General features: G+C 46.5%; 57 protein-coding genes (2 of these 57 only partly in view). 24 read left to right on the top strand and 33 right to left on the bottom strand.

Annotated elements, in window-relative coordinates; translation table 11 throughout:
- On the top strand, positions 1-4,413 hold the 3' portion of the coding sequence (locus ACHKAR_RS11915) for a cadherin domain-containing protein (protein ID WP_395417558.1). Its footprint begins 3,234 nt before the window's first position; 4,413 of the gene's 7,647 nt are visible here — the last part of the coding sequence; its start codon lies beyond the left edge, outside the window; the stop codon is at positions 4,411-4,413.
- 80 nt (positions 4,414-4,493) lie between these two features.
- Here the strand turns inward: ACHKAR_RS11915 and ACHKAR_RS11920 are convergent, their stop codons facing one another.
- The 3 genes from ACHKAR_RS11920 to ACHKAR_RS11930 are packed head-to-tail and all read right to left on the bottom strand — an operon-like array spanning position 4,494 to position 6,854.
- Positions 4,494-5,591: a hypothetical protein gene (locus tag ACHKAR_RS11920; protein WP_395417559.1), complete on the bottom strand. Its 1,098-nt coding sequence runs from the start codon at positions 5,589-5,591 to the stop codon at positions 4,494-4,496.
- 26 nt (positions 5,592-5,617) lie between these two features.
- The gene (locus ACHKAR_RS11925) at positions 5,618-6,268 is read right to left on the bottom strand and encodes a hypothetical protein (protein ID WP_395417560.1); all 651 of its coding nucleotides are present in this window, start codon (positions 6,266-6,268) and stop codon (positions 5,618-5,620) included.
- Complete coding sequence (locus ACHKAR_RS11930) at positions 6,258-6,854, bottom strand: RNA polymerase sigma factor (protein ID WP_395417561.1); 597 nt, start codon at positions 6,852-6,854, stop codon at positions 6,258-6,260. The genes ACHKAR_RS11925 and ACHKAR_RS11930 overlap by 11 nt, the downstream gene beginning before the upstream one ends.
- Before the next feature lie 90 nt (positions 6,855-6,944).
- Here ACHKAR_RS11930 and ACHKAR_RS11935 point away from each other — a divergent pair, with 90 nt between their 5' ends.
- From ACHKAR_RS11935 to ACHKAR_RS11950, 4 genes are all read left to right on the top strand, one after another.
- Positions 6,945-7,418 carry a hypothetical protein gene (locus ACHKAR_RS11935; RefSeq protein ID WP_395417562.1) on the top strand — a complete coding sequence of 158 codons (474 nt, stop codon included), beginning with the start codon at positions 6,945-6,947 and terminating at the stop codon, positions 7,416-7,418.
- Between the two features lie 99 nt (positions 7,419-7,517).
- Entirely contained in the window at positions 7,518-8,630 is a 1,113-nt protein-coding gene (dnaX, locus tag ACHKAR_RS11940; protein WP_159585070.1) for a DNA polymerase III subunit gamma/tau, read from the top strand.
- A 62-nt stretch (positions 8,631-8,692) separates the two neighbouring features.
- Positions 8,693-9,223 (top strand): hypothetical protein, encoded by a 531-nt coding sequence (locus ACHKAR_RS11945; RefSeq protein ID WP_395417563.1) that lies wholly within the window; start codon positions 8,693-8,695, stop codon positions 9,221-9,223.
- A 120-nt stretch (positions 9,224-9,343) separates the two neighbouring features.
- Entirely contained in the window at positions 9,344-9,715 is a 372-nt protein-coding gene (locus ACHKAR_RS11950; protein WP_159585068.1) for a LytR/AlgR family response regulator transcription factor, read from the top strand.
- A gap of 8 nt (positions 9,716-9,723) precedes the next feature.
- On the opposite strand, the gene ACHKAR_RS11955 is transcribed toward ACHKAR_RS11950, so the two are convergent.
- From ACHKAR_RS11955 to ACHKAR_RS11980, 6 genes are all read right to left on the bottom strand, one after another.
- Positions 9,724-11,772, bottom strand: coding sequence for a LysM peptidoglycan-binding domain-containing protein (locus ACHKAR_RS11955; RefSeq protein WP_395417564.1), 2,049 nt, complete (start codon positions 11,770-11,772; stop codon positions 9,724-9,726).
- The gene (locus ACHKAR_RS11960; protein WP_395417565.1) at positions 11,769-12,407 is read right to left on the bottom strand and encodes an O-methyltransferase; all 639 of its coding nucleotides are present in this window, start codon (positions 12,405-12,407) and stop codon (positions 11,769-11,771) included. The genes ACHKAR_RS11955 and ACHKAR_RS11960 overlap by 4 nt, the downstream gene beginning before the upstream one ends.
- Before the next feature lie 33 nt (positions 12,408-12,440).
- Entirely contained in the window at positions 12,441-13,673 is a 1,233-nt protein-coding gene (locus ACHKAR_RS11965) for a M16 family metallopeptidase (RefSeq protein WP_395417566.1), read from the bottom strand.
- A 79-nt stretch (positions 13,674-13,752) separates the two neighbouring features.
- Positions 13,753-14,997, bottom strand: coding sequence for an RNA polymerase sigma factor (locus ACHKAR_RS11970; protein WP_395417567.1), 1,245 nt, complete (start codon positions 14,995-14,997; stop codon positions 13,753-13,755).
- A gap of 51 nt (positions 14,998-15,048) precedes the next feature.
- The gene (locus ACHKAR_RS11975; protein ID WP_395417568.1) at positions 15,049-15,390 is read right to left on the bottom strand and encodes a YciI family protein; all 342 of its coding nucleotides are present in this window, start codon (positions 15,388-15,390) and stop codon (positions 15,049-15,051) included.
- Positions 15,391-15,690: 300 nt separating this feature from the next.
- Positions 15,691-17,094, bottom strand: a complete 1,404-nt coding sequence (locus ACHKAR_RS11980; RefSeq protein WP_395417569.1) for a S8 family serine peptidase — start codon at positions 17,092-17,094, stop codon at positions 15,691-15,693.
- 186 nt (positions 17,095-17,280) lie between these two features.
- Here ACHKAR_RS11980 and ACHKAR_RS11985 point away from each other — a divergent pair, with 186 nt between their 5' ends.
- The 6 genes from ACHKAR_RS11985 to murA all read left to right on the top strand — a co-directional run bounded on the left by ACHKAR_RS11985 (position 17,281) and on the right by murA (position 23,560).
- Positions 17,281-19,086 carry a DUF7282 domain-containing protein gene (locus ACHKAR_RS11985; RefSeq protein ID WP_395417570.1) on the top strand — a complete coding sequence of 602 codons (1,806 nt, stop codon included), beginning with the start codon at positions 17,281-17,283 and terminating at the stop codon, positions 19,084-19,086.
- Positions 19,087-19,292: 206 nt separating this feature from the next.
- On the top strand, positions 19,293-20,594 hold the full coding sequence (locus ACHKAR_RS11990) for an aminopeptidase P N-terminal domain-containing protein (protein ID WP_395417571.1): 1,302 nt from the start codon (positions 19,293-19,295) through the stop codon (positions 20,592-20,594).
- On the top strand, positions 20,594-21,034 hold the full coding sequence (locus tag ACHKAR_RS11995) for a GNAT family N-acetyltransferase (protein WP_395417572.1): 441 nt from the start codon (positions 20,594-20,596) through the stop codon (positions 21,032-21,034). The genes ACHKAR_RS11990 and ACHKAR_RS11995 overlap by 1 nt, the downstream gene beginning before the upstream one ends.
- Positions 21,031-21,447: a RidA family protein gene (locus tag ACHKAR_RS12000; protein WP_395417573.1), complete on the top strand. Its 417-nt coding sequence runs from the start codon at positions 21,031-21,033 to the stop codon at positions 21,445-21,447. Before ACHKAR_RS11995 ends, ACHKAR_RS12000 begins: the two co-directional genes overlap by 4 nt.
- Positions 21,448-21,562: 115 nt before the next feature.
- Complete coding sequence (locus ACHKAR_RS12005) at positions 21,563-22,258, top strand: DUF4290 domain-containing protein (RefSeq protein ID WP_395417574.1); 696 nt, start codon at positions 21,563-21,565, stop codon at positions 22,256-22,258.
- Positions 22,259-23,560 carry a UDP-N-acetylglucosamine 1-carboxyvinyltransferase gene (murA, locus tag ACHKAR_RS12010; protein ID WP_159585054.1) on the top strand — a complete coding sequence of 434 codons (1,302 nt, stop codon included), beginning with the start codon at positions 22,259-22,261 and terminating at the stop codon, positions 23,558-23,560. It begins immediately after the preceding gene.
- A gap of 262 nt (positions 23,561-23,822) precedes the next feature.
- Here murA and ACHKAR_RS12015 read toward each other — a convergent pair whose 3' ends face one another.
- Together ACHKAR_RS12015 and ACHKAR_RS12020 are read right to left on the bottom strand one after the other, a co-directional pair.
- Positions 23,823-24,599 (bottom strand): anti-sigma factor, encoded by a 777-nt coding sequence (locus ACHKAR_RS12015; RefSeq protein WP_395417575.1) that lies wholly within the window; start codon positions 24,597-24,599, stop codon positions 23,823-23,825.
- Positions 24,592-25,140 carry an RNA polymerase sigma factor gene (locus ACHKAR_RS12020; RefSeq protein ID WP_159585052.1) on the bottom strand — a complete coding sequence of 183 codons (549 nt, stop codon included), beginning with the start codon at positions 25,138-25,140 and terminating at the stop codon, positions 24,592-24,594. The genes ACHKAR_RS12015 and ACHKAR_RS12020 overlap by 8 nt, the downstream gene beginning before the upstream one ends.
- 50 nt (positions 25,141-25,190) lie before the next feature.
- On the opposite strand from ACHKAR_RS12020, the gene ACHKAR_RS12025 reads away from it, so the two are divergent.
- A complete protein-coding gene (locus tag ACHKAR_RS12025) occupies positions 25,191-26,219 on the top strand; it encodes a glycoside hydrolase family 113 (protein WP_395417576.1) in 1,029 nt (342 codons plus the stop codon).
- Here the strand turns inward: ACHKAR_RS12025 and ACHKAR_RS12030 are convergent.
- The 6 genes from ACHKAR_RS12030 to ACHKAR_RS12055 all read right to left on the bottom strand — a co-directional run bounded on the left by ACHKAR_RS12030 (position 26,216) and on the right by ACHKAR_RS12055 (position 31,435).
- The gene (locus ACHKAR_RS12030; protein WP_395417577.1) at positions 26,216-27,208 is read right to left on the bottom strand and encodes a beta galactosidase jelly roll domain-containing protein; all 993 of its coding nucleotides are present in this window, start codon (positions 27,206-27,208) and stop codon (positions 26,216-26,218) included. The genes ACHKAR_RS12025 and ACHKAR_RS12030 overlap by 4 nt on opposite strands.
- A 146-nt stretch (positions 27,209-27,354) precedes the next feature.
- Positions 27,355-27,927, bottom strand: coding sequence for a T9SS type A sorting domain-containing protein (locus ACHKAR_RS12035; RefSeq protein ID WP_159585049.1), 573 nt, complete (start codon positions 27,925-27,927; stop codon positions 27,355-27,357).
- 240 nt (positions 27,928-28,167) lie between these two features.
- Entirely contained in the window at positions 28,168-28,737 is a 570-nt protein-coding gene (locus ACHKAR_RS12040; RefSeq protein WP_395417578.1) for a superoxide dismutase family protein, read from the bottom strand.
- Between the two features lie 10 nt (positions 28,738-28,747).
- A complete protein-coding gene (locus ACHKAR_RS12045) occupies positions 28,748-29,095 on the bottom strand; it encodes a hypothetical protein (RefSeq protein WP_395417579.1) in 348 nt (115 codons plus the stop codon).
- Between the two features lie 98 nt (positions 29,096-29,193).
- Positions 29,194-29,892: a response regulator transcription factor gene (locus ACHKAR_RS12050; protein ID WP_395417580.1), complete on the bottom strand. Its 699-nt coding sequence runs from the start codon at positions 29,890-29,892 to the stop codon at positions 29,194-29,196.
- Positions 29,870-31,435 (bottom strand): sensor histidine kinase, encoded by a 1,566-nt coding sequence (locus ACHKAR_RS12055; protein WP_395417581.1) that lies wholly within the window; start codon positions 31,433-31,435, stop codon positions 29,870-29,872. The genes ACHKAR_RS12050 and ACHKAR_RS12055 overlap by 23 nt, the downstream gene beginning before the upstream one ends.
- A 95-nt stretch (positions 31,436-31,530) precedes the next feature.
- Here ACHKAR_RS12055 and ACHKAR_RS12060 point away from each other — a divergent pair, with 95 nt between their 5' ends.
- The gene (locus tag ACHKAR_RS12060) at positions 31,531-31,821 is read left to right on the top strand and encodes a sll1863 family stress response protein (RefSeq protein ID WP_159585044.1); all 291 of its coding nucleotides are present in this window, start codon (positions 31,531-31,533) and stop codon (positions 31,819-31,821) included.
- A gap of 3 nt (positions 31,822-31,824) precedes the next feature.
- Here ACHKAR_RS12060 and ACHKAR_RS12065 read toward each other — a convergent pair whose 3' ends face one another.
- From ACHKAR_RS12065 to xerD, 10 genes are all read right to left on the bottom strand, one after another.
- A complete protein-coding gene (locus ACHKAR_RS12065; protein WP_159585043.1) occupies positions 31,825-32,682 on the bottom strand; it encodes a nucleoside phosphorylase in 858 nt (285 codons plus the stop codon).
- 21 nt (positions 32,683-32,703) lie between these two features.
- Positions 32,704-33,669, bottom strand: coding sequence for an oxygen-dependent tRNA uridine(34) hydroxylase TrhO (gene trhO, locus ACHKAR_RS12070; protein WP_395417582.1), 966 nt, complete (start codon positions 33,667-33,669; stop codon positions 32,704-32,706).
- A gap of 94 nt (positions 33,670-33,763) precedes the next feature.
- Positions 33,764-34,405 carry an acetyltransferase gene (locus ACHKAR_RS12075; protein WP_159585041.1) on the bottom strand — a complete coding sequence of 214 codons (642 nt, stop codon included), beginning with the start codon at positions 34,403-34,405 and terminating at the stop codon, positions 33,764-33,766.
- A gap of 36 nt (positions 34,406-34,441) precedes the next feature.
- Positions 34,442-35,647 carry a hypothetical protein gene (locus tag ACHKAR_RS12080; RefSeq protein ID WP_395417583.1) on the bottom strand — a complete coding sequence of 402 codons (1,206 nt, stop codon included), beginning with the start codon at positions 35,645-35,647 and terminating at the stop codon, positions 34,442-34,444.
- Entirely contained in the window at positions 35,644-36,915 is a 1,272-nt protein-coding gene (locus ACHKAR_RS12085) for a DUF2851 family protein (protein WP_395417584.1), read from the bottom strand. The genes ACHKAR_RS12080 and ACHKAR_RS12085 overlap by 4 nt, the downstream gene beginning before the upstream one ends.
- A 57-nt stretch (positions 36,916-36,972) precedes the next feature.
- Positions 36,973-37,794, bottom strand: coding sequence for an orotidine-5'-phosphate decarboxylase (gene pyrF / locus ACHKAR_RS12090; protein WP_159585038.1), 822 nt, complete (start codon positions 37,792-37,794; stop codon positions 36,973-36,975).
- Between the two features lie 92 nt (positions 37,795-37,886).
- Positions 37,887-38,516: a LolA family protein gene (locus tag ACHKAR_RS12095; RefSeq protein WP_159585037.1), complete on the bottom strand. Its 630-nt coding sequence runs from the start codon at positions 38,514-38,516 to the stop codon at positions 37,887-37,889.
- 41 nt (positions 38,517-38,557) lie between these two features.
- Positions 38,558-41,149, bottom strand: a complete 2,592-nt coding sequence (locus tag ACHKAR_RS12100; RefSeq protein ID WP_395417585.1) for an FtsK/SpoIIIE family DNA translocase — start codon at positions 41,147-41,149, stop codon at positions 38,558-38,560.
- Positions 41,142-42,170: a quinone-dependent dihydroorotate dehydrogenase gene (locus tag ACHKAR_RS12105; RefSeq protein WP_395417586.1), complete on the bottom strand. Its 1,029-nt coding sequence runs from the start codon at positions 42,168-42,170 to the stop codon at positions 41,142-41,144. Before ACHKAR_RS12105 ends, ACHKAR_RS12100 begins: the two co-directional genes overlap by 8 nt.
- On the bottom strand, positions 42,170-43,114 hold the full coding sequence (gene xerD, locus ACHKAR_RS12110) for a site-specific tyrosine recombinase XerD (RefSeq protein ID WP_395417860.1): 945 nt from the start codon (positions 43,112-43,114) through the stop codon (positions 42,170-42,172). The genes ACHKAR_RS12105 and xerD overlap by 1 nt, the downstream gene beginning before the upstream one ends.
- Between xerD and aroQ the strand changes: the two genes are divergently transcribed.
- Both aroQ and ACHKAR_RS12120 read left to right on the top strand, forming a co-directional pair.
- Positions 43,101-43,520 (top strand): type II 3-dehydroquinate dehydratase, encoded by a 420-nt coding sequence (gene aroQ / locus ACHKAR_RS12115; protein ID WP_159585034.1) that lies wholly within the window; start codon positions 43,101-43,103, stop codon positions 43,518-43,520. The two genes, xerD and aroQ, sit on opposite strands and share 14 nt — an antisense overlap.
- Positions 43,517-44,581: an aminotransferase class V-fold PLP-dependent enzyme gene (locus ACHKAR_RS12120; protein WP_395417587.1), complete on the top strand. Its 1,065-nt coding sequence runs from the start codon at positions 43,517-43,519 to the stop codon at positions 44,579-44,581. The genes aroQ and ACHKAR_RS12120 overlap by 4 nt, the downstream gene beginning before the upstream one ends.
- Here ACHKAR_RS12120 and ACHKAR_RS12125 read toward each other — a convergent pair.
- The gene (locus tag ACHKAR_RS12125; RefSeq protein WP_395417588.1) at positions 44,559-45,872 is read right to left on the bottom strand and encodes a tetratricopeptide repeat protein; all 1,314 of its coding nucleotides are present in this window, start codon (positions 45,870-45,872) and stop codon (positions 44,559-44,561) included. The two genes, ACHKAR_RS12120 and ACHKAR_RS12125, sit on opposite strands and share 23 nt — an antisense overlap.
- A gap of 91 nt (positions 45,873-45,963) precedes the next feature.
- Between ACHKAR_RS12125 and ACHKAR_RS12130 the strand changes: the two genes are divergently transcribed.
- The 3 genes from ACHKAR_RS12130 to ACHKAR_RS12140 are packed head-to-tail and all read left to right on the top strand — an operon-like array spanning position 45,964 to position 47,697.
- Positions 45,964-46,536 (top strand): MarC family protein, encoded by a 573-nt coding sequence (locus ACHKAR_RS12130; RefSeq protein WP_159585031.1) that lies wholly within the window; start codon positions 45,964-45,966, stop codon positions 46,534-46,536.
- Complete coding sequence (gene rnhA, locus ACHKAR_RS12135; RefSeq protein ID WP_395417589.1) at positions 46,533-46,991, top strand: ribonuclease HI; 459 nt, start codon at positions 46,533-46,535, stop codon at positions 46,989-46,991. Before ACHKAR_RS12130 ends, rnhA begins: the two co-directional genes overlap by 4 nt.
- Before the next feature lie 49 nt (positions 46,992-47,040).
- On the top strand, positions 47,041-47,697 hold the full coding sequence (locus ACHKAR_RS12140) for a tRNA1(Val) (adenine(37)-N6)-methyltransferase (RefSeq protein WP_395417590.1): 657 nt from the start codon (positions 47,041-47,043) through the stop codon (positions 47,695-47,697).
- Here ACHKAR_RS12140 and ACHKAR_RS12145 read toward each other — a convergent pair whose 3' ends face one another.
- From ACHKAR_RS12145 to ubiE, 4 genes are all read right to left on the bottom strand, one after another.
- Positions 47,698-49,026, bottom strand: a complete 1,329-nt coding sequence (locus tag ACHKAR_RS12145; RefSeq protein ID WP_159585028.1) for a saccharopine dehydrogenase family protein — start codon at positions 49,024-49,026, stop codon at positions 47,698-47,700. It lies immediately after the preceding gene.
- A gap of 71 nt (positions 49,027-49,097) precedes the next feature.
- Positions 49,098-49,853: an SDR family NAD(P)-dependent oxidoreductase gene (locus ACHKAR_RS12150; RefSeq protein ID WP_395417591.1), complete on the bottom strand. Its 756-nt coding sequence runs from the start codon at positions 49,851-49,853 to the stop codon at positions 49,098-49,100.
- On the bottom strand, positions 49,850-50,623 hold the full coding sequence (gene porT, locus ACHKAR_RS12155) for a type IX secretion/gliding motility protein PorT/SprT (RefSeq protein WP_395417592.1): 774 nt from the start codon (positions 50,621-50,623) through the stop codon (positions 49,850-49,852). The genes ACHKAR_RS12150 and porT overlap by 4 nt, the downstream gene beginning before the upstream one ends.
- A complete protein-coding gene (ubiE, locus tag ACHKAR_RS12160; RefSeq protein ID WP_159585025.1) occupies positions 50,572-51,294 on the bottom strand; it encodes a bifunctional demethylmenaquinone methyltransferase/2-methoxy-6-polyprenyl-1,4-benzoquinol methylase UbiE in 723 nt (240 codons plus the stop codon). The genes porT and ubiE overlap by 52 nt, the downstream gene beginning before the upstream one ends.
- A gap of 59 nt (positions 51,295-51,353) precedes the next feature.
- Here ubiE and yihA point away from each other — a divergent pair, with 59 nt between their 5' ends.
- The 5 genes from yihA (at position 51,354) to ACHKAR_RS12185 (ending at position 54,081) form a co-directional block, all read left to right on the top strand.
- Positions 51,354-51,959 carry a ribosome biogenesis GTP-binding protein YihA/YsxC gene (yihA, locus tag ACHKAR_RS12165; protein WP_395417593.1) on the top strand — a complete coding sequence of 202 codons (606 nt, stop codon included), beginning with the start codon at positions 51,354-51,356 and terminating at the stop codon, positions 51,957-51,959.
- A 60-nt stretch (positions 51,960-52,019) separates the two neighbouring features.
- A complete protein-coding gene (locus tag ACHKAR_RS12170; protein WP_395417594.1) occupies positions 52,020-52,520 on the top strand; it encodes a DUF5606 family protein in 501 nt (166 codons plus the stop codon).
- 2 nt (positions 52,521-52,522) lie between these two features.
- Positions 52,523-52,960, top strand: a complete 438-nt coding sequence (locus ACHKAR_RS12175) for an acyl-CoA thioesterase (protein WP_395417595.1) — start codon at positions 52,523-52,525, stop codon at positions 52,958-52,960.
- Between the two features lie 105 nt (positions 52,961-53,065).
- Positions 53,066-53,725: an alpha/beta hydrolase family protein gene (locus ACHKAR_RS12180; RefSeq protein WP_395417596.1), complete on the top strand. Its 660-nt coding sequence runs from the start codon at positions 53,066-53,068 to the stop codon at positions 53,723-53,725.
- The gene (locus ACHKAR_RS12185; RefSeq protein ID WP_395417597.1) at positions 53,722-54,081 is read left to right on the top strand and encodes a hypothetical protein; all 360 of its coding nucleotides are present in this window, start codon (positions 53,722-53,724) and stop codon (positions 54,079-54,081) included. The genes ACHKAR_RS12180 and ACHKAR_RS12185 overlap by 4 nt, the downstream gene beginning before the upstream one ends.
- Positions 54,082-54,198: 117 nt before the next feature.
- Here ACHKAR_RS12185 and fbp read toward each other — a convergent pair whose 3' ends face one another.
- Positions 54,199-55,203, bottom strand: a complete 1,005-nt coding sequence (gene fbp, locus ACHKAR_RS12190) for a class 1 fructose-bisphosphatase (protein WP_159585019.1) — start codon at positions 55,201-55,203, stop codon at positions 54,199-54,201.
- A 71-nt stretch (positions 55,204-55,274) separates the two neighbouring features.
- On the opposite strand from fbp, the gene ACHKAR_RS12195 reads away from it, so the two are divergent.
- Positions 55,275-56,304, top strand: the 5' portion of a protein-coding gene (locus ACHKAR_RS12195) for an aspartate kinase (RefSeq protein WP_395417598.1). The gene runs 221 nt beyond the window's last position; 1,030 of the gene's 1,251 nt are visible here — the first part of the coding sequence; it begins with the start codon at positions 55,275-55,277; the stop codon falls past the right edge of the window.

Raw genomic sequence — 56,304 nt, forward strand, 5'->3', positions numbered from 1 at the left:
AATAACGAAAACGGTGAGGAAATAGGGACTTTCTCACTGAGCGAAGGATATGAAGCCAGCTATACTTTGGTGGCTGGTAGCGGAGATACAGATAATGATGCTTTTTCCATTACCGACGGGGTGCTTTATGCGTCTGAAGTTTTTGATTTCGAAACGCAATCAACATATGAAATTAGGGTGGAAGGTGAGACCGCCTCTTTTGGGAGCGTTACCGGAGAATTTTCCATTACCATCAATGATCTCAATGAGGCACCTGGCACATTGTCTTTGTCCTCGGCCACAGTTTCAGAAAACGAGGTTGTAGGTACTGAGGTCGGAACTTTCTCTGCGACTGATCAGGATGCATCCGAATCTTTCACATTTGCTTTGGTGGTGGGAGACGGAGATGATGACAATAGCAGTTTTTCTATTGATGATGACGCACTGAAGACTGGGGAAGTTTTTGATTTTGAAACCCAGTCATCCTACAGCATACGGGTGAAAGTAACAGACGCTGGAGGAGAAACCCGGGAAGAGATTTTTAACATCAGCATTACAGACGAAGAGGAGGCTCCAACAGCCCTTAACCTGTCTAATTCAGAGCTTCCGGAAAATGAGGAATCGGAAACCCTGATTGGTACTTTTTCAGCTGAGGACGAAGATCTTGAAGAAACCTTCACTTATGCATTGGTTGAAGGAGAGGGCAGTACCGATAACACTGATTTTAGCATTGAAGGTGAGAGCCTACTGAGTGCCGAGCCATTTGATTATGAAACCAAAAAGACTTACACTATCCGTGTCCGTGTCACGGATAGTGGAGAGGAGTCGTATGAGGAGGCATTTGAGGTTTCGGTAACGGATGTAGGAGAAGTACCCACAGGCCTTTCTTTGACTGGAAGTGAAATAGCTGAAAATGAATCGACCGGGACGCTGGTTGGTAGCCTCTCCACAGAGGATGAGGATGAAGATGAATCTTTTGATTACGAGTTGGTATCAGGAGAAGGGAGTACCGATAATACCAGTTTTGCGCTGGATGGAGGGAATCTACTCTCAGCAGCCATTTTTGATTATGAATCCAAAACTCAATATTCCATTAGGGTGAGAGTAACAGATAAATATGATCTCAGTTTAGAGGAGGCTTTGACTATTGAGGTGACTAATGTAAACGAACTCCCGACGGATATTTTGCTTAGCAATAGTGACATCATGGAGCGTAGTGATGTGGGGTCGGTAGTGGGCACCCTGTCTGCCGTGGATGAAGATCTCGCAGATACCTATACCTATGCTTTAGTAGCCGGAGATGGTGCTGATGACAATACCAGTTTCTCCATTAATGGGGCCGACCTGGTCAGTGCCGAGGAGTTTGATTTTGAAACGAAGAGCAGCTACAGCGTGAGGGTGCAAGTGACTGATGGTGGTGGGGAAGTACTGCAGAAGTCATTTGACATAGATATTCTTGACATAGAAGAAAATGTGACGGGGATTCTCATTTCGGATAATCAAATCAACGAAAATGTTTCCTCTGGATCCACTATTGGGAATTTTTCAGTGGAAGGTACAGGTATTTCCGAACCATACATTTACACGCTGGTGTCGGGTGTGGGTGACGATGATAACGATCTTTTTTCCATAGAGGAGTCTACACTTAAGAGTGCGGCTGTATTTGATTATGAAGAAAAATCTACTTTGAAGGTGCGGGTGCAAGTGCAGGTGTCTGATGGCGGTGTTTTTATGGCGCCACTGGAGATAGAGGTGTTGGATGTGAATGATGTCCCTACCGGAGTATTTCTTTCTGACAATGAAATTTCTGAGAATGAGGAGGCAGGTACTTTCATCGGGACACTGTCCGGGGAGGATCAGGATTCTGGAGAAAGCTTTACTTTTTCGATGGTGTCCGGTGATGGGGCGGATGATAATGCTCGCTTTCTTTTAGAGGAATCCAGCCTTTATTCCTTGGAGGAATTCAATTTTGAAACAGCCAGTGAATTTAGCATCAGGGTGGAAGTGGTCGACAGTGAAAATGCCTCGTTTCAGCAGGTGTTAAGTATTCAGGTGTTGGATGCGAATGATCTCCCCACGGCCATTTCATTAAGCAGTGTAACGATCTCAGAAAATATGTCATCAGGAACTGCTCTTGCTACTTTGGCTGCTACTGATGAAGATGAGGAGGAGTCTTTTACCTTTTCTCTGGTCAGTGGTGATGGTGATACTGACAATTCAGACTTTTTGGTGGACGGCTCCAATCTGTTAAGTGCCGGAGTGTTTGATTATGAGACCCAAATGTCTCACAGTATCCGGCTAAGGGTTACTGATAGTGATCTGGCAACCTTCGAACAATCCTTTATCATCACCACCGAAGATGCCAATGACCCTCCCACGGCTATTGTTTTGAGTGCTTCGGAGCTCTCCGAAAATGCGGCATCTGGATCTGAAATAGGCGTACTGGAAACCACGGATGAAGATGTGGACGATACCCACACCTACGACCTGGTAGCCGGGGATGGAGATGATGATAACACGCGGTTTGCAATAGTTGGAGATAAGTTAGTGTCAGATGAGGTTTTTGATTTTGAAACCCAGAGCAGCTACACACTTCGAGTGAAGACCACTGATGGGGGAGGACAAACGCTGGAGCAGTCTTTTACCATCGAAATTTTGAATGTCAATGAGGCACCCACGGATATTGCTTTGAGCAGCAATGTGATTGTGGAAAATGAGCTGGCAGGGACAGTGATTGGTGATTTTGATGCAGAGGATGTGGATGCGTCAGAGACTTTTACTTTTTTGCTTGTCTCGGGAGAAGGAGATGAAGATAATTCCAGTTTTAGTATCGATGGATCGGAGCTGCAAAGTGCCGTAGTTTTTGATTTTGAGGAGCAATCGACCTATAGCATTCGTGTGAGGGTAATGGATATCGGAGGGGAGTATTATGAAGAACCATTCACAATAGAGATCTCCAACATCAATGATGCCCCATCAGCCATTATGCTCAGTCAGGATGTGATAGCTGAGAATGAGGCTATAGGTAAGGAAATAGGTCAATTCTCCACCATGGATAATGATGCATCTGAAGCCTTTACCTATCAGCTGGTGGCTGGCAACGGAGGAGATGATAATGCTGCATTTTCTATCCTGGGTGATGCTTTGCTGTCGGCACAGGTATTTGATTTCGAAGAGCAATCTGAGTTCCATATTTTAGTGAACTCCACAGATGCAGAAGGGGCCATCTATCAGCAGGCGTTTACCATTGGGGTGACGGATGTCAATGAAGCGCCCTACGGTTTGGAATTAAGCGCATCCAGTGTGGAGGAAAATGCACCCGTGGGCACCAAGGTAGGGGACTTCCTGCCGGTGGATGAAGACCTGTCAGAAAGTTTCGCTTTCAGTTTTGTAGAAGGTGAAGGTGATGAGAATAATGCTGATTTTACTCTGGATGGCAGTGCTTTGGTCACGTCAGGATCTTTCGATTTCGAAACCCAGTCAAGCTACTCCATCCTTGTGGCGGTAACCGATGGCGCTGGTCAATCATTTCAAAGTGCATTTTCTATTCAAGTATTGGATGTCAATGAAGCGCCTGAAGCCCTTTCGCTGACCACTTCCACGGTCAATGAAAATCAGGAGAAGGGAACACTTGTAGGTACTCTGTTGGTGTCTGATCAGGATGAAGGAGAGGTGTTCACCTTTGCAATGGTGAGTGGGTCTGGAGATGAAGACAATGCCAGCTTTCTGGTGGAGGATGCTACGCTGGTCACCAATGAAGTTTTTGATTTTGAGGTGAAGTCTACTTACTCAGTGCGCTTATTAGTGGAGGATGAAGGCGGTGCAAAGTTTGAGCAGATACTTCCCATAGAAATTCTGGATGCAAATGATGCTCCAACAGATCTCACTTTGAGCAATGATGTGATCCCATCCAATCAGATAGATGGTTATGAAGTTGGCGTGCTTGATGCTGAAGATCAGGATAACGATGAACTCACCTTTGAGCTGGCCACGGGTTCTGGTGATGATCACAACCTCAATTTCACCATTGTGGGAACCAAGCTCCAGACCAGCGGATTGACCATCAACGACCCGGAAGAGATCTTCCACATTCTGGTGGAGGCGTCTGACGCCCGCGGTGGATTTGCCGTTGCACCATTTGACCTTACTGTAGAGGAGATTCTCGGGTTGGTACACCTTGCGGGTAAAGGCATCTCTATTTTCCCAAATCCGGTACAGGAGTGGGTGGGTGTGAAAATGGATAATAGTAGCAGGGGCAAGGTAGCTCTGGCCATTTATGATTTGGAGGGGCGGAGGGTCCACCAAAGTTCTTGGGAGAAGCAGGCAGACATTCTGAAAGACCGGCTGGACTTGTCGGGATTGGCCAGAGGGGCTTACGTGATGAAGTTTCAGTTGGAAGGCGAAGAGGTCATTGGCAAGCTTTTGAAGAAGTGAGTATCGCTTGAAACAAAAAAATGCTCCCAATTGGGAGCATTTTTTATTTCTGGCCTTGTGGACTAGACAAAACTGGAAACTTATAGCGTGATACCGAAGGTGATGGCATTCATGCCCTGGCTACCTGCCGGACCCCGATCGGATGCAAACACTTCATTGAGATCATACATGGCAAAGAGATCAAGTCCCTTGTAGCCCACTTGTGCTCTGATGCCATATCGGAAATTGGTGAGGTAGTAGTTACCTGAGTTCTTGTCTTTTTCTCTCTTATTGTTTTCAGTATAGACATATTTGGTGCTGCCACCCAGTCGGTAGCCGGCGTAACCTCCGGCTCCAAATCGAATGCCCTGCTTCTTGTAAGTACGGAAGTTGATGCTGCCTCTTTCCAGGTTTTTGACCTTCCTTCTGCCTTTGGCAAAGTCCAGCATCGGTACCATTGTTACATTCAGATAGGGTGCTGAAAGTTTACTTTTGATGCTGCTGTAGCTGGCTGGCGGGGCATTGAATTCGATGCGGGTATCCCCTTTTTCTATCAGCGTAGCGGCTTCCTGCATCTTCCAGTTGTACCAGCTCACGCCCATGCCCCAGTCAAGGAAGAGCGGGCCTGTGACCCAGGTTCGGTTGACACTGTTCAGCCCAAAGTACCAGCTTCCCCAGGGTTTTACGGCATATGGTGCATTGTTTTCGTCTGGGAAGGAGTTTCCTTCCATCCAGTTGTTCAGACCAAAGTCGATATTGAAATAATGTCTGGTGCGGTCAATGGATTCTTCTTCATAGTGATATTTTCGTACAGGGAGGTCATCATCCCATTCGTCATCCAGGTCCTCCCACTCATCAGCATCTACCAGGAGCTCCATGTTACCAATTTTGATTTTCGTTTTGGCGCTACTGCCTTCTCCGAAGATGATCGTGGTGTCCTTGAGGTATTTTTTGCCATTGTCATCCTGCAGTTCTATTTTCTCTATTTTGCTGGACCTCAGTGCTGAGTTCAGGTCTTTGATCATCTTGTTGAGGTCGTATTGCTCCAGGTCTTTGAGCGCCACACGATCTTCGGTGTAGACAAGAATCTTGCTTTTGTTGTTGAGCTCTATGACTACAGTATCTCCTGTAGAAGCCCTTCCTCTTTCCGGATGCATGAGCAGCAGGAGTGCCGTCATTGCCAGTATTACCTTTTTCATCGTTTCTTTTATTTTGAGTTTTTGACTTAGTTTTTGCTGAATAAATTGTCTTTCACCTCTCTTATATCTGCCAGGATCTCGGTGGGAGATACGTCATTGGAAAAATACGCGATCAATGTATTGAACTTGTTCACCTTTAGGCTGTCAGTTTGAGGCTGATGGGTAGCTATGTAGGTGATTTTCACCGCAGGAGTTTCCTGCTTGGGTAGTCCTGAGATTTTGAGCTGATTCCTCACCGGCAATTCTGCCTCCAATTGGAAGTTTTTAAGAGAAGCTACCGAGATGGCTTCATAAGTGATTTCTTCAAAATCAGCTTTTTCCGTGATCGTCTGTGAAGCCTTCTGGGCCTTAATTTTTGGTTGAGTGGCTACCACTGGAGCTACAGTATTTTCAAGATTCACAGAAGGCAGCTCCAGCCGAAAAGAATATCGATCCTGATACTCAGGATGATCGATCGCCGAGAGGTAGTCCCCTTGTTGTTCTTTTTCTGAAAGATTGATTACCACTATGGTAGCTGCAAGGAGGACCACTATGGCCGCGGCTATTTTCATGGGGGTAACCCAAAATCCTTTTTTACCTGCAATCTGGCCTTGCACCTGCTCCCAGCTGGAGGCCTGAGGTGTCACCTCGAACTGATCAAGGTTCTCCCTGAATAGTCTGTCCAAATTATTTGCCATTGCCATCTTGTTTTAATTCCTTCTCCTGGATTGTTGCCAGGCGGGTTTGTAAATATTTTCGTGCTCTACTGAGCTGAGATTTCGAAGTATTTTCATTGATTCCCAGCGTTTCGGCTATTTCCTTATGATTATATCCTTCTATGGCATAGAGGTTAAACACTGTGCGATAGCCCACCGGGAGCTCTGCTATCAGTGCCATGAGATCTGCGGCTTCCAGGCTATTTTCCAGCGTGGAATAGTCCGGTTCAGATTCTGCTTTTTCCACCTCCACTTCCAGCGACATGTTTTTGTGTTTTCTGATATACATCAGACTTTCATTCACCATGATGCGCCGTACCCAGCCTTCCAGGCTACCTTCACCCTGATATTGTTCCAATTTGTCAAACACTTTCACCATTCCACCAATCATTACATGCTCTGCTTCTTCTCTGTCGTGAATGTATCGGATACATACCCCCAACATCCTGGACGCAAATCGGTCATACAACTCTTTTTGCGCACTGGGTCTGCCTTTCTTGCAGTCATGCAGTAACTTTTGCTCAGAGTTGGATTTATCGATTCGCAACATGGTTAGGTTGGTGTTCATTGGGTAGATGCGGATAGTTGCTTCGAGGTTGCGTGGCTATTAAAAAAATATAGTGAATTAAACTTCTTTTCTATACGTATCGTCATTACAATGGTGAATATTTTATTCAAAACCTCTTCATTGGCCTTTATTCTGGTTTGCGTGCTCTGCTCCTGTAGCCGGGGAGAGTTTAAAGATTCCACTACATTCGATGCACGCGAATGGGAACTTGATAGTGATGGCCTGTCCATCCCCGCACTGAATGCGCTGATGGAGGGCGAATGGTCACTGCGATACACCACACTGTTCGTTAGTGATAAATCGCTGATAAAGAATTTCAATCCGGGGGAAGTCATCTGGAAGGTAGACGTGGCCAGCAAGGTGATTTACCGGGATTCGAAAACCAATGGCACGCAATATCAGCTTGCCCTGGAGCCGGTGGATCCACAAAGTCCGGATGCCAGGCTTGTACCCATTATTTTTATGGATGGTGAGAAAGGGTACCTCAGCATAGGTGCGGACCGCATGGTCATCTCGTTTGGCTACATAGATTTACCCAACTATTATTTTGAGCGATACGACTAAGCAGGGGCTTTTCTGGTCATCTTGTAGGATCGCTCATTTTGTTCAAAGTTTCATCTTGATTCTTGCCGGAGTTCTATCCAATTGTCTTAATTTTCCGCTGTGGAAAGTTTCGTTGTATCGGCCAGGAAGTATCGCCCGTTAGGGTTTGAGGAGGTAGTGGGCCAGGGCCATATCACTACCACACTTAAGAACGCCATCGACAATGATCACCTGGCACAAGCCTTGCTTTTTTGTGGCCCCAGAGGAGTGGGTAAAACCACTTGCGCGCGTATTTTGGCGCGTATGGTCAATGGTTTCGAAGCAGAATCGGGTGACGCAGCTACCAACAATTTCAATATTTACGAACTGGATGCGGCCTCTAATAACTCTGTGGACGACATTAGAAACCTGATCGATCAGGTACGATATCCACCGCAGCAGGGGAAATTTAAAGTATACATCATAGATGAGGTGCACATGCTTTCCACCCAGGCCTTCAATGCTTTTTTGAAGACTCTGGAGGAGCCTCCTTCGTATGCCATTTTTATACTAGCCACTACAGAAAAGCATAAAGTCATCCCTACCATCCTATCCAGGTGTCAGATTTATGACTTCAATAGGATAGAGATCAACGACATGGTGGTGCAGCTTCAGCAGATCGCTGAAAAGGAAGGTGTGGATGCCGAACCTGAGGCACTGCATCTGATTGCTCAAAAAGCAGATGGAGCAATGCGTGACGCACTGTCCATCTTCGACCTCATAGTTACCTTTTCTTCAGATAATAAGGTGACTTATCAAAATGCAATCAAGAATCTGCACATCCTAGATTACGATTATTACTTTAAGCTGGCAGACTTCTTTCAGGCAGAAGACCTCTCCGGGGCGCTGCTGCTGTATGACGATATTCTGAGAAATGGATTTGATGGTCATAATTTCCTGATTGGTCTGGAAGAACACTTTCGAAACCTGCTGGTCTGTAAAAACCCTGAAACCCTCAAGCTGATGGAGGTGCCGGAAAATCTCAAAGGAAAATACCAGGAGCAAGCCAATGCACTGAGTACTTCTTATTTACTCACCGGGCTTAATCTGATGAATCAGGTGGACCTGAACTACAAACAAAGTAAGAATCAACGATTGCATATTGAACTTTGCCTGATGAAGCTTTCTCAGCTGAACCGGGCTATCAAACTCAGCGCAGAGAACGGGGTAAAAAAAAAAGCAGTGACAGCCTAGAGGAAACCAGGCAGCCTTCTGAGAAGAAGCCGTCTCCTGCTCTACCTACGAAAGAACATCCGGTGGCTACTCCTTCTGCGAAAGTTGTTCCCCAAACCCCCAAAATTAAAATTCCTACAGCCCTAAAGGATCCTGCTAAAAAGGAAACCCCAAGTCTGCTGAGACCCAAGACCCCAGTGGTGCAGGAGGAGGAAGTGAAAAAACCACTGTTGGAAGAACGCAGCACGCCATTTGACGAAAGCCAGGTGATCGATGCATGGAAGGCCTTCAGAAAGAGGAGATTGGAGGCGGGTGCTTCGGACACTGAGAAGTTGGTGCTGGACCGGCGACTGGAGAAGACCGGTGACACTCAGGTAACACTGTTTATGGAAAGTCAGCTGGAGATCAGCATTCTCGATAAGTTTGAGCAGGATCTCATCCAGCACCTTAGAAAAACGCTGGACAACACCTTTGTGCAGATAGAAAAGGAAGTTACCGAGCAGGAGTCTACCCGTAACCTCTATACCTCCAAAGAGAAATTTGAATACATGGCTCAGCAAAACCCGGTATTGAGAGAGCTTAAGGACCGACTTGGCCTGGATTTCGAATATTAATTGGCTATTGATTCGGTGTGTATATCTGTTCACCGACCTTTTTTCTGGGTTCACCGATATTAACTTTTTATTTACCTTAGTTTATTGGTCATTTGTCTGAACAACCATAATAACCACACTATGAAACTAAGAGCTATTGCCATTGATGATGATCCTACCTCTATCTTAATGGTGCAAAAACTAGCCTCCAAGATCGATGATCTGGAATTGGTGAATACTTATGAATCCCCAATAGAAGGGGCAGCAGGGATCATTCTGGATCGGCCGGATATTCTGTTTTTGGATATTGAAATGCCTGAGTTTAATGGCATCGATATTATGAGTACCCTGGTGAAGCCGCCCAAAATCATTGTGATTTCAGGAAACCCACTTTTTCAGTCCCAGGCTCTTGAATTGGACGCAGTAGCCTTTATTTCCAAGCCACCACAAGAGGAAGAGTTTAATATGGCCGTGAATAAGGTACGTGCTCATCTGTTAGAGGTGGAGGCATAAAGCGTCAATCATTTTTTCTTCACCTTCAGTTCGTCGCCTACGGAAATGGCAGTGGATTTCATGCTATTGAGCTCCATGAGCTCTTGTACAGTCATGCCGTAGGTATTGGCAATTTTGTACAGGCTGTCACCTCCCTTGACCACATGAATAATGAATGGCTCGGAGGGGGAGCGCTCTTTTTCCAGGGGTTTGATAAGCAGCTTCTGACCTGCATTGATCGTGCTCTCCGCAGTAAGTCCATTCCAGCTCCTGAGTTCCTCCACTGTCAGGTTGTATTTTCTGGAAATCCCCCATAGGGACTCTCCAGGTTCTACCTCGTGAAAATCCGCAGTTGATTTTGGTTGGGCTGCCTCTGTTGGTTTTTCTTCCACCACCGGCGACTTGTCGCGCACTGGGTTGTAGATGAGCAGTTCCTGTCCCAGACTCAAAGGGAGGCCCACACCTAAGTTATTCCAGGTATTGATGTCACTCACACTGACCTCATAAAGTCTGGAAATCCCCCATAGAGTTTCACCTGGCTGCACCACATGGATGAGGCGAACACCTGAAGGAGGCGTGTACGTGGCAGGTTTGTTTATTGGGGTTTCTTTATTGGTTGAGGTTTCGGGCGCTTTCGAGGGGATCTTTTCCTCTACTACGGGCTCTTTTTCTGGCTTTTCCGTTTCTGGTACCACCTTTTCTTCAGGAGGATTTTCTTTCACTTCCTCTTTGACTACCACCGGCTTGGGCTTCGCTTTTTGAATAGGCTCAGGTTTCCTTACCTCGTGATATTCAACAGGAGTGTGCTCAGGTCGGGTTTTTCTGAGCCAGATGAGCCTTCCGGGTTTCACGCTATCGGTCATACCCATTCGGTTTTTCTGAGCCAGCTTCTTGAGTTTTACCCCGTATTTTTGAGAAATGTCCCAGAGAGACTCACCGTATTGTGCCACATGAAACCTTATGGCAGAACGGTTTTGCTTACTGCTTACATAGTAAATCTCCCCGGATCGCACTTCTTCACCCGGATTGAGATCATTGTTTTTGATAAGTTGAGTGCTGCTGATCCCACATTTCAGAGCTAAGCTCACGATATTATCCTCTGCACCAGCCATTACAGCCTCCAGCCCATTGACCTTAAAGAAAATGGCTTTTTGGTTTTTGGTAATACCTGAGGCAATTTGATCAGGATACTTGACAGGCTCAACTGTTTCAATGGACCGGGTCAGGGGCCTTTGATCGCTTTCTTTTTCCAAACCCTTCGGGGCTTTGCCTTTGATGGGAATGATGACGGTATATACTTTGTCATCTGGGATTTTTCCGTGAGACAACCATTTGTTGTAGTCAGTCACTATGGCCTGGTCCGCCTTAAACTCATGGGCAATCTGATCAAGGGATTTGCCAGCACCCTTGTCATGCTCCAGAAGGCGGAGGCCTTCGCTGTGTGGGTCGCCCACTTCATCCTGAAATGCAATGACATGTGCAATGAAGCGGAGTACATACCAGTGTGTTTTGCTGGTGATGGTGAGCCGGTCTGACCCGAAATTCTCCTTATCCACATATTTCTTGGCACCGGCAGCTCCAGCCTGGTAAGCACTTACCGCGTAGATCCAGTTTTTGAAGTAAAAATTATTGCGTTTGAAATATTTGGCAGCCCCACGTGTGGCTGACACGATATTTTTCCGTTCATCTATCTTGGAGTCTACCCTCAGACCCACTTCTCGTGCCGTAAAATCTTTGAACTGCCAGTATCCTACGGCATCTGCTGACGACACAGCATCAGAAATAAGCGCACTTTCCTGTATGGAGAGGTATTTGATCTCGTCGGGCACACCCTCTTCTTTCAGTACCCGCTCTATGATAGGAAAATACAAGTTGACACGATCCAGTTTGATTTGAAAGTATTTTTCACTGGCCCTGAGGGCATTCACATCTTTTTGGATTTCTTCGCGTGCATCTGGAGTGAGTTTGAGTTTTATCCCAGCGATTTCTATACTGGCCGGTACCACGGGTACACCACCTACATGACCAAATGAAAAAGTATGAATAGAAAGAAGCAGTCCTAAAAGTACAATCCTCATATTTTTCTCAATACCATTAAGCCATCTCTGATGGGAAATAATACGTTTTCTACTTCCGGGTGATCATGCACCATCTGGTTAAACGCTTTGATGGAAGCAGTGGCCTTGTCTTTTTGATCATCGGTAGTCACCTTGCCGCTCCAGAGCACATTGTCTATGATCATAAACCCTCCCTTGCGAAGCTGAGGAAGGATCAATTCGAAATACTGTGGGTAAGTTTCCTTATTGGCATCCACAAAAACCATGTCCCAGGTATAACTCAGTGTGGGGATGATTTCTTGTGCATCGCCAATGCGAAAATCGATCAGTTCATCAAAAGGGGACTCTGCAAAGTAGCCCTGTGTGAGTGTGGCTAGCTCCTCATTTACTTCTATGGTCACCAGTTTTCCGCCCGGCTGCATGCCTTCTGCCATACAAAGTGCCGAGTACCCCGTGTAGGTGCCAATCTCCAGGACATACCTTGGGCGAATCATCAGAGTGAGCATGGCGAGCACCCTGCCCTGAAGGTGGCCAGAGAGCATTCTGGGTTTAAGAATATTGAGATGTGTTTCCCGATTAATGCGACGAAGCAGCTCAGTCTCTGGACTGGTGTGCGCTTCTACATACTTTTGGAGCTCGGTTGGCAGAAAATCCATGGGGTAAAATTAAGAGATTTTCAGCGTGCAAACCTATTCAGGCAAATAAGTTAATTGACTCATTTTGTCCGTCTGGAAATTTTCACGGGCCAGCTCCAGTAATTGACTGGCTGTGGTTTGGTCTATTTTTTTGAAGAGCTCATTGATGTCCGGTATCCGGCCCAGGTCAAGGATACTTTTGGCCATCATCAGCATCATCGAGTTGTTATTTTCTTCAGACATGGCCAGTTGACCTTTGATCTGCTGCTTGGCTTTGTGAAGTTGTAGATGACCCATTGGCTGCTTCTTCATGAGGTCGAGTTCCTTTTCTACCAGTCTCAGACTCTTTTTGAGATTTTTGGGATCAGTGGCAAAGTAAATGCCGAGCTGCCCGGTTTCGTAATATGGGGTGTAGCTGGCCTCTACACCATAGACAAACCCATGCTTTTCTCTTAGCGACATATTCAGGCGCGAGTTCATGCTCGGTCCACCCAAAATATTGATCAGGAGAAAAAATGGAATGCGTCGCTCATCCAGGAGACCATAAGAAGTACTCCCCATGGCAACATGCGCCTGGGAAATGGGCTTGTTCACAGTTTCGATCAGGGGGCGATATCCCTCGAAAAAGTTTCTTTTTGGCGTGTGATTTTTGTGAGAGACTGCCACGAGGTACTTTTCGGCCATCTTCTGAAGCTTTTTGGCTGAGTAATTGCCCACGCTCGAGAGGATGATTTTTTCCGTATTGAGGTTTCTGTCCAGAAAATCCAGAAAGTCCTTTTGCTTGAAGGAGTTTACTGTGTCCTGTGTGCCCAGAATGTTTTTGCCCAAGGGGTGATCTTTGAAGATCAACTCATCAAAATCGTCCTGTATGGCATCTTCGGGCGTATCCAGATACATGGACATTTCCTCCAGAATGACCATGCGCTCACGCTCAATTTGAGCCATCGGGAAGGTAGAGTTGAAAGTGATGTCTGCCAGCAGCTCCACGGCTTTGTCCAGGTGATTGTCCAGCAAAGAGGCATAGAAGCAAATTTTCTCTCTTGTGGTGTAGGCATTGAGTTCTCCACCTAGGGAGTCCAGACGGTTGATGATGTGGAAGGATTTTCTCTTTTTGGTGCCTTTAAAGGCCATATGCTCCCAGAAATGAGCGATTCCTTGCTCATTTTGCGCTTCATCACGACTGCCTATGTCCAGCATGATGCCCACATGCGCAATCCTGGTATTGGTGATTTGCTTGTGGATTATCCTGATGCCATTTGACAGCTCTATCATTTCGTGCTCCTCCATAGGGGCGCAAATTTACTACTGATTTATGTACTTGATGTATAATGTCTCAACATAGTCTTATGGTGAGAGTGGTATTACGTCAATTGCCGGGAATGGAAACTAGCTTACGATTGAGAAAGGCCTTCTCTTTGTCGTTTTCGGCTTTTTGGATGGCTTCATGCAGCGCAGTTTTGGCTTTCGGCCAATCTGCCAACTGGCAGTAGAGTTCTGCACGGGTGGCAGACAGAAGGTGGTTGTGCTTGAGCAGAGGTTCATTTTCGAGTTTGGAGAGTTCTGAAAGCGCCACTTCAGGGCCATGTGTCATCGCCACAGGGATGATGCGATAAAGTGCGATCAGTGGGTTGGGCTTTAGTGAATAAAGATGATTATACAAGGTGAGAATTCCGGCCCAATTGGTTTGTTCATACGATCTGGCATTCACATGAATGCCGCTGATGGCTGCCTGAATAAAATATTCGTTGTGATAGCCCTCAGGTATGGTATTTAGGTAGCGATTGCCCAGTTCGATGTGTTGTGCGTCCCATTTGGATCGATCCTGAAGTTCCAATGAGATCGCCTCCCCGGACTCGTCGGTTCGTGCGGCGAATCGAGCTACATGGTAGTGCATCAGTGCCATATGTGCCCGGGTCCATTCGTTGTTGGTTTCGGGTTTGTCCAAAAGGATGTGATTGAGCCTCATCGCTTCCTCGCAGAGTTCTTTGCGGATCAGCTGATCACCCTCAGTGCATTTGTAGCCTTCATTGAATAGGAGGTACAGGACTTTCAATACTACCACCAGTCGGTTTTGAATCTCTCCTGAGGTGGGGATTTCAAGTGTCGGGTTTTCTTCCTTGAATTTCTTTTTGGCTCGTGTGTATGCTTTGGCAATAGTTTCTTCCTTTTTGAGGAGGGAGGAGGCGATTTCCCTGATGGAAAGACCCCCAAGGATTTTCAAGGTGAGGATCAGCTGGTGCTCCGTACTCATAGCCGGATTGCAGCAGGCAAACATCATTTTCACCATTTCATCCTTGAAAAGGTCATCTGAAATGATAGGAGGCGCTTCCGGAGTTTCAGGCAGTTGCGTGGCATAGTATACTTTCTGCTGGCGGCGGAGCTGATCGATGAGTTTGTTGTTGGCCACCCTGATGATCCATGCAGTGGGATTGTCAGGAATCGTCCCAAACGGCCATGATTGCATGGCTTTCATCAAGGCATCCTGCACGGCATCTTCAGCTGCACTCAGGTGGCTTGGGCCAAATTTACCTGTGAGATAGGCCACGGCCTTCCCAAACTCATTGCGAAACAGATGATCGATGACCTGAGTGGCTTGTTGGTTTCCTGCCATTGGATAAAAATAGAACACCCCATCATCGTTTGGGGTGTTCCTGGAAATTATTTACATCTCTACAGCTTCACGCACCTCCAGAGACCCACCAAACTCAAAAATCGGGCAGTCTTTGGATAGTTCCACGGCATGGTTCAGATCATTGGCTTCTACCAGCACATAACCACCCACTAGCTCTTTGCCTTCCATGAATGGACCGTCTGTGATCGTTTCACCTCCATTGTAGACCACCTTTCCTTCGGCCTGAAGCGGGAGACCGGGCACTGGTTGATCATTCTGACTTATTTTAAGCATCCACTCACCCCATTTGGCCATGTGAGCTTGCATTTGCTCCGGTGATTGCCGGGCATATTCCTCATCGCCCCCTCTGAATAAATACAAGAATTGTTTCATAACGTTAAAATTGGTTAGTAAAAATTAGAACTCTTTATCCCTTTGACGAACAAACAGGTGTCAAATGGACAATACCCATGAATTTTTTATCAGTCGGTAGAAATACCTAACGCACATTACCAAAAAATGGAGAGGTTGATCATCTTCAGAGTCCTCTAATATTGTAATGCCAACAGACGGTTGGTGTTTTCCTCTCCAGTAATCACAATAGCGGTTTTGTTGGAGAATTCTAGTTACCTAAAAACAAAAATCGGAAGGGCAAAATGGAAATCATATTGGCGCAGCCCTTCCGGTTTTGTTTTACTCCCAAAAGATCTCTATTACCTCAGTGCCTATCAGCAGACTGGTTTGTCGGGCGCCTGTTATCCTTTTTATTTTCACCTTATTTCCCATAGGTCGGTACACTACTCTGGCCATCACATTTCGCTCATCTTTTTTATGAAAGGCTACGAGATACTTTGTGTCAAAATCACGGGTGAGTTTGTAGCTTTCTTTTGATGTTTTGACCTTTTGTGGTCGTTTGATGGTCTCACCATTCATGATTTTAATGATGTTCGGGCAAGTGGGTACCCCGTATCCGAGGTAGTTGTTGGGGTAGGGATAGAAGTTTCCCGCCTGCTTCAGGATATCGATGATTTCGAGATTAGTGAGTGTGGAGTCCATTTGCCAGATGCATGCCACAAGGCCCGTAACGATAGGGGTGGAGTAGGACGTGCCAAGGGTGGAATACACCGAGATATCCGGTTTTACAAAGTCGGTATAGTCAGGTCCGATGCTGCTGTAGTCCATTTTGTCCCAGATGTCAAATTTGCTGGCACCTACGGTGAGAGCATGCTGAGCATCACCTGGTGTCGAGAGGGTCTGCCAGGCATCCCGGGCTTCATTGCCAGCTGCCACCACGATCAGCATCCCCTTCTGGGTGGCGGCTATTTCCACCGCCCGGGCGATGGCTGTGGATTTACCATCCATCTGGCTGGGCCGGTAGTTTTCTGATGCATCAGAGTAACCCAGATTATAGCCCAGCGAAACATTGACTAACCGGATCCCTTGTCGCTCCATATCCTCGAGTGCTAAAATGAGGAGATCCTCTTCTATTCTTTTTTCATAGGCACCATGATCAGTCCTGGCCAGGTAATACTCAGCTTCCTGGGCCAGCCCATAGAGGATGTTCTTTTCTTTATCATATCCGCCAATGAGCTGCCATACTTCAGTGCCGTGATTGTCATCCAGTCCGATGGCCCCGCCATAAGGCTCCATCTCAGGAGTGATGTAGTCTTTGTAGGATTTGACCAATCCTTTTTCAAAAAGATGACTCAATGTGGGATCCCTGTCAGCCCTCAAAAAACCCCCATCGATAATCCCAATTTTCACCCCTTTACCAGTGAGGCCCATTTTCAGAAAATAGTTGGCCTGAATCTGCTCCAAAGCAAAGCTTAGGATAGGGTCTTTGTGTGCGAGTGCAGCCGGGGCAAAGGTGAGCATCGGAGTGAGTATACCTCCTGCAGCGGTGACGGCAGACCTCTGATCCTCAGTAAGTGTATAGGTGCAGGCATTGATCCATTGGGAGCATCGGTCTGGCTCCGGGAGAGTCACGCTGAGTGTAGCCAGAGAGTTCTGGTCAAGCCAATATTTATGCTGACCACTGGCAGTTCTACCAGCAAAAAGTAGAATAAAAAGCGCATATAAGCCTATCAGGCGAGTCATCTTCAATAATACGGAATAGCCATGAATAAAGCCCTATTGTGTGAAGATCTGAGTGATGGATGAACTCCATAGCGACACCTGTATTTGTACTTTTTTGAGAAAATATTGAATTAATAAAATCCAGAGACATCCATTTGGTCGTAGGTAGGGCATTGTAAAGAATTAATCCAACATAAATTATTCAAAATGAAACGTACTAAAAGACTATTCAATCACAGTTCATTATTATTCCTGGCGGGAGCATTCTTGTTTGCCGGATGTGGGGATGATGATACCACAGATATGGAGCCTGAAGAACAAATGCCCTCTGGTATGCTGACAGTTTCCAGTCAGACAATTTCTCAGAATACCATCAGGGTGTCCAATGTCAATTTCGACAGTAAGGGATGGGTGGTAGTGCATGCCAGTAATGAAGATGGTACTCCAGTGGTGCCTGGTATCATATCTCAGCCGCTCCTCGTGGAGGCCGGGTCACAGAACGATCTGGAGCTTACGCTTACCGAGGTGGATGACCTTATGGATGGCGACAAACTCTGGGTGATGCTTCATACAGACGATGGTATTGAAGGCACCTATGAGTTTGATGGAGCCAATGGCTTTGATGGACCCATACTATCCAATGGAAGCATAGTCATGACAGACATTACAGTGTCTGCCCCGGATATTACCGCATCAAATCAGGTGGTGAACGAAAACTGGGTAACAATAGGTGAGGTGAAAGCGGCTGTAGATGGCTGGTTGGTCATTCATGCCGACAATGGCAGTGGTGCACCCGGGCCGGTTTTGGGTCAGACCATGGTTTCGGCTGGTATAAACAGTGATGTTGCCATCGATTTGGGTGATGCAGTTTTCGCCGGTGGTGAAATGCTTTTCCCAATGCTCCATGTAGAAAGTCCTGCCGACGGGATGTACGGTTTTCCAGAAAATGGTGACGGTCCAGAGGTTTTTGCCAATGACGTAGTAGTTGTGGGAATAGAGACTCTCGCCCCTACTGGGAGTATTTCAGCAGTAGGGCAGGTTGTACAGGGAAATATGATTACGGCCAGTGAGCTGACGCTTAATGCCACTGGTTGGGTAGTGGTGCATGCCAGCAATGCTACTAAGGATGGTCCGGAAGTACCAGGGATAATTTCCACTCCGGTACAGCTCCCGGCTGGAACTAACTCAGATGTGGCCATAGAACTGAATAGTGATTTTGCGCTAAGTGCCGGAGATGTGATCTACATTATGCTCCATACTGAGAATGGAGTTATTGGTGAATATGAGTTTGATGGAGCCAATGGCTTTGATGGCCCTATCACTACAGCTCCGATTACTTTGGAAGCTCCTTCGGGTTCGTTCATGGCCAGCAATCAGGTGGTGTCTCAAAACACACTGATGGTGGAGAGCATTACAGTGGGGCAACCCTCCTGGGTGGTGGTACATAGAGACAATGGTGCCGGTTCATTCGTAGCACCGGGGATTATTTCTAATCCTGTAGCTATAGATGCTGGAACCACAGAAAATGTAGCGATCACCTTTAAGGATGATGAGCCCCTATCTGATGGTGAAACCCTATGGATCATGCTTCACAATGAAAGCGGAACCATTGGTGCCTATGAATTTGACGGAGCAAATGGTTTTGACTTGCCGATCACATTTAGTTCGATAGAGATAGAGGCTCCATCAGTTATGGTGTCTGATCAGATTGTCATGAACAATATGGTGACAATAGACGAAGTGAAGGCCGGAGTAGATGGTTGGATTGTGATCCACGAAGACAATGGCAATGGAGGACCAGGGCCGGTACTCGGTCAGACATTTGTCAATGCAGGAAGCACAAGTGATGTGATGGTGGATCTGGGCAGTGCCACAGTAGCTGCTGGTGATAAGCTGTTTCCAATGCTTCACATAGAAAGCCCCGCTGATGGTGAATATGGTTTTCCGGATAACGGAGATGGTCCTGAAGTGTTTAATTCAGATGTGGTAGTAGTGTCATTTACCGCCCTCTAAAGAATAGGTTGGTTTTAGGATTATTTTGTAAAAAAGGACTGCATTTTGTGGTCCTTTTTTTGTGCTCCATGGGGTGAAGTCTCCTGAGCCGAAAAAGAAATACTAACTTTAGGGCTGAGGAGCGGCACCCACCTTGAGCATGTGGCAACCCCTGATTTCAGCTTGGTGCCTCTTTGTTAGCAACAGACTTATCTAAAGAAAAACCCATGAGATACGGCCAAATAGATCATCAGCTTTTTGTAGAGAACCGGAAGAGACTTGTTTCAAGGCTAAAGCCACATTCTGTGGTGATCATCCACTCCAATGACATCATGCCCACCAATGCAGATGGTACGATGAGTTTTAAGCAAAACTCGGATCTATTTTACCTCACAGGAGTGGATCAGGAAGAGTCTATCTGTATTCTAGCTCCGGATTTTCCGGATGAAAAAATGCGCGAACTCCTTTTCTTGAGAGAGACAAATGAGGAAATAGCCATTTGGGAAGGGCATAAACTGACCAAGGAAGAGGGTCAGGAGATTTCGGGTATTCAGAACATTAAATGGAATCAGGATTTTGAAAAAATGCTCTATACCATTTTGGCTGAGTCTGAACATATCTATTTGCCAACCAATGAGCACATCAGGAATGCTTCGGTAGTAGAGACGGCCAACGACCGGTTCATCAAGCAGTGCATGTCCCGGTTCCCACTTTATAAATATGAGCGGTTGGCACCCATCATCTATGACTTGCGCACCATCAAGTCTGGCATAGAGACTAAGCTGATAGAGCATGCCTGCCACATTACGGAGCAGGGATTCAGGAGAATTTTGGAAACGGTGAGCCCCGGAGTGTGGGAGTATGAGGTAGAGGCGGAGTACGCCCATGTTTTTCTTTCTAACCGTTCACGGGGGTTTGCCTACACACCAATTATCGCTGGAGGAGCCAATGCCTGTGTGCTTCATTACATTGAAAACAACCAACAGTTGAAAGACGGGGACCTGATGCTGATGGACGTGGGCGCTGAATATGCCAACTATAATGCTGATATGACCCGCACCATTCCTGTGAACGGACGCTTCACCAAGAGGCAGCGGCAGGTGTATGATGCAGTGCTCAGGGTGAAAAATCAGGCTACTGAGCTGCTCACTCCGGGCAGCGCTATTCCTGAGTATCATAAGGCTGTGGGGGCTCTCATGGAAGTGGAGTTAATAGAACTTGGTCTGATAGATAAGACTGATGTGAAGAATCAGAACCCTGACTGGCCAGCTTATAAGAAGTATTTCATGCATGGTACATCTCACCACCTGGGCCTGGATGTACATGATGTGGCATCTATATATAAGAAATTTGAGCCGGGCATGGTCTTTACCGTGGAGCCTGGTATTTATATCCGCGAAGAGGGGATTGGTATCAGGCTGGAAGATGATATTCTTATCACCGAAAACGGGCATAAAAACCTGATGAGAAATATTCCTATCCACGCTGAGGAAATTGAGGATTTGATGAACGAAAGCCGAAAGAGCTGATGCAGGTGGTGGTTCGCTCTGGTACGATAGAGGAGGCCATTCAGATTCAGGAGCAGATCCCTGAGTTTGAAAATGGATATACCGCAGCAGAATATACCAACAGGCTTTTGGGCGGCGAGTCCGTCATTCTGATCGCTGAGATCGCCGGGAAGTTGGCGGGATTCAAGGTGGGCTATGACCGGTTTTTAGATGGAAAGGTCTTCTATAGCTGGATGGGTGGTGTTGTGCCTGCATTTCGGGGGCAGGGCGTTGCCAAGATACTGCTACAGAAAATGGAGGTTTGGTGTAAGCTGAAGGGGTACAGATCTTTAAAGTTCAAAACACGTAACAGTCACCGCTCTATGATTCATTTTGCCATCCACCAGGGTTTTAATGTAGTGGACTTTGAACCACAGCCAAATCCTGATGATTCTAAAATTTATTTTTCAAAAGAGTTATGAGCATTTATCAATCAGACAAAGCGCCCGAGCCTGTAGGCCTGTATCCCCATGCTCGCAGAGTGGGCAACCTCCTGTTTTTATCTGGTGTAGGCCCCAGAGTGAAAGGGAAGAAGGAAATTCCGGGTGTTACCCTCAATGATCAGGGTGAAATTGTGGCGTATGACATAGAAGCCCAATGTCATTCTGTTTTCAACAATGTGAAAGACATTCTGGAAGCATCCGGTGCCGGATGGAGACATCTGGTGGATGTTACCGTTTTTCTTACCAATATGAAGGATGATTTTGGTACCTTTAACCGAATTTACGCAGAGTACTTTGAAGAGGTGCAGCCCTGCCGCACTACAGTGGAGGTAAACGCCCTACCTACACCCATAGCCATAGAGCTGAAGTGTATAGCAGCATTGGACTTCTGAAAATTTGCATTTTTTCCCTTTTTATACCTGTTGGCTGCCAAAACTGCATGAATTATCCCCTGCATGTGCGGCCTAATGTTGGATTTACTTTAGTTTTGAGCAAAATCAAAAATCAATGAGTTTAGAATACAATACCCAGCGTCCTCATCTTACGTTGAGAGAGTACGGCCGAAACGTGCAGAACCTGGTGAAGCATCTGAAAGCGACCGACGATAAAGAAAAGCGCAACAAATATGCTGCCCTGATTGTGGAATTGATGAAAATGATCAATCCAGAGTTTAGCAAAGATGCCAGCGAATACACGCAGAAGGTGTGGGATGATCTATTCATCATATCTAAGTTTGACCTGGATGTGGAAAGCCCTTTTCCGATTCCTGAATCAACCATCCTGGATCGTAAGCCGGATCGCATGCGTTATCAGGCCAATGAAATCAAGTTTCGCCACTATGGCAGAAATATTGAAATCCTGATCAACAATGCCATCGCATTGGAAGACCCAGAAGAAAAAGAAGCGGCCATCGTGGCCATTGGTAAGCTCATGAAGTCTTTCTACCTGACCTGGAACAGAGACAATATTGAGGATGAGCAAGTGCTTAAGAACATCAAACAACTGTCTAAAGATCAGCTGGATATCGATATAGAAAAGGTGAAGGCCAATGGTCTTTTCGATAGCAGTGAGCGCAAGGAGCGATCATTTGATAATAACAACAGAGGTCAGCACCAGGGCCAAAACCAAAACAGAAACCGCAACAATAATAACAAGGGCGGTAAAAGAAATTTCTCCAACAAACGCAGAAGAAACAACAACTAAATGGCTTCATTTAGAGTGAAGGGAGGCAACCGCCTCAAAGGAAGCATCGTTCCGCAAGGAGCCAAAAACGAAGCCCTACAGATTATTTCGGCTGTATTGCTCACCTCAGAGCCAGTACATATTCATAAGATTCCTAATATTCGGGATGTCATCAAGCTCATAGATCTGCTGGCAGACTTGGGTGTGCAGATAGAAAAGACTGACGAAGAGTCTTATCGGTTCACAGCCAAAGACGTGAACCTGAAGTTTTTGGATACTGAAGACTTTAAGGAAAAGGCGTCATCACTCAGGGGATCGATCATGATTCTGGGGCCACTGCTAGCCAGATATGGCACTGGCAAGATGCCACGTCCGGGCGGAGACAAAATTGGCCGAAGGAGGCTGGATACTCACTTTGTGGGCTTTCAGAAGCTGGGCGCTCAGTTTGATTATGACGCAAAAAACTCATTTTATACTGTAAGCGGGAAGCTCAAGGGCACCTACATGCACCTGGATGAAGCATCTGTCACCGGTACAGCCAATATCATCATGGCGGCTGTGCTGGCTGAAGGGCTTACTACCATCTACAATGCTGCATGCGAGCCTTATATTCAGCAGCTATGCAACATGCTGGTACGCATGGGAGCCAGGATTGAGGGAATTGGAAGTAACCTCCTGAAAATAGAAGGGGTGGAATCTTTGGGTGGCACGGATCACACCATGCTCCCGGATATGATTGAGATAGGGAGTTTCATTGGTCTGGCAGCAATGACCAGGTCAGAAATCACCATCAAGGATGCCAGAATCGATATGCTAGGGATTATCCCTGACACCTTTAGAAGATTAGGAATTAAACTGGAATTCAGAGGAGATGATATCTACGTGCCTGCACAGGAGCATTATGAGATTGAGTCTTTCATAGATGGGTCGATCCTGACCATCGCGGATGCTATATGGCCCGGCTTCACTCCCGATCTGCTCAGTATTGTGCTGGTGACAGCCACTCAGGCTAAGGGTACGGTACTTATCCATCAGAAAATGTTCGAAAGCCGACTCTTTTTTGTTGATAAATTGATCGATATGGGGGCTCAGATTATACTTTGTGACCCACACAGAGCCACAGTGATCGGTCTGGACCGGGCATTTGACCTCAAGGGCATTAGCATGACCTCACCCGACATCAGGGCCGGAGTATCATTGCTGATTGCTGCTTTGTCGGCGGATGGTACATCCACTATCCACAATGTGGAGCAGATAGACAGAGGCTACCAGTTTATCGACAAGCGATTGAAGGCACTGGGTGCTGATATTGAACGGTTCTAAAAATCCTAATGCATACAAAAAACGCCGTGAGTCCCCTCACGGCGCTAATCAACCAGCTTTAAGAAGTTTCTGAACAGAAACTGAAGTACTTATGTAAAGCCTGTGGCTTCTGGATTTCTTGGATGGATAAAATATTGAAATTTCTGTCAGAAGTTTACCCGGGTCTTCTTCGACTTATCACAGAATCTATTTTATAATGCAAAAAAATACCCTGAAGGTTGATCCGTTCAGGGTATGATTTTTCAATGCTATTGTCTACCGATCAGGACTCTCCATACACCTGCATAGTGGAGAGTGTAGGGCTTTCAGCTCCTCCCGACTGTTCGATCGTCACGGCAAAGGCATCAGCTTTGGCAATGTTTTTCATGATCTGGAAGGTACCATCTGAAGCATCAAACACACCAGCATCCACCGGCACCCCATCTATGAGGGCCCATAGTTGATACTGCTGGTTTTGAGGGAGCTGAGCCAGATTGGCCGAATTCAGGTACACTTCCTCCTCTGTAGGGTTCCAGTAGATAACTGCTTTAGCATCAGCTGCATTGTCGGTTCCGTTCAGGATGATCCGACTGAATTCTGGACTTACCAGTACCGCCAGGTCTCCCCGGATGCCTGTAAGCTCCTGGTTTACGCGCTGATAGCTTTCTGCCATTTCGATATTCCGTGCAGTGAGTAGCGCGAGACGACTGTCTGTATCTTTCCACTGATTCCAAAAATAGAAAGCTGAGAGGGCTGATATTAAGGCTATGGTAATGCTTGCCGCCATCAGGTATCTGGAGCCGCCACTGCTTTCTCCCGGACTGTGTATGTTTTTGATCACAGTGTCGTTTTGCATGACCAACTTTTTTACCGCTGGTGAGGGAGCGATGGAATGGTGAAAAGCCACCAACTCCAGTGTTTTTTGCAGGTCGAAATATTCACGTCTGATCTGCTGATCGGAAGCGATGTGCGTTTCTATCTCTTGTGCCTCATCCGGGCTTAGTTCACCAGTGATGTAGGCTGCCAGGTACCCGTCCGTTAATATTTCTTGCTTATTCAAAATCTTTACTCAGTTTTAATTTGATGTCTTTCAAACAGTTTCTAAGCCTGGTTTTTACGGTTCCCAAGGCCATGTCCTCATTCTTGGAGATTTCTGCATGGGAGTACCCCATGAAGAAGTTCAGCTGAATGAGCTTCTTGCACATCTCACCTATTTCACTTAAAACTCCTGACAATCCAATGTAGTCTTCTTCAGCGTTTGACGAAGATTCAAACATATCTACGAAGCCTGTGATGTCATCAGATTTATCTGCGGTTTTAAAGTCCTTAGACCGGCGTGCATCTATGGCCCGGTTTCTGGCAATGCGATACATCCAGGTGAAAAGAGTGCCCTTGCTGGCATCATAGCTTTCTATTTGATCCCAAATCTTAATGAATACATCGTGCAGGGTTTCTTCAGCTATTTCTGTGTGCTTGAGTGTGCGATAGATGATCCCGTAGAGAGCGTCAGAGTAGTGTTCGTAGAGATAATCCATGGCTGTTACATCTCTGTTTCTCAGCCGCTTTACCAGTAGGGTGTTGAAGTCGATACTTTTGGTCAAAATTTTGAATAATTTAACGTTTAAGTTATCAAAACTTAGATTCAATCTTAATGTTCCGAAAGGTTTTTGTTTTCCTGCTCGTATTGATCATCGCCCTGAGCGCTTTGATGGTGATGAGTTCAGATGAATCTACTGTGCTGTTATCATCAAGGATCAATGGGGTGAGTCTTGTTAATCCACATTTCGTGATCGATTCGGCACAAATGAATGCTGTTCGGAGGGTGAATGGGGACTGGGTGGCAGTGATCCCTTTTGGTTTTAGCCGGGAAAATGAGCCGGAGGTGCATTTCAACCATGAGCGACAATGGTGGGGGGAGCGGCTGGAGGGAGCGGAGGAGCTGATACGGCTGGCACATGCCTGCGGTCTCAAAGTAATGCTGAAGCCACATGTATGGCAGCGGGGTAGTTGGATTGGTGAATTTGACCTGGACAGTGAAGAAAAATGGAAAATTTGGGAAGCACACTATAGGGAATACGCCATGGCCTATGCCAGGCTGGCTGAGAAAATGCAGGTAGAGCTGTTTTGCATTGCCACGGAGTATAAGGTGGCAGTGGTGAAACGGCCGGCATATTGGAGTCAGCTTATTCAGGACATTAAAAGGGAGTACCATGGTCAGCTCACGTATGCAGCCAATTGGGATAACTATGAAAATGTCCCGTTTTGGGATCAAATGGACTATATCGGAGTGGATGCCTATTTTCCACTGGTGCATGAGAAGGACCCGGATGTTGCCACTATCAAAAGGGCATGGGCACCATTGGTCAGGAAGCTACGATCGTTTGGGGCCCTCTACCATAAGCCGATCCTTTTTGCAGAGTATGGATATCAGAGTGCCAATGGAGCAGTAGGTAATCATTGGGAAGTTTCACAATCGGCTGATCAGGTGAATATGGAGCTACAGGCACGGGCTTACCAGGCGCTTTATGAAGTGCTTTGGAAGGAGCCCTGGTTTGCCGGAGGCTTCTTCTGGAAGTGGCATTTTGACGAACGTCATGGAGGACCTCATGATCTGTCTTTTACTCCTCAGGGCAAACCTGCCGAGGCGGTGATTGCCCGGTGGTATGGTACAGGTAATTAGTAGTCCCGGGCGTTGAGTAGTTGCCTGTAGTTGGAGAAAGGAACGATGCCCAATGGTCCTTCGTAGATTCCGGCGTTTCCCCCAATGTCTTTTACCCTTACAGAGATGATGTTTTTACCCTTCCTGTTCAGGAGCTCATTGGGGATGGGGTACACCCTGTACTGATGCCAGGAGTTGGAGTATCCCAGTGGCTTTCCGTCGTTGGTGGAGCCTATGAGTACGCCATTCAGATACGTATGGTCAAAGTCGTCTATTTTGCCAAGTACCAGCATGAGCATGGATTCTTCCTGTAGCTGCGGAGGTAAGATGAATTCTTTTTTGTACCAAATAACCCCCTCTAAGCGTGAGTATTTCATGCTCTTCCAGAAGCTGGGCACCATCATGTACTCCCAATCACTGATGTCATAGTCGTTTTCTTTCCAACGCTCATTGTCTCCCTCCCGAAAGCGCCACAGTCCTTCGATGAGCAGGGTTTTTTCGGGTTCATTTCTGTTGGTGTAGATGCCCACATCGCCTTTGATGATGCCGCCATCCAGTACGGTATCGTAAACCCTCACCGCGATGACATTTTTACCATCCTTATTGAGTAGCTCAGGTGGAATGCGGTATCGCCTGAAAGACTGGTAAGCCGTATAAAACCTAGGAGGGAAAGATCCTGAAAAACCAATCATTTCACCATTGAGAAATACCTGATCTACATCATCGATGTAGCCGAGCACGAGATATAGATGGTTTTCGGATAACCCGCGAAGGTCTATGGTGATTCTATACCAGGCATAGCCATCAAACCCACTAAACCCTTCATTTTCCCAGGGAGATGGCACGAATATTTTCTCCCAGTTATGGTCATCAAAGTCTGGGTTGGCCCACCTGGGATTGTCGCCTATGGAAAAGCGCCATTCTCCACGAAGGTCCACCACCCGACGTAGATCATCGGAGATGCCAACCAGCGGTAAAATGAAAATAAGTAGTGTTATGAAGGATTTCATTTAATCGTTGAAATGTCTATTCAATTATACTGTCTTTAGAATTATTGGTGGTCATCTGGCTGTAAATGATTGTCACTGGTTGTCATAAAAAACAAAAACCTTCCTGAATCAGGAAGGCATTTGTAATAGTATAAAGAAGTATATTTTTAATCTACAGAGACAATTCTTGTAGAGTTATGGTCTGTGAGTTCAAATACAAAGTTTTGAGAATCAAATTGGGATAGATCATACACTCGTGAGAAGTTTTTCATATCCTGATACCTCTCCTTGTATAACACCTCCTCATTAGAGTTGTAGATAGTCAGGAGCAAAGGTAATTTTTCATTTTGTTCTACAGACAGTTCATACTTTTTGTTTTCCAGTGCTTTTACTGAAAGGGTGCTACTTTCTTTTTCAGGTAGTAGCTCTATTTTTTCACTGAATACGCCATACTGATCTGTTAGTTCCAAATAGTAGGTTCCGTTTTCGAGTTTTGAGAGATCGTATGGCTTCATAAAACCACCTTCATTCTTCACCCGATCAGTGTGGATTAGCTTACCCTCATGATCTCTGAGTCGTATTTTGACCACCGAAGATTCACTGTTTACATACAATACTTTGAATATATCACTCTTGCTGGCAATTACTCTTGCCCTGTTTTCATTTGTGCCATCCCCGGCTGCAAAGGCCACACTCATAACTGTTAGGAGTACGGCTGCTGACATTGTTAGTTTTTTCATGATTTTGGAGTTTTGACCTGTTGGTTCGATTGTTCTTGTTTTACAATACAATCATACGGGCTAATCCAGCCAGGTTTGTCACTCTTCAGTCAACGATTGTCACGAAATGTCACCGTTTTGTATATATATGTTCAGTAAAAGTAGATAAACGTTGCGAATATTGAATATGATATCGTTTGTTTTTTATTAATCTGAATATTTGATGGTTAAAAAGGGATATAAGAGGATGGGGGGCTGCTGTCAGTCCAGGGTGATGATTCCGCAAGCCACTTTGGCGTTTGGATGTGTGTGATTATGGGTGTGTGAAGGATCGCACTCGGTGATAAAATCCTCATAAGCTTCATGGATAATGATGGACAACCCAAGGATGTCTCGATGGTCCTGGCTACCCAGTCTCCAAAGATCGGTTTTGATGGTGAAAACCCCGGATCCATCATAGCTGACGCTCACATTACCCACATCGCCGGCCATGGGTTTGGCCCAGGGGATGCCTAGGCTGGTTTCATTACAAAATCGGGTGGTCATGGGTTCTCCAAGATTCCAGTGCATGCCTGGCATTTCGCAGCCACCCTGATGCAGGTGTACCGCATGAATGGTGTTGGGGGGAAAGTGCTCCAGCGCTATAGTGATGGTAACCACACTGTCTTTCTGGCTGAAAGTCGCTTGTCCATAGGGCGCTTCACCGACCAGATAGGTAGAGTCGGTGACAGAGAGCATACCATACAAATAAGCTGTCGCTGTTGTGTCAGGCTGATCTGGTGTCTTGGTATCTTCTTTGCAGCTGACGAGCAGCAAAAGTAACGTGATCAACGGTATGAATTTAATCATCGTCATCTGTGGGCTCATCATCAGAAATGTAGTCGCTCATGTAGCTCACATCTGAGTATTTGCTCTCATAGTCGTCCTTGATCTCGTCTTTAAGGTTGCCATCGTCATCAAAATCCTCATCGTCTTCGATGATTGCTTTGGCTTCTGCCACGGTCATGCGCACCATGTAATACCTGTCGTCGGTTTCAAAGGGCAAAGCCGATACCTTCTTACCCTCCTTATTGTAGAAATGTATCAAAGAATCGTAAAAACCATAGGGATAGGCCAGCTTGATCTGCTCCTGCAGATTCTCATCCAACTTTTCAAAGTCTTTAATTACACGTGGTTTAGAAGGTTGCATTGTTCGAATTTTGGTCGAAAGGTAATAGACGTTTTATAAAATCAAAAGTTCCCCACTTCAACATTTTTGTTTTTTTACAAAATAGAATCAGTTTCATCTCAAACAAGCATTTTGTAACCTGCTCCGTGCACGGTCAGAATGTGTTTGGGGTCATTCGGGTTGAGTTCTATTTTCTGTCTTAATTTCAAAATAAAGTTGTCTACCGTGCGTGTGGTGGGCTGAGTGTCATACCCCCAGACATCTTCCAGAAGCTGGTATCTGCTTACGATTTCATTCTTGTGTTGGTAGAGATAGAGAAGTACCTCATATTCCTTATGAGACATTTTCATCTGACCCTGAGTGGTGTGCCGGGCTTCATAGTGGGTGAAGTCTACGGTGAGGCATCCAATCTGTAGCTGTTCAGGGATTGCTTCCTTTTCCGGACTGACGGCACCCGGTGCCCGGCGCAATACGGCCTTCACCCTGGCAATTAATTCTCTGATGCTGAAGGGTTTGGTGATATAGTCATCCGCACCCAGTTCCAGACCCAGTACTTTGTCTATCTCTTCTCCTTTGGCTGTCAGAAAGATGATGGGGGTCACCACACCGTTTTTCCTGGCTGTTTTACACACATCAAAACCAGACATTTTGGGCATCATCACATCCAGTAAAATGAGATCAAAAATGTCTCCGTCCAGATGATGGAGTGCTTCCACGCCATCTCGGGCCAATATTACCTCAAATTGTTCATACTCCAGATTGTCCTTTAGGCCAATCCGGAGGTTGGGTTCATCCTCAACTACTAATATTTTCGCCATGATTTTCAAGATAAAATACTAATCTAAACGTACTGCCTTTTCCGAGGGTGCTCTCCACCTCAACGTCCCCATTGTGCGCATCCATGATGTGGCTCACCAATGCCAGTCCAAGCCCGGCGCCCTGTGTGGTGTACACATTGCCGTCCGTCACCCGGTAGAACTTCTCAAAGATCTGCTTCACCTTGTCTGTGGCAATCCCGATGCCCTTGTCTTCCACCTCCAGGTACACGGCATTGCCCTTTTGACCAGTTCTGAAGACAAGATTTTTTTCCTGGTCACTGTATTTGATGGCATTGTCCACCAGGTTGACCAATGCCTCATATAGGCCCTCCCGGTCCACAAGGGGTTGAGGAAGGGGTTCTGTGAGTTCACAACTATGCGTGAATCCGTTTTTTTCGATGTGATAGGCATAGTCGTGGACGACCTCCCGAAGAAGTTCGTTGATGTCCGTGCGGGTGGGGGTGTAGGTGCGTTTGTTGGCTTCTATCTGCGAGAAGTTCAGGATCTTATTGACAATATTGGTCAGGCGATTGGTTTCCTTGAGAATGATTTCTTCGTATTCTTTTCGCTTTTCCTGGCTGGGCACCCGATCCAAAAACAAAGTTTCGGCAAACATACTGATGAGTGAGAGTGGTGTTCGGAGTTCATGTGAAACGTTGGAAACAAAATCAGACTTGGTCTGAGCCAGGTGCATTTCCCTTCTGAAGTTTCTTACAACCAGGCTAAAACCAAAGATGAGGAGGGAAATGAGCAGGAGAGAGGAGCCGAGGTTATAATACATGCGCTCTTCCACCAGTTCTTTCACCGTTTTGCTACTGGAACTGATCCCTACTTCCAGGTCAGGAAATAGCCACATGCTTTTCCGAAGGATGACATCATTGGTGAGAGAGTCGGTCAGGTAAACGAGTTGGTTGGTGGCCGAATAACCCAGAGTGATGACCAGCTCGCCCTCAGCAATTTGCTGGAGTTTTGGAGCCAGTACATTATTGGCAAAACCTTCAATGCTTAGGAGACCTGTGAGCTGGATGTCGCCCATTTTGGTATCGAGCACTGCCCGGATGATCTGTTGGTTTTCACCACCAAGTCTGATGGTGCCTATGGGTTCTATTTTGCGGTAACCCCCAGCTTTGTACCTTAGGAGCTGCTCACTCAGTTCGGGATTGACGGCTAGCAGGGAGTCTTGTAGTGCCAGCCAGTTTCTTGGTTTGAGTCGGTCATTTAACACCACTGCCCTGGCCTGAGAGGAATCTGCAGCTTTAAGGAGTAACACATTGAAATTACTGAATGCCAGAAAAGGCTCGGCATCAGAGAGGGTGAGAGAGTCACTCAGGTTGTCTTCCAGTTTATTCAGAATGCTGCTGAGATTATCATCAGAAAACTGATTTACGGAAAAAATAATGGCATTGAGCTGTTCATGATACACTTTTTCTATGACCTCTTCATCTTCGGTGATGGAAGAAATCTCGTATACCGAATACACGATAATTGGCAGCAGAATGGTGCCAATGACAGTGATGATGAGCCTGTTTGCAGCGGATTTCATGGGGTCTAAAGGGCCTAAGATATAAATGTATAACTCAATGGTTGGAAATAATTGACCTTATCTTTAATTTCCTTAACGAACCAGATAACAAACCAATGGCAAACGACACTAAAGGACAAGTAGAGAAAATATTAGCTGAACTTGGCAAAAAGATTGATCAACTCATTGTAGAAACCAAAAATGCCAGTGGTGATGTGCGCGAGGATGTGGAGAAGAAGATCCAGGAGCTAAAGAAGAAAAAGGAGAAACTGGAGAAGGACTTTGAGAGCTACAAGGGAAAAAATGAAGGCAAATGGCAGGATGCCAAGTCTCATTTGTCCAGTGCCATACAGGAGTTGAAAAAGGCCATCGAGGCGATGTTCAAGGATAACTCAGCATCCAAATAATTTCTAGATTGTTTCCAGTACTTTTCGGATAAGGGAGTCCACCACTTTGTTGGGGTCTTTCGAAAACTTATTCCTGATCCTGTTGGCAATGATAGCATTCATACTAATCATTTCATGGCCCAACAGTTTGGCCAGGGCGTAGTACCCGGCTGTTTCCATTTCGAGGTTGGTCAGCCAGAAATTACCTACATGAAAATAATTGAGCTTGTCCACCAGGTCTGGGTAACGGATGGGCACTCTGAGTGATCTGCCCTGTGGCGCATAGAATCCATGACAAGTTACGGTGTTGCCCAGTACGGTTTTGTCCCGAAACTGCTCGATGAGTTCATCAGAGCCTCGGACGCAGTAAGGTAGGTAGGGCAGTCCTATTTCTTTTTGTAAGGCCTGACTCACTTCAAGCTCCAGACCCTCCATTTCCATTTGATAAAAATGAACCATCGGGTCCATACCTATCCCGTATTCACTCATCACATGACTCCCCAGTCGGATGTCGTTCTGTATACTTGCCGACGTACCGATCCTGATGATTTTCAGGCGTGTAGGGTTAGGCTTTGGCTCCCTGGTCTTCAGATTAATATTGAATACCGCATCCAGCTCATTCATCAGGATCTCTACATTGTCAGTGCCCATTCCGGTACTGATGACGGTGAGTCTTTTGCCTTTGTAAGTGCCTGTGTGCGTGATGAACTCACGCTTGTTCATTTCAAACTCTATCTTGTCGAAATGGCGCGATACACGGTGAACCCTGCTGGGATCACCCACCGTGATGATTTTATCGGAAACGTTCTCAGGTTTTAAGTTGAGGTGATAAATACTCCCATCAGGATTGATGATGAGGTCTGTTTCAGAAAATTTGGCCATAGGGAGTATTTTTCTACGATGTTAAGAGCTGGTATTTTTTTGGCGCTTTAGTCCTCGGTACGGGTTATATCCGTTCATTTCCTTTTGGTAAAACCCAGTGCCATCATAAGGCCTCACATCCGGATTTTTAGCACACTCCTCAGAGCAGCAGCCATTGTATACACGGGCGCCCTCTTCGCTCATTGGGATGTGCTTGTTACAGTGCGGATTGGCGCAGTTGACCATTCGGTCACTGGGAACTCCCGTCACATAGCACCTGGAAATGATTTTTGGATTCACCTTATTGAGGTCTTTGACGATCCGATTGTCAAAAACATAGCATTTTCCCTCAAAATCTTCCCCTTCTGCTTCTATGCCATATTTGATAATGCCACCATGGAGCTGATGTACGTCTTTGAATCCCTGCTCCAGGAGGTATGCACTGGCTTTTTCACATTTAATGCCGCCGGTGCAGTAGGTGATCACTTTTTTATCTTTGAGCGATTCCAGCTCCTTTACTTTTTCAGGAAAGTCTCTGAAATTTTCAATGTCCAGTGTAATGGCATTTTTGAATTTGCCTACTTCGTGCTCATAGTTGGAGCGTACATCCAGAATGACCGTGTCTTCGGGCTGCTCTTTCAAGATTTTCCTGAATTCGTCCGGTTCCACATAGGCACCGGTTCGTTTGGTAGGGTCAATGTGAGGGAGGCTGGCGTGCACGATCTCGGGCTTCACTCGCACGTGCAATTTGGTGAAGGTGTGATCTGGCACAGACTCCACTTTAAACTCCACGTGGCTGAACCTCGGGTCTGATTGTACATCTTTCATGTACTGCTCACAATCCGCTCGCAAGCCAGAAACAGTGCCGTTGAGCCCTTCTGAGGCCACAATAATGCGGCCTTTAAGATTGAGTTCCAGACATTTGAGGTGATGTTGCTCTCTGAATAATTCGGGATCCTCGATCCTCGAATAGCAATAGTAAAGTAGGTTTAAGTATTCTGCTTCCATAACTGAGCCTTGTTTCGGCAAGGTGTTTGAAAAAGGAATAGTGGTTTAAAACAGCAAATTAAACGAATGAGCCTCAAAAAGGCATTATAAAAGATTATTTTGAGTCGATGACGGTGGCCGGGTTACCAAAAACGGTTTTGCCATCTGCCACATCAGCGATGACCACCGATCCTGCACCGATCCGTGCTTTTTTGCCAATTTTCACTCCGGCTACAATCAGAGAGCCGCTGCCAATAAAGGCTTCGTTGGCGATCTCTACTCCAGAGTTGATGGTGGTGCCTGCTCCCACTTGCACAAAATCACCCATTTTCACCTCATGCTCAATGGTGGCCCCAGTGTGAATAAGGCAATGCTGGCCAATGACCGCATTGGCACCCAGGGTCACACGGGCATTGATAAAATTACCATGTCCAATGACGGCAGAGTTGGAAATGATCGCAGCATCATGGATGGCGTTGGTGGGCATCACCTTGCGGGTGTCCATGAGCATCTTCACCTGTCTTTTGCGAAGGGCATTGTCATCCGTGGCTACAAAGGCCTCTGTTTTTTGACCAATCAGTTTGATAAAGCCGTGATCGTCTGTTTTGCCTAATACGGTCACATCATCTATCTCCTGGCCGTGCATCTCTGCGTCATCTTCCAGAAACCCATAGACAACCACGCGGTTGCTTTTGAAAATCTCTAGTGCGGCTTTGCCGATACCCTTTGCTCCGAAAATGATAACTGGTTTCTCCATAGTCCTGAAAATCAGGCTGCAAAGGTAGTGAAAAGCCTATTCTTTAGAAAGGAATCTCTTCACAGGAATGATGAGCAGAATAAAGAGCAGGAAGGGCAGGTAAGCGGCCTTGTAGCGCTCCAGTGACCCCAGGTTTGGAGATACCACAGGTAGAAAGGTGGCCAGAGCAGCAGTGTAGCCTACTGCTATCCAACCCAAAGCGGTAAATCGATAGCGATGCGCATGAAAGAGGCTGTAGAAAAATAAGAGTAGAAAAAAAAGGTTTTGGATCGCTCCTACCATCAAAGGTCCCCTGACTTCCCACATGAAAGGTCTGAACAGCCCGGCAATAAAACCTTTGGGTAAATGCTGAATCAGACTGGTGTAAGTAGGCTCCAGATCAGGGAAATGGAGGGTTTTGTCAGGATCTGAATCACTGCAAATTATCTGATGAGTATTGTACACCGCAGAGGGCAGTTGGTCAAAGTGGAGGTTTTTATTGACTTGTGTCACCAGCGCCCCCATCAAAATAATCCAGCCCAAAGTCAAGAGTAGTTTATGTGTTTTTCGGGATACCAAAGCATTCAGCACTTTGGCCCATGCCAAAATCCCCATGAACAGGGCGGCCATGGCCACCAGATAGAATTTCAGATAAAAGAGTACCAACAACCCACCCCCGACCAGAAAGTATTCTCTCAGCCGGTTGGTGGTATGGTGCCAATAGCGGACGCAGAAGCCTGCCAGCATACAGATCGCACCGTTGACGATGGGATCTTTCAGTACACCGGAGGACCAAAACATGGCCGTGGGGAGAAAGAGAAAGGCAACAACAGCCGCTAAAAAGTACCTGGGATGATGCTGATGAATGCGAGTCACCAGATACCAGCTGCCATAAAATCCGGCAAACGAAAGATAAAGTCCACTCATCCAGTAGTTTCCACCGGTGATTAGGTACAGAATGCTCAGGATTTTAATAAAAAACTCGTTTCTGGCCTCTCCCATATAGATCGGATGTTGCGCAGTGAGGAGTGAGCGGGTATATTCTGAAAAAGAATCATTCGAGAGCTGAAAGAGGGCGGTGGCCTCCTCGTGGAAGTAAACCGTGTCGCCAGCACCTAAATGAACCAGATAGAACCACCCAAGCGCTAGTCCACAGCACAATCTAAAGACCAGCCCGCTCCAGTAAAATACCCTGAAGGTAGCACCGGGCTGTAGGAGATAGGCCAGTCCAGCCAGAAACAAGATGCTCAAAAGCTGAATCATTTGGGTGGGTTAAGTATAAACATCCCAATATTACACCTTAAGCATTTCTTTGGTGTACAAAACGACTGGTATTGATAAATCAGACCCTGAGTCTCTGCCCCATTGCCGGGGGTTACGCCCCGGTCTATCCACTTTTGTATGACATGATTGGACTCAGGGGGGAGTTGCTCCAGGATGTGCTGGGCACGCTCCAGATAAATGACTTCATCCAGGTATTTGGAGTAAGCACCCAAAACAGGAGCCAGTGAATTGATAATGATGTTTTCAATGGATTTTGTGCCTATTCTCGGACTTTTGGTTGTGGGTTTTCCGAAATCGAAATGTGAGTTCCAGTAGTCCGGCAGGCTTTTTTGGAGAAAGCCAACGGCCTCTTTCCGCCCTGAAATGTTCAGAAGGTTGGCCAGGAGTTGATTTTCCTGTGTAAGAAAAGCTGCAAACTGACTCAGCCTCACGGAGGGAAAATTGGCAGGTCGCATTTTGGCATGTTTCCAATGGTGCCTATCCAGCATTCGGTGGAGTTGAAACTTTTTGGCCAGGTAGCTGAACTCAGCACTCAAACTGGCCTGATACTCATCCACAGGGTCCTCCAGAAAGCCTGCCATTCCGAAAATAAGGGCGTAGATCTGTTGTTCCTTGCCGGCATGTTTTCGGATGACATGATAAGGTAGGGAAGAGGCCAGCTTCAGAAAAGCTTCTGCATTGGTTTTGAATCCAAAATTTCGGGCCAGCGTCTGGTAGACTGTTTCTTCCCAGTCGCCCCCCAGTTGTTCAAGCGTATCCAGCACACGCACGCTCTTCTCCTGCAGGCGTGAGGCAACCGCCCGATCGATCATTGCGCTGATCTGGATCTGCGGGATATCCCCAAGTTTGGGGCCGCAGCGAATCACCTCTGGCTGGTTGATATACCTGCGGTACTCCTGTTCCAGGTTGGTGGCCACATATTGAGACATTTCCAGGGTAGGGAGGGGCTCTTCATTGACCAGAATGTCACCATCATTGATCCAAACTACATGAAGGATGACGTTCTCATAGGCCCTGTCAGTTTGATGTTTGTGTCGGTTCCAGTCAGAGGACTTGTAGTGTATTTCCACAGAGCCAGACCAGGTGAGGTCATCTATTTTAATTTTGGCTTCCAGAAAATCGGGCCCAGAGTGATGATTCTGATGCCCTGTCTGGAAAACGGTCAGACTGCTTCCATTGGAGAGGATCAGCTCCTTTGACTCGAACTTTTGAAATTTCCAGAGAAACTGCAGAAAGTATTCATCCATAGACGGGCGGTTTGATGAACCCTAATATAGTGCTATTGTGGCTTTCTTGAGCCCTTCTTAGCCAAAATGCTTCTGAAGCTCGGCGGCCATTTGTACCTGCACTTCCTGGGCAGCTTTAGCGGCTTTCTGTGCAAAATCCTCCCCGTTTCCGGCATAGATAATACCTCTGGAGGAGTTGACTATGAGCCCACACTGCCGGTTCATTCCGTACTTACAAACCTGGGAGAGACTGCCTCCCTGAGCACCTACACCAGGTATGAGCAGAAAGTGATCCGGGACCAGTGCCCGTACTCCTACAAGCGATTCGGGCCGGGTGGCACCTACCACATACATCATGTTGTTAGGGTTGCTCCAGGTGGCACTGGTGCGAATCACGCGTTCATAGAGCTTTTCACTTGAGTTTTCTATGAGCACTTCCTGAAAGTCGAAAGAACCGCTGTTGGAGGTGGCTGCCAATAAGATGACCCACTTTCTGGAATAATTGAGATAAGGTGTGACCGAGTCTTCGCCCATGTATGGGGTTACCGTGACTGAGTCAAAATTCATGTTTTCAAAAAAAGCTTTGGCATACATGTTTGAGGTATTCCCTATGTCGCCGCGCTTAGCGTCTGCGATGGTAAATACATCATCAGGCATATACTCCATGGTTTTCTCCAAAGAGGCCAGACCTCTGCTGCCGAGGGCTTCGTAAAAGGCCAGGTTGGGCTTGTAGGCAATGGCATACGGATAGGTGGCATCTATGATCTGTTTATTGAATTCAAAGATGGGATCTTCCGCCGCTAGTAAATGCTTAGGGATTTTTTCCAGATCTGTGTCCAGTCCTACACACAGGAAAGATTCTTTTTCCTTGATCTTGTCAAATAGTTGTTGCCGGGTCATGCCTTAGGAGAAAATTTAAGGCAATTTAAACATTATTGTGAGGGGTGAAAATGGAAATTGGCATGTATTCATGCCAATTTCTATTTAGGTTCTTATCGGAAGTCGATGACTTCCACGCCAGGGTATTTACTTTCATCGAAAGTAAAAAAGGAGTCTTTCACATCATTTTTCACCTGAAATTTTTCAATGGTGTAGATGTATTTGTTTCCTGATCGCTCCATGACGGTAAATTTCTTGAGGTCATCATTCTTGTCAATCTGGAGTCGGATCTTGTAGTAACTTTTGTCCTTACTTACAGGATCTAGTTCCACGATTCTGGAACCATCTTTATTCACAGACATCAGTACGTATTTGAACCCGTCTTTGTACAAATCATAGATGTTGCCCAAAGTGATCTCCTCATCTTCGGGTTGGTAGGTATTCACCGTTACTTCGTCAAGCTCTGCACTGTAGCTGTATACATCGGTGCCATTGTTATATATCTCCTGACCGGCCACTTTCAGCACGTACTTATCATCTTTTACCAGGATGTTTCCAGATATTTTATCATTGATCTCAGCGCTTTCATTGATGAGCTCTTGCGAAAAGTCAGCAGAGTAAGCGCCTATTTTTTTGTATTTGGCACTCATTGCATTGAGTACGGCCAACGCATCAGGGTCATACTGAGCCTGAGTGTTGAAGGCGAAACAGACTGCCGCTATTAGATAAATCAATTTTCTCATGTCCTTTCTTGTCTAATTATGCTTTCGCAATTTGGTTATTTTTAATGCTTTTGGTTGATGTCATTCAATAACTGTTCCAAAGCGTACTCATCCTGCACTAAAACTTCTCTGGCCTTGCTACCTTCAAAGGATCCCACGATCCCGGCAGCTTCTAATTGATCAATCAGTCTGCCGGCCCTGTTGTAGCCTAGTTTCATTTTTCTCTGAATGAGAGAGGTGCTCCCCTGCTGGTGCATGACGATCAGTCGGGCGGCATCATCAAATAGGGAATCACGCTCAGAAAGGTCCACAGAGCCTACTTCTGAAGAGCCCTCATTGTCACCAACATACTCTGGCAGGAGATATGCATCGTCATACCCACGCTGGTCACCCACAAACTCACAAATGCCGTCCACTTCCGGTGTGTCCACAAAAGCACACTGCAGACGGATAAGGTCCGATCCCATGGAGAGTAGCATATCACCTTGCCCGATCAACTGATCAGCTCCGCCTGTATCCAGGATGGTTCTGGAGTCAATTTTGGAGGTTACCCGAAATGACAGACGGGCGGGGAAGTTGGCTTTGATGATACCTGTGATGACATTGACCGAAGGGCGCTGAGTAGCCACAATGAGGTGTATACCTATGGCACGGGCCAGCTGCGCCAGACGAGCAATGGGGGTTTCGATTTCTTTGCCGGCAGTCATCATCAGATCAGCCAGCTCATCGATCACCAGTACGATGTAAGGGAGGTAACGGTGTCCTTTTTGTGGATTGAGCCTTCTCCCAACAAATTTCTTGTTATACTCTTTTAGGTTTCTGCAGCCCGCATCTTTCAGCAGGTCGTAGCGGTGATCCATTTCCATGCAGAGCGAGTTCAGGGTGTTCACCACTTTGGTCGTATCAGTGATGATGGCTTCATCGCTATCTGGAAGTTTGGCCAGGAAGTGGCGTTCCAGTTTATTGAAAAGCGTGAGTTCCACTTTCTTCGGATCCACCATCACAAACTTGAGCTGAGAAGGGTGCTTTTTGTAGATCAGCGAGGTGATGATCAGGTTGAGCCCGACGGATTTTCCCTGTCCGGTAGCTCCAGCCATAAGTAGGTGCGGCATTTTTGCCAGGTCAGTCACGAACACCTCGTTGGAAATGGTCTTACCCAAGACGATGGGCAGGTCCATGGTACTCTTCATGAACTTCTCGGTGGTGATGACGGATTTCACATCCACCATTTCCCGGTTTTTGTTAGGCACCTCTATCCCTATGGTACCACGCCCTGGTATAGGCGCTATGATACGAATGCCAAGCGCCGCCAGACTTAGCGCAATATCATCTTCCAGGTTCTTGATTTTGGAGATTTTCACTCCCGCTTCCGGCACAATCTCATAGAGGGTAACAGTAGGACCAATGGTGGCTTTGATACTGGAAATACCAATCTTGAAGTTGATCAGGGTCTCTACAATCTTGTCCTTATTCTGCTCCAGCTCGTCTTTGGATACCTGAACATCGCGCTGCGGATAATCAATCAGCAGCTCGGGAGTAGGGTATCGGTATTTTGGCAGGTCCAGTGTAGGGTCATAGTTTTCGGTATGATCCACGCGCACTTCATGGTCTTCCGGGATTTCTACCTCTATGCTGAATTCTTCTTCTTTTTTGGGCTTCTCTATGAGGTCTTCCGGTAGCTCAATATGAAATTCCGGTTCTTCCTTAGGGGTCGGTTTTTTGGGCTTTGGCTTGTCTTCCAATGTCCAGGTTTCTACTTCGGCCACCTCTTCATCCTCTGGCTCTTCCTCCTCTTCAGGTGGCGCAGGAGCTGGTTGCTGTGACTTTTCCTCTTTTTCTACTTCTTCTTTTACTTTTTTCAGGATGAAGTCAAGTGAGTTGTCTGTTTCGTCGGATGGCTCGTCCTCATCCTCGCTGTATTCGTCTTCAGCGTCATTCGCTATGGGTTCAGGTTTCCTGAAGATGCCAGCCGCTTTTTCTTTCAGGTTGAGCACCAGATCATCTACCACAGGCACCTGAGTGATGTCAAAGAAGTACATATTGAATACCAGAAAGAGAAAAATCAGGAAAAGGAGTGCACCCCATCCCATGAGCCCGTCAAGGATGATGGCCAGCTCAAAACCGGTGCCGCCACTAAGAAAGCCCCACTCACTCACTTCGTCTGAGCTGAGCATGAAGTAGCCAATGAAGATACTCAGCCAGAGCAGGTAGAAAAGGGAAAAGGAAAAGGCTTTGGTGAGGGAGACAATTCGTTTTTTCCAAATGATTCTATGGCCAACTAAAAAGAGGAATGGCGGGATGAGTAGCGCAGACAACCCAAACCATAGGAAAATAAAGAAGTGTGCAGTGATGGCCCCTATGCTGCCAAACCAGTTTTGTGCCTCCTGGCCCGATTCTTTGATGTTGGTATGCAGAAATGCTTCTACCACACTCTGATCGGCCTTGCCCGTACTCAGGTAAGAGATAAAGGAAATAAACAGAAAGAAAGCCGTGAGCAACAAAAAGAAGCCAACTGCAAGATGAAGTTTGCGGTCATTCAAAAAATCCAATTTGAAATTGAATGACTTGGAAGACGACTGATTTTGTTTTTTATAGGTGTTTTGTGCCATGTGAATCGTACAAAAGTAATGGAGAATCCCCCCTTCATCAAGCATTTGCCAGGATTGCCTGATTGATTTCCTTGATGAGTGCAGGTCCTTTGTATACCAGTCCGGTATATACCTGCACCAGATTGGCCCCAGCGGCTAGTTTTTCAAGGGCATCGGCACCACTTAAAATTCCCCCCACTGCAATGATAGGTATATCACGATTTTGGGCTCGCAGATATTGTATGATTTCAGTGGATCTTTTGAAAACAGGTGCTCCACTCAATCCACCAGCACCTATGGACTCCAGGTTTTTGGCAGATTCTTGCAGGCCACTTCTATCTATGGTGGTGTTGGTAGCGATGATGCCGTCCAGGTTTATATTGCCGGCGATCTCTATGATGTCATCCAGTTGTGAGTTGGTTAGATCTGGTGCGATCTTCAGCAAAATGGGTTTTTGATTGGGCTTTTTCCTGTTGGCTTTTTGCAGCGACCGGAGGAGCGCCTCCAGAGGCTCCTTGTCCTGAAGCTTACGCAGATCAGGGGTATTGGGGGAGCTCACATTCACCACGAAGTAATCCACCTCCGGGTAGAGCACATCAAAACACTTGAGGTAATCATCAGTGGCTTGTTCGTTGGGGGTTACTTTGTTCTTGCCAATGTTTCCACCAATGATGATCCCTTTGGGCTTGTGCTGGAGGTTTTCCTTGGCGGCATGCATGCCTTTGTTATTGAAGCCCATCCGGTTGATGAGTGCATGATCCCCGGGCAGGCGAAAGAGCCGTGGCTCCGGATTTCCCGGCTGGGCCAGGGGAGTCACCGTTCCTATTTCGATGAAGCCAAAACCCATGGCTGCAAACTCATGAATGAACTCGGCGTTTTTGTCGAATCCGGCAGCCAGCCCTACTGGATTTTTGAAGGTAAGTCCGAAAAGCTTTCGTTCAAGCTTGGGGTGCTCCAGTCGGTAGATGGATTTGAAAATGGCTTTGACCAAAGGAATTTTGAAGGATGCCCGCATCGTCTTGGTGGTGAAATGGTGGGCCTTTTCTGCTGGCATGCTGAATAAAAACTTCTTGGCGAGTTGATACATTAGCTTCTCGGATGAAATTCGTTGATGATTTGTTTTAAATAGTCTCTGTCCAGGTGAGTATAAATCTCTGTGGTGGTGATGGACTCGTGGCCCAGCATTTCCTGTACGGCTCGTAAATCCGCTCCACCCTCTATCAGATGTGTAGCAAAGGAGTGTCGGAAAGTGTGTGGGCTGATACTCTTTTTAATGCCGGCCTTGAGTGCCAGGTCTTTGATGATGGTGAAAACACTAATGCGGGAGATGTGTGACCCGCGCATATTGAGAAAGAGAAAGTCCTCATGACCTTTCTTGATGTCCAGGTGGACCCGCACGTGATCTTTATAAAGCCTGATGTACTTGAGGGCTTCCCGCCCGATGGGCACGAGGCGTTCTTTACTGCCTTTTCCGATGACCCGGACAAATCCCTCTTCCACGTAAATGTTGGAGATCCGCAGTTCGATGAGTTCCGTTACACGCAGGCCCGAGCTATAGAGGGTCTCCAGCATGGCCCGGTTTCGGGTGCCCCCATCAGTAGACAGATCGATTTCTGCAAGAAGGGCCTCTATTTCGTGAAACTCCAGCGTGTCGGGTAGCTTTCGGCCTATTTTGGGAGATTCCAAAAGCTCAGAGGGGTCTTTATCTATCAGCTGCTCGTAAAGTAGAAATTTGAAGAACCCTTTTACCCCGGACAACATTCTGGCCTGGGTGTATGGAGACATGCCTAGCTCATTGAGAAACTCGATGAAATCCACCAAATTCGCTTGAGAAACTTTCAATGGGGAGACCTCTAAGTTTTTGATTTCGAAAAACTCACGTAATTTCGTGATGTCTCGCACGTATGCTTCTATGGAATTGCCGGCAAGCGACCGTTCCAGTTTTAGATAATTACGAAATTGCTTGATATAAACGTCCCAACTCACCATGGCGAATTTAGTCTGAGAAACTGTGAACATGAAAATAATCATCATCAACGGACCCAATTTGAACCTACTGGGCAAACGCGAGCCAGATATTTACGGAAGTCAGAAGTTTGAAGACTACTTTGCAGACCTTCAGTCGGCTCATAAGGATATTACACTGGAGTATTTCCAATCCAACCATGAAGGGGCGCTGATCGACAAATTACATGAGGTGGGGTTTGATTATGATGGTATTATTGTCAATCTGGGGGGCTATACGCACACCTCTGTGGCACTGGCAGATGCCATAGCGGCCATCAAATCACCGGTGGTGGAGGTACACATCAGCAATATCCACGCAAGGGAGGCTTTCCGAACACATACCCAGACCGGAACAAATGCAAAGGGAATTATTACAGGTTTGGGATTGAAAGGGTACGACCTGGCCATCAAATACTTTGTGGAGCAATGAAAGTAGCGAATTTTTATCCCGGGCCTTCTCGGGTCTACTCTAACATCACGGAATACATTTACGAGGCCTACATGGACGGCATCATGTCCGTGAATCATCGAAGTGAGGATTTCATGAATCTGATGGAGCTCACCAAGAAAGAGTTGCGTGAAAAACTTCAAATTCCCGCGGACTACGAAATCGCTTTTATATCCTCAGCTACTGAAAACTGGGAGATCATCGCACAGTCGCTTACGCAAAAGGCCAGCCAGCATTTTTACAATGGAGCCTTTGGAGAAAAATGGGCAAGTTATGCCGGTAAACTCACCTCTACCATCAATACCCATTTTGGGATCAATGAGGAGCTACCTACCGGGGATATCGCCAAAAAGGCCGATGTGCTCTGCGTGACACAAAACGAAACATCCAACGCTACTCAGGTGTCTATGAAAAGCCTGAAAATGTTACGGGAGGAAAATGTCGGGAAAATCATAGCCGTAGATGTCACGTCATCGCTTGGTGGGGTTAAACTTGACTTTACGCTGGCTGATGCGTGGTATGCTTCAGTGCAGAAATGCCTGGGATTGCCAGCAGGTATGGGTGTCATGATTCTTTCTCCTTTTGCCGTACAGACTGCCGAGAAAATTGGGGAGCGGGATCACTATAACAGTTTGTTGAATATCCTGGAAAATACCAGGAAGAACCAAACGCAGTATACGCCCAATGTGCTGGGGATCTATCTGCTCTACAAAACACAGCAGGCCACCAAAGGGATCGACTACATTGAGAGCAAACTGGAGAAGCGGATGGAAGAATATGGGTCTTTTGTGGATTCGCAGGATCAAATCAACTATTTGATCACCAATGAGAAAGTACGCTCCAGAACGGTACTGGCACTCGAAACCAGCCGAATGGAAGAATTGAAATCCGGAGCCAAAGAGCAAAGCATCATTTTAGGCAATGGCTATGGCCCCTGGAAATCTTCGACTTTTCGGGTTGCTAACTTCCCTGCTATCAAGAACAAAGAGGTAGAGAAATTGATGGAGTTTCTCAGGAGTTTTACTGGCGTCTCTGCAAGGTAACTGACTCGTTGATCCAGCAGTCTACGGTGATTTTAGAGCCTTCTTCTCTGCTTTCATTGAAAATGTCCTCTATCGAGGGGAATTGTTCTTTGCAAGCATTCATTTGCTCGGTGTTACCTGCTTTCTGATACATTTCATAAGCCGCCAGATACACCGCACGATCCTTTACTTTGCTCTCTCCGGCTTTGCATTCTTCGAAACTCAGGAAATACAGGTTTCCAATCAGGTTGAAAGCCGCGCTGGCACCAGGTTTCACACTCAATGCTTCGTAGGCCACTGATCGAGCCTTTTTCTTATTGCCAAGCTTTACTTCTGTGGAGGCTTGCCCCATCAGAGCATCAAATTTTTGTTCATTGTCCAGTGCCAGGTCTTCCATTTGCTGATAGTAGTACATGGATTTGTCATATTTTCCAGCAAAATAGTATTTGTCCGCCAGTGCTTTGGCCAGAGAATAGGAGGGTGCCGACTGAAAGAACACTTCTCCAGCGGAAATGAAATAAGGCTGATCTGTACATTTGGCAGAGAGGGAATATGAAAATATTTTTTTAGCCAGGTTCAGATCTTCGGGGCTGGATTTAAACTTGGGAACCAGCTGCTCTTCTATAAATTCGCAACTAATAATGTCCCCAAGGGAATTCAGAAAGGCATCGATCTTGTCCTGCTCTTTCTGCAGCTTTTCCTTATTTCCCCCCTGAATGATTTTCTCATCGATCACCGAGGTGATCTTGCCATGGATGTCCAGTACGTCTGTAGCGGAGAGTTCAGCTGGCTTTTGTTTGTAGTAGTAAGTAGCCAGGGTCATATATGGAGTCAGGTTGAAGTCTGAGATATCAGAGGCACTAAATGTATAGAGCTCTTTATACAGCTCCCTCAGCATGGCATATTTGGAGGCATTGCGATAGTAGAGTTTAAAAGCCGTATAAGCCTTCCGGTCAAGCACTGAAGCTTTGTCGTTGAAGTACTTCATTCGCATGTCATAGGTCCAGAGCAGTGAATCCTCCAGCGCAGCTTTGCGGCTGTCTGAGAGGTCTGGCAATTCCAATAGTTCGTCAATGATTTTGGAGCCATCCTGATAGATGGATTCGTGCAGGTTGGGGGTGTTTTGGTAGAGCCAGTTGATCGTGGTGAAGGCTTCCTGATACTTATCTGTCTGCATCAGTACTTTATAGTAGGCCTGCTTCTCTTTGGTTGCTGCATTCATGGTCTCATCTTCAGGCCAGTTCCATCCGGCTTGCGAGGAGGCTGAAAATCCGATACTTACAAGGGCCAAGAGAACGATTATTTTTTGCATAGGAGCGCCATATTAATTTTTAACCAAATTGATAAAAAAAGTCTGTGTTCGTTGAAATCCAACTTAGCTTTGCCTGAAAATTTTAGTACGGATGTTCAATTTTAAGGAAATTATTTCTGTTTCGCTGATTCTTTTTTCAGTGATAGACATTCTGGGGAGTGTGCCAATCATCATAGACTTACGTAAAAAGGCCGGGCATGTTCAATCTGAAAAGGCTACCATAGCCTCCGGGGCGCTGATGATTCTTTTTCTTTTCCTGGGAGAGGGAATCCTCAACCTTTTCGGCATTGATATAGGGTCTTTCGCTATTGCCGGAGCGCTGATCATGTTTTTTATAGGCCTGGAAATGGTGTTGGGGATTCACTTTTTCAGGTCGGATCATGAGGATTTGTCGTCTTCTTCCATCGTGCCCCTGGCTTTCCCGCTCATAGCTGGTGCCGGAACACTGACCACCCTCATTTCACTCAAGGCCGTCTATGCCACCACCAATATTCTGGTGGGTATAGTCCTCAACCTGATTTTCGTGTACCTGGTGCTTAAGTCTTCCAATTGGCTGGAGCGAAAGATAGGTGCGGGTGGTTTTAATATTCTTAGAAAGGTTTTTGGAATTATCTTGCTCTCTATTGCGATCAAAATATTCAAGACCCACTTATTGACTCTATGATCAAAATATATACAGATGGAGCAGCCAAGGGCAACCCCGGACCCGGAGGCTACGGAGCCATTCTGGACTTTCGGGGCAAGAGAAAGGAGCTGTCCGAAGGCTTTCGGATGACCACCAACAACCGAATGGAGCTTTTGGCAGTGATCGTCGGTTTAGAGTCCATTAAGAAGCCCGGATGGGAGGTGCTCATCATCTCTGACTCCAAATATGTGGTAGATGCAGTAGAGAAAGGTTGGGTTTTTGGATGGGAAAAGAAGGGGTTCAAAGGAAAAAAGAATCCGGACCTGTGGCAGCGCTTTCTGAAGATATACAGGCAGCACAAAGTGAAGTTTCAATGGGTGAAAGGCCATGCCGGACATCCCGAAAATGAACGCTGCGATGAGCTGGCCGTACAGGCCGCGGAAGGAGCCGGACTGAAAGTGGATAAGTTTTTCGAGGAAGTGCAAAGTGCCTAATTCCTATTTTCAATTCAAACAATTTCGGATTGACCAGTCGGCATCAGCCATGAAGGTAACCACAGAGGGGTGTCTGTTTGGTGCCTGGGTGGGCACTGTTTGCAAGGTTCCACGCACGGTTTTGGATGTAGGTACGGGCACTGGTCTGCTTAGCCTGATGCTGGCTCAGGTGCACTTGGCCGCTCAGATAGATGCCGTGGAGATGGATGGCCCGGCAGCCACCGAGGCTCAGGCGAACTTTGAGGCCAGCCCGTGGCACGAGCGCATTCAGATGATCATTACTGATGTTCAGTCCTTTACAAATTCTCAGGGGTATGACCTGATCATCGTTAATCCCCCCTTTTATAACCAATCACAACGATCCGATTCCAAATCCATCAACAGGGCCAGGCATGATGCCGAACTGAGCCAGGTGGACTTAGTGGATGCTCTTTGCCGGCTGCTGCATGAGGAAGGAGAGGCATTTGTGCTCTATCCTGTTCGGGAGGCTAAGCAATTTGCAGACCTGGCTATGGGATCAGGACTTTATCTCCAAAGGGCACTGCAAGTGTACGACAGCCCTGGCGCATTACCTTTTCGAGTGATGGGTCAATACGGCTATAGGCAGGTGGATCCGGTAGTTGAGGATTTTTATATTAAAACCGGAGATGGTGGTTACACCTCCGGCTTTGTGAAGTTGTTAAGAGATTTTTATCTCCATTTGTAGCTAAGAGACCGTTTCCCTCTCAGAAAACTCAAAGCCCATGTTCTCCAGCTCATCCAGTATGGGTTCGTAGATTTCCTGCTGAGTGGGGATGGAGACCCCTGTTGTTTTAATTTTTCCTTGAAGAATCATTTTTGCAGCTATGGCCAGGGGCAGTCCCACGGTCTTGGACATGGCAGTGTTCACCGGGTCATCGCCCAATGCGATCATGTGCGCCTGTATCTCCTTAGGCCGGCCATTGTCCAGATAGCTGAACTTGTGCCACATCACAATCATGTCTTTGTCAGTATCGTCAAGTGTCCATTTCTTCTTGAGGATGTGCTCCAATATTTGAGCGGGGGTTCCTTTGTCCAGCCCCACTGGTTCTTCAGAGAAGATATTCAACCAGTTGAGTTTATACATCTCATCAGATTCCAACCCGATATTCAGGTAATGGGCGAGCTTGAGCTCCACCGAATCGTGCGGGTTAAACATCAAAAAGGAGTTGATGAACTGCCGGTGGGTCATTTCAGACACATTTTCCATCTCATAAGTATCATCTGTAGCCCCTAGCTGCACAAAAATGTCCCAGGCTTTGCAGAACCCCGGTCTTCTCAGGGTACCTCGGTAGAGGGTCTGAATGCCCCGCAGCTTGTACAGATCAAGGTACTTGAGCGAGTCACGGTTGGCGTAGCCTTCGAAGTGGCCATATCCGGGTATGTGTATGATTTCAGTCCGCTTGAAAAGTTTGTGATAGGGAATGTATTTGAAACGGGATTCCTGAAGGAATTTCACATTGCCAGTTCCGGCTAAAACGACATTTCGGGGATTCCAGGTAAACTTATACGCCCAGGGATTTTCCTTGAGTTTGTCTTCTGCCAGCAGACCTCCTGTGAAGGTTTCAAATGAGGTAAGCGTGTGCCCCGCAGCTTTGATGCGATCCAGTACCCTCATGGCAGACATGTGATCAATACCCGGGTCGAGCCCCAGTTCCATGATGCATTGATTTCCCGAGGCTGCAAATTGATCTGAAAGGGCTTTGATTTCGGGAGAGATATAAGAGGCGGTGAGCATGTCCCGGCCGATTTCAGCGCAAATGCCCGCCACGATGGGGTGTAGGCTGGCGGGTAGCATGCTGATGACCAGCTGAGCATTGGTGATTTGCGCCGTGGCCAGGGCTTTGTCATTGATATCAAACTCGATGACATCCGCATCCTTAAATTTCTTTCTGGCAATGGAGGTATCCTTTTCGCCAATCACCACTTTCCAGTCGTTTTCCTTAGCGTTTTCCAGGAGGTAATTGATCAGTGAGGTAGAGGAGCGCCCGGCTCCCAGAACCAAAATATGCTTCATAAAAAATCAGGGTTTTAGGGTAATGTTGTTACCGCAAACCTAATGGAAGCGTGAGCCATTGCAAGGCCCTTTTAATTTTTCTTATGCACCATGGTAGCCGAGGCCTGGGCACCTGCCAGGACCAGCATGTCGGCAATATTTACGTGGGCGGGCCGGGATAGGATAAAGGCCACGGTCTCTGCTATGTCCTGAGCTTGCAAGGGGTCAAATCCTACATAGACTTTTTCTGCGCGCTCCTGATCGCCCTTGAACCTGACGGCTGAAAATTCAGTTTGGACCAGGCCTGGCTTGATTTCAGATACTTTGATCCCCTCAGTGATCAGGTCTTGTCGCATCCCTTTGGATATGGCATCCACAGCATATTTTGACGCATTGTAGACATTTCCCTTAGGATATACTTCTATACCTGCTACGGATCCTATGTTTATGATGTGTCCTTTTTGTCGGCTCACCATGCCAGGGATGACGGCATTGCTTACATAGAGCAGACCCTTCACGTTGATGTCGATCATGGCATCCCAGTCGGCGACTTGTCCATCCTGGATCGCGCTGAGCCCATGGGCATTCCCTGCGTTATTGATCAGCACATCCACCGATTGCCATTTGGCTGGTAAACCGCTTATTGCAGTCTCTGCCGCCAGTCTGTCCCGCACGTCAAATGAAAGGGTTGTGACTTCAGTTTCTTCGGCAAGCTCTTTTTCCAATTTGGTTAACCGATCCTGGCGCCGGCCACAGATAATTAATCGATAATCTTTGGCCAGGCATCTGGCAGTAGCTTCACCAATTCCACTGGTGGCGCCGGTGATCAATGCTATGGGTTTACTCATCGTCGACGTTTTTTGGCTTCCCGCAGGTACGTTGGGCCTCCTTCGAAGGTGACGTAGAATGCGATGTTCTGATAACTCAGCCTTTTCAGAGCTACATCATAGGTGTTGGTACCGTCGGTCAGCATGTCTCTTAGCCCCCACGAATAGCGTACTTCCGGGGAAAATTTAAATAAGGGGAAAAACAAGTCAAATCCTACGCCGGCATCCACCGACACGTTCCAGTCTCGGAGTTCCAGTCGCTCACGGGTGTCCAGCTGGTCCCCTTTGCCGGCCGCTTCAAATGCGGGGCTAAGCCCTCCCACCACGTACATGGCCACATTGCCTCTTCTGGAAGATTTGTATTTGAGGAGCATGGGTAGCTCCACCATGGTAGCAGGCTTCAGTTCACGTAGCTCTCGCCCGTCTGTGTATCTGTAGGTAAGGTCGTACTCGTAAAAACCGACGGTGGGTAGTATTCGAAAACTAAGGTACTTGTGTAAGTTCATATCCACCACGAAACCCACCTTCCAGCCGGGCAGGTTGCCAGGTACTATAGAGTGTAGTGAGTCCAGTTCATCAGTGGCATAAGCGTCGGAGTACCTGATCTTATATTTGGAGCTGTGGAGGCCTATTTGAAAACCATAGTGAATCCACTGAGCATCATAGTCTATGAGGTTTTCGCTGGCCTCATTCTGAGTGTACCCGGGTAGGGCCATCATCAAAATAAGTGCGAATACAATTATTTTGTACCTATGTAGATGGAGCTGATGCCCAGGGTTAGTGGTTTGCATTGAGTGTTTTTAAAGCCGACTTTTTCTAAAATCTCTAAAAAATTCTGGCCATCAGGAAATGCCCTTACAGACTCTGGTAAGTAAGTATAAGCGGCCTGATCTTTGGAAATAGTATTGCCTATTTTAGGTAAAATCCACTTAAAATAAAAATGATACAGTTGCTTGAAGGGGAAGGATTTTGGTTTTGAAAACTCTAAAATAACTGTTCTCCCTCCGGGCTTTAATACCCGATACATATCCGCCAGACCTTTTTCCAGATGTTCGAAATTCCGTACGCCAAATGAAACGATCACAGCGTCGAACTTATTGTCTTCAAACTGCAGTGCCTCAGAATCTCCCGATAACAATTCGATTTTTTGATCCAGACCTTTTTTCTTCATTTTTTGCCGACCCACCGCCAACATCCCTTCTGAGATGTCTACACCGGTGACTTTATCCGGTTTCAGTGCTAGTGCCTCTATGGCAAAATCGCCCGTTCCGGTGGCTATGTCCAGTATTTGCTTGGGCTGGAGGTCCTTTAGCTGCCGGATGGCTTTTTTTCTCCAGGCTATGTCTATGCCCAGACTGAGAAAGTGATTGAGGAAGTCATAATTGCCGCTGATGTTATCAAACATAGTGGCAACCTGTTCTTTCTTACTCCCCTGCTTATCTTTGTACGGTACTACGCTCATATTCGCTTGCAATATTAACCATAAACCGTGCGTTTGCCCCTATTGTTAAAAATTATTCCATGAAGCCAATCAAATCAGCTGAGTTTATTAAAAGTAGTGCAGAAGTAGGAGAGTGCCCGGCAGGAGACAAGCCTGAGTATGCTTTCATAGGACGATCCAATGTAGGAAAATCCTCTCTGATCAACCTGCTGACCAATCACAGTAAGTTGGCCAAAGTTTCATCCAAGCCCGGAAAAACGCAGCTAATCAACCACTTTTTGATAGATGAGAGCTGGTACCTGGTGGATTTGCCAGGCTACGGATGGGCCAAAGTGAGTAAGTCTCAGAAGGCTAGCTGGAAAAAAATGATAGCGGGTTATTTTGAAACCCGGGAGAACCTCACCAATGTATTTGTACTGATAGATTCCAGGTTAGAGCCACAGCGCATCGATCTGGAGTTTGTGACCTCTCTGGGGCAGGCGGGCATGCCCATCACCCTTATTTTCACCAAAGTGGATAAGCGAGGTGCGAATAAGGCCCAGTCAAACATTGCGGCTTTTCGCAAAATTCTCAAGAAGGAATGGGAGGAACTTCCGCTCCATTTTATGACTTCCACAGTGACAGGACAGGGCAAGGATGATATTATTGGTTACATCAGGGAAATAAATGAGGGGATAAAGGAGTAATCCATTTTGGTATTGTGCGGCAATACCTATTTTTGCATGCTCTAACCACAAATAATAGATATGGATTTCAATGAAGTAGCCGCAGTATCGGGAAAAGGAGGACTTTTCAAAGTTGTATCCCCAACACGGACCGGCGTAATATTAGAAGCGCTCGACGGCTCAGGAAAGAAAATTATTGCCAATATTCAGGCTAAGGTTTCCATTTTATCAGATATCTCTATTTACACCACTGATGAAGAAGGCGCAGTGCCTCTTCAGGATGTTCTTAGAAAAATCCATGTCGAGTTCAAAGGTGATACCGGACTTACTTCTTCTTCGGATCCTGACGAACTGAAATCTTTCCTCAAATTCATATTGCCTGAGTATGATGAGTCCAGGGTGTATGTTTCTGATATCAAGAAGCTGGTAACCTGGTATAACACCATGGCCAAAACCCTTCCTGAGTTGCTGGAGAAAAAAGAAGAGCAAGAGCAGACAGGGGAAAAGCCAGCTGAAAAAGAAAAGAAGGCAGCAGCCCCAAAGGCTAAAAAAGCGGCAACTAAAACCAAATCCGAAAAATAGTTTTGGAGCCTTTCAAGCAACAGTTTCAGGTAATATGGGCCGACCTTGACCCAAATGCGCACATGCGCCATACTGCATACAATGATTATGCGGCTCAGGTGCGTGTGGGGCTTTTTGATGAGTTGAGCCTGCCTCTGGCAGAGTTAGTGGCTTCAGGTTATGGGCCGGTACTTTTTCATGAGGACACTACCTTCAAAAGAGAGGTTTTCATGAATGAGCGAATCACTGTAGACTGTGCGGCTGTAGCTTTCCGAAAGGATTTGAAAATCTGGAAATTCCGTCAGCAGGTCTGGAAGCAGAATGGTGAGCTGGCCTGCGTGATTATTGCCACTGGAGCTTTCATGAGTCTGAAGGAGCGAAAGGTGGTAGTGCCCCCTCAGAAAATCATAGACATGCTGGAGAAGATTCCTAAAACGGAAGACTTTGGCTGGATGGAATAGCCTGCAGGAGTACATTGGGAAGCATTGCCCGATCAGGTTAAAATTTGAATAGAGAGTAGCGACTCTTGCCAGATTGGATTTCATCAAGAATGTTAAATTTACCTTATGGAGCTATTCTTGAATGACAGTCTGGGCCAAATCACTCTTGAAGTAGAAGAAGCGGACAACGCCAGAGCAGTGATCATCATTGCTCATGGGGCAGGAGCAGGGATGCACCACCCCTTCATGACCAGCATTTCCGGATTATTTGTGGCTCGGGGTTTTCATGTGGCCAGATTCAATTTTCCTTACATGGAGAATGGTAAGAAGTTTCCCGGAGCACCAAAACCCAATATTGAAACATGGGGCTTGGTGATCGATTATCTGTGCGTCACTTATCCAGACCTTCCAATCATTATTTCAGGGAAATCCTATGGCGGGCGAATGGCCTCACACCTGCTGGCCGATCAATCACCGGCTGCTGTGAAAGGTATTTTTTATTTGGGATTCCCGCTCCATGCAGCGGGTAAGGATTCCAAGGCACGTGCTACTCATCTGAATGCGGTACAGGTGCCACAACTTTTCCTGCAGGGGATTAATGATCAGCTAGCCAATATTGACTTGATGCGCGAGGTGCTCTCTTCCCTGCCTGCCGCACGAATGCTGGAGGTGGAGTTTGGGGATCATTCCTTCAAAGTACCAAAAGCGAGTGGGCGCACGAGTAAAGAAGTCATGCATCAATTGGTGGAGGTGACCACAGAGTGGATAGATACTGTACTCAAATGAATACCTCAGATAACCACGACGAGCAGTCAAGTGCGGTGAAGTTGGCCAGTGGCAGTTATGACCTCATCCAAAAAGATCTCGGAATAGCCGATGAACTGGACTTTGACCCGGGAGAAGATCCTTTTGGGCAACTACATGCTTTCCTGACCCCCAGAATTCAGCACCTGTTAGACCATGATTTTGGGTATTTGATCAATGCGATGTACAGAATTGATATTTCTGAGGAGGTTTTAAAAGAAATTTTAGAACACTCAAAACCCGGACAAATCGCCTCTGATATTGCTGAAAGGGTGATTGCTCGGGAGAAAATGAAAATGGAGACCCGAATGATGTATTCAGGTAATAAAAAAATGTGAAAAAACTTATACCCAGAATTGGGTATTTTCATCATCGGATATTACATTTGGGTCATTAGTTAATCATTATGGCGGTGAATGCCCCGTAGCTCAAAAGGTTGCGGGGTTTCTTTTTTTCTAGGCCTCTGCTTTTTCCGCTACAAACTCCACCACTTTTTCTACCATGTTTTTAGATCCTATATAGAAGGGGGTTCTCTGATGAAAGGTTGTCGGCGCTATTTCCAATATCCTTTTGGAGCCATTAGTGGCCATACCTCCTGCTTGCTCAGCGATAAAAGCTAGGGCATTGCACTCATATAGCAAACGTAACTTCCCTTCGCGTGCCTTTTTGGTGTTTGGGTAGAGGTACACTCCGCCTTTGAGCATATTTCTGTGGTAATCTGCTACCAATGATCCAATATATCTGGCCGTCATTCCCTGATCCTTACACCAGTTGGTGTAGTCCTGGATGCTCTTGTCAAACTGGTGAAAGCTTCCCTCATTGATAGAATAGATCTCACCGTCTTCAGGGCATGTCATGTTGGTGTGTGAGAGCACGAACTCTCCCAACGACGGCTCCAGGGTAAAGCCATTGACTCCATGACCGGTGGTGTACACCAGCATGGTAGAGGAGCCATAGAGTATGTAGCCGGCTGCCACCTGTTCGGTTCCGGGCTGCAGTATGTCTTTTTCCGTCACAGGTCCTCCTATGGGTGAGGTGCGTCGGTAGATGGAAAATATAGTACCAATAGACACATTCACATCGATATTGGAGGAGCCATCCAGTGGATCAATGGCTACAATGTAGCGGCAATGTGGGTTGAGATGGACGATCTCCTCGTCTTCTTCGCTCACTACAGCGCATACCTGCCCGCCATTTCTGAGTGCCCTGATAAATCGAATGTTGGCAATCACATCCAGTTTTTGCTGGTCTTCTCCCTGCACGTTTTTGGAGCCATAGGCACCGGTGATATCCAGCAGCCCGGACTTGTTGACCTCACGGTTAATAATCTTTCCTGCAAGGGCAATATCCCGCAGCAATTGGGAGAGTTCTCCCGTGGCAAATTCAAATTCATCCTGCTTTTTTTTGATAAAGCGGTCAAGTGTAGTGCCGATCGGAAGACCTAAACTATTTTTGTTCATCTTTTGGTACAATTCGTTTTGAGCGATTTGGCAAAAATAGGCTTTTTTATTCATTTAAATCGTTTGCAAGGATGCGAATCTTCAAATTTGGTGGTGCTTCAGTAAGGGACGGTCAGGGCGTGAAAAACCTGGTGGAGATTGTTAAAAAATACATGGATCAGCCCTTAGTGGTGGTCGTTTCGGCCATGGGAAAATCCACCAACCAACTTGAAAATATTGCCAGACAGGCATTTGCCGGGGAGTCTTATGAAGAAGGGTTGAGGGAGTTTATTGCTTCTCATCAGTCCCTTTCTCAGGAGCTATTCGGTACGGTGCCGGATGACGTGAACAATTGGCTCATTCAGCTGGAAAGATCTCTGGAAAATCGCACAGCATCCTGGGGGCAGTTTTACGACAGTGTGATCCCATACGGTGAGTTGTTGTCTACTTCCATTGTTTACCACCAGCTGCAGAGCCAAATGGAATGTTCCTGGACGGATGCTCGAAAATATGTGAAAACGAACAGCATTTTCACAGAGGCCAATGTGGAGTGGCAACTTACTGAGCATTTTATAGAGCGAGAGATTCCTGAGTTACTAAAAAAAGGTCCTGTGATTACACAGGGGTTTATCGGTTCAGACCTCACCGGGAAATCTACCACACTCGGGCGAGAGGGATCTGACTATACCGGCGCTATTTTCGCCTACTGTCTGAAGGCAGAGAGCCTCACCGTTTGGAAAGATGTGCCGGGACTACTCAATGCAGACCCAAAGCGATTCCCTTCGGCGGAGCTCTTCGATGAGTTGTCATTTCAGGAGGTGACCGAGCTGACTTACTATGGAGCCAAGGTGATTCATCCCAAAACCATCAGACCGCTGGCCCAGCGAAATATTCCTCTTTTTGTGCGCTCTTTTCTGGAGCCATCAGGCAAGGGTACCAGAATTTCGGAGCAGGAAAAGACCACCACTAAGCATTGTTTTGTCTTTAAGGAAAATCAGTTACTGGTCACACTCAGGGTGAAAGACAATAGTTTCATGGACGAAAAAAAGCTGGTGAAAATCTTTCAGGCGATGGATCATGCCAATATTAAGATAAACCTGATGCACAGCTCAGCCCTTACAT

It is taken from the genome of Marinoscillum luteum (assembly GCF_044005705.1).
GTDB lineage: Bacteria > Bacteroidota > Bacteroidia > Cytophagales > Cyclobacteriaceae > Marinoscillum > Marinoscillum luteum.

What these genes read in the sequence shown, in the direction of transcription:
- ACHKAR_RS11920 (WP_395417559.1), bottom strand. Translation starts at nt 5,591, where the DNA reads ATGAAAAAGGTAATACTGGCAATGACGGCACTCCTGCTGCTCATGCAT.
- ACHKAR_RS11925 (WP_395417560.1), bottom strand. Translation starts at nt 6,268, where the DNA reads ATGGCAAATAATTTGGACAGACTATTCAGGGAGAACCTTGATCAGTTC.
- ACHKAR_RS11930 (WP_395417561.1), bottom strand. Translation starts at nt 6,854, where the DNA reads ATGAACACCAACCTAACCATGTTGCGAATCGATAAATCCAACTCTGAG.
- ACHKAR_RS11935 (WP_395417562.1), top strand. Translation starts at nt 6,945, where the DNA reads ATGGTGAATATTTTATTCAAAACCTCTTCATTGGCCTTTATTCTGGTT.
- ACHKAR_RS11950 (WP_159585068.1), top strand. Translation starts at nt 9,344, where the DNA reads ATGAAACTAAGAGCTATTGCCATTGATGATGATCCTACCTCTATCTTA.
- ACHKAR_RS11955 (WP_395417564.1), bottom strand. Translation starts at nt 11,772, where the DNA reads ATGAGGATTGTACTTTTAGGACTGCTTCTTTCTATTCATACTTTTTCA.
- ACHKAR_RS11960 (WP_395417565.1), bottom strand. Translation starts at nt 12,407, where the DNA reads ATGGATTTTCTGCCAACCGAGCTCCAAAAGTATGTAGAAGCGCACACC.
- ACHKAR_RS11965 (WP_395417566.1), bottom strand. Translation starts at nt 13,673, where the DNA reads ATGGAGGAGCACGAAATGATAGAGCTGTCAAATGGCATCAGGATAATC.
- ACHKAR_RS11970 (WP_395417567.1), bottom strand. Translation starts at nt 14,997, where the DNA reads ATGGCAGGAAACCAACAAGCCACTCAGGTCATCGATCATCTGTTTCGC.
- ACHKAR_RS11975 (WP_395417568.1), bottom strand. Translation starts at nt 15,390, where the DNA reads ATGAAACAATTCTTGTATTTATTCAGAGGGGGCGATGAGGAATATGCC.
- ACHKAR_RS11980 (WP_395417569.1), bottom strand. Translation starts at nt 17,094, where the DNA reads ATGACTCGCCTGATAGGCTTATATGCGCTTTTTATTCTACTTTTTGCT.
- ACHKAR_RS11985 (WP_395417570.1), top strand. Translation starts at nt 17,281, where the DNA reads ATGAAACGTACTAAAAGACTATTCAATCACAGTTCATTATTATTCCTG.
- ACHKAR_RS11990 (WP_395417571.1), top strand. Translation starts at nt 19,293, where the DNA reads ATGAGATACGGCCAAATAGATCATCAGCTTTTTGTAGAGAACCGGAAG.
- ACHKAR_RS11995 (WP_395417572.1), top strand. Translation starts at nt 20,594, where the DNA reads ATGCAGGTGGTGGTTCGCTCTGGTACGATAGAGGAGGCCATTCAGATT.
- ACHKAR_RS12000 (WP_395417573.1), top strand. Translation starts at nt 21,031, where the DNA reads ATGAGCATTTATCAATCAGACAAAGCGCCCGAGCCTGTAGGCCTGTAT.
- ACHKAR_RS12005 (WP_395417574.1), top strand. Translation starts at nt 21,563, where the DNA reads ATGAGTTTAGAATACAATACCCAGCGTCCTCATCTTACGTTGAGAGAG.
- murA (WP_159585054.1), top strand. Translation starts at nt 22,259, where the DNA reads ATGGCTTCATTTAGAGTGAAGGGAGGCAACCGCCTCAAAGGAAGCATC.
- ACHKAR_RS12025 (WP_395417576.1), top strand. Translation starts at nt 25,191, where the DNA reads ATGTTCCGAAAGGTTTTTGTTTTCCTGCTCGTATTGATCATCGCCCTG.
- ACHKAR_RS12030 (WP_395417577.1), bottom strand. Translation starts at nt 27,208, where the DNA reads ATGAAATCCTTCATAACACTACTTATTTTCATTTTACCGCTGGTTGGC.
- ACHKAR_RS12035 (WP_159585049.1), bottom strand. Translation starts at nt 27,927, where the DNA reads ATGAAAAAACTAACAATGTCAGCAGCCGTACTCCTAACAGTTATGAGT.
- ACHKAR_RS12045 (WP_395417579.1), bottom strand. Translation starts at nt 29,095, where the DNA reads ATGCAACCTTCTAAACCACGTGTAATTAAAGACTTTGAAAAGTTGGAT.
- ACHKAR_RS12050 (WP_395417580.1), bottom strand. Translation starts at nt 29,892, where the DNA reads ATGGCGAAAATATTAGTAGTTGAGGATGAACCCAACCTCCGGATTGGC.
- ACHKAR_RS12055 (WP_395417581.1), bottom strand. Translation starts at nt 31,435, where the DNA reads ATGAAATCCGCTGCAAACAGGCTCATCATCACTGTCATTGGCACCATT.
- ACHKAR_RS12060 (WP_159585044.1), top strand. Translation starts at nt 31,531, where the DNA reads ATGGCAAACGACACTAAAGGACAAGTAGAGAAAATATTAGCTGAACTT.
- ACHKAR_RS12065 (WP_159585043.1), bottom strand. Translation starts at nt 32,682, where the DNA reads ATGGCCAAATTTTCTGAAACAGACCTCATCATCAATCCTGATGGGAGT.
- trhO (WP_395417582.1), bottom strand. Translation starts at nt 33,669, where the DNA reads ATGGAAGCAGAATACTTAAACCTACTTTACTATTGCTATTCGAGGATC.
- ACHKAR_RS12075 (WP_159585041.1), bottom strand. Translation starts at nt 34,405, where the DNA reads ATGGAGAAACCAGTTATCATTTTCGGAGCAAAGGGTATCGGCAAAGCC.
- ACHKAR_RS12080 (WP_395417583.1), bottom strand. Translation starts at nt 35,647, where the DNA reads ATGATTCAGCTTTTGAGCATCTTGTTTCTGGCTGGACTGGCCTATCTC.
- ACHKAR_RS12085 (WP_395417584.1), bottom strand. Translation starts at nt 36,915, where the DNA reads ATGGATGAATACTTTCTGCAGTTTCTCTGGAAATTTCAAAAGTTCGAG.
- pyrF (WP_159585038.1), bottom strand. Translation starts at nt 37,794, where the DNA reads ATGACCCGGCAACAACTATTTGACAAGATCAAGGAAAAAGAATCTTTC.
- ACHKAR_RS12095 (WP_159585037.1), bottom strand. Translation starts at nt 38,516, where the DNA reads ATGAGAAAATTGATTTATCTAATAGCGGCAGTCTGTTTCGCCTTCAAC.
- ACHKAR_RS12100 (WP_395417585.1), bottom strand. Translation starts at nt 41,149, where the DNA reads ATGCTTGATGAAGGGGGGATTCTCCATTACTTTTGTACGATTCACATG.
- ACHKAR_RS12105 (WP_395417586.1), bottom strand. Translation starts at nt 42,170, where the DNA reads ATGTATCAACTCGCCAAGAAGTTTTTATTCAGCATGCCAGCAGAAAAG.
- aroQ (WP_159585034.1), top strand. Translation starts at nt 43,101, where the DNA reads ATGAAAATAATCATCATCAACGGACCCAATTTGAACCTACTGGGCAAA.
- xerD (WP_395417860.1), bottom strand. Translation starts at nt 43,114, where the DNA reads ATGATTATTTTCATGTTCACAGTTTCTCAGACTAAATTCGCCATGGTG.
- ACHKAR_RS12120 (WP_395417587.1), top strand. Translation starts at nt 43,517, where the DNA reads ATGAAAGTAGCGAATTTTTATCCCGGGCCTTCTCGGGTCTACTCTAAC.
- ACHKAR_RS12125 (WP_395417588.1), bottom strand. Translation starts at nt 45,872, where the DNA reads ATGCAAAAAATAATCGTTCTCTTGGCCCTTGTAAGTATCGGATTTTCA.
- ACHKAR_RS12130 (WP_159585031.1), top strand. Translation starts at nt 45,964, where the DNA reads ATGTTCAATTTTAAGGAAATTATTTCTGTTTCGCTGATTCTTTTTTCA.
- rnhA (WP_395417589.1), top strand. Translation starts at nt 46,533, where the DNA reads ATGATCAAAATATATACAGATGGAGCAGCCAAGGGCAACCCCGGACCC.
- ACHKAR_RS12140 (WP_395417590.1), top strand. Translation starts at nt 47,041, where the DNA reads ATGAAGGTAACCACAGAGGGGTGTCTGTTTGGTGCCTGGGTGGGCACT.
- ACHKAR_RS12145 (WP_159585028.1), bottom strand. Translation starts at nt 49,026, where the DNA reads ATGAAGCATATTTTGGTTCTGGGAGCCGGGCGCTCCTCTACCTCACTG.
- ACHKAR_RS12150 (WP_395417591.1), bottom strand. Translation starts at nt 49,853, where the DNA reads ATGAGTAAACCCATAGCATTGATCACCGGCGCCACCAGTGGAATTGGT.
- porT (WP_395417592.1), bottom strand. Translation starts at nt 50,623, where the DNA reads ATGCAAACCACTAACCCTGGGCATCAGCTCCATCTACATAGGTACAAA.
- ubiE (WP_159585025.1), bottom strand. Translation starts at nt 51,294, where the DNA reads ATGAGCGTAGTACCGTACAAAGATAAGCAGGGGAGTAAGAAAGAACAG.
- yihA (WP_395417593.1), top strand. Translation starts at nt 51,354, where the DNA reads ATGAAGCCAATCAAATCAGCTGAGTTTATTAAAAGTAGTGCAGAAGTA.
- ACHKAR_RS12170 (WP_395417594.1), top strand. Translation starts at nt 52,020, where the DNA reads ATGGATTTCAATGAAGTAGCCGCAGTATCGGGAAAAGGAGGACTTTTC.
- ACHKAR_RS12180 (WP_395417596.1), top strand. Translation starts at nt 53,066, where the DNA reads ATGGAGCTATTCTTGAATGACAGTCTGGGCCAAATCACTCTTGAAGTA.
- ACHKAR_RS12185 (WP_395417597.1), top strand. Translation starts at nt 53,722, where the DNA reads ATGAATACCTCAGATAACCACGACGAGCAGTCAAGTGCGGTGAAGTTG.
- fbp (WP_159585019.1), bottom strand. Translation starts at nt 55,203, where the DNA reads ATGAACAAAAATAGTTTAGGTCTTCCGATCGGCACTACACTTGACCGC.